Raw genomic sequence first — 53,385 nt, 5'->3', positions numbered from 1 at the left:
GCCATCCCCACCTCATCGCGATAACACATAAATAATCAATGACAAGAGTTGAATTTCATTGCCATGTATTTTACACATAATTATGGACTTGACTCCATCGGGGTGGTATTCAAACTAAACTCGATGATATCGCACTTAGTCATCATGATATTTTTAACAGATTCGATTGGAACACCTAGACTAAATATATATTTTCATGTGTCACAGTGGTTATGTACTAGACTCGATGGTATTTCACTAGGTGTCGATGATATTGTACTCCAACTCGATGGTATTCTTGTTGAACTCGATGATACTGTACCTCAACTAGATGGAAACCGAACAATCAGGATGATATTCTACTCAAACTAGATGATATCTCCACAAAACTCGTTGGTAACACATCTTATCAAGTACGAGAGCGTACTTTTTCAATAGTATCCTGCCGGTAGATTGCCAGTTAAACAAGAAAAAGCCCTGCAAATGCAGGGCTTTCTCTTCCATTATTTGAATTGTGGATTAACGGGTTCTCCGTTTTCGAGTAGTCGGAAGTGGACTTTTGTCACGTCTTCATCAGAATAAACGTTGGATCCTGATTGTCCAATGACATCACCTTGGCTTACGTCAGCGCCTTCTTCTACTGAGACTTCTGAAAGACTTGCGTAGAATGTTGAGCGTTCTTCGTCGTGTTCAATCTCAATTGTTTGGCCGAGAAGTTCATCCTCTTCAACTGAGACGACGGTTCCGCTCAGAGCTGAAATAACGTCGAATGATTCATTGTTTTGAGATGTAATGTCAACGCCTTGGCTTTGGTAATACTGATTATTGTAAAAAATGAGCGCGTCTTCTTGTTCTTCTGCTGAAGCTTCTGTGTCGTAGAATGGTGTCATGATTTCTGCATCGTCACCAAGTAACACTGGCATGACAATATCTTCGGATTCTGCTACGACTGGTTCTGCCGTTTCATCGTCACCTTGTGCTTCCTGATTTTCTAAATCGTTTTGCTCGACACTCCAGTTGAACTCATCGTCTCGTTCAGCTTCGTCATTTCCGACAAATTGAAACGTGAGTACACCTGCTAAAACAACCGCGACGAGCGTGACGTACAAGGTCGGGTAAAACCAGCGTTGACGTGTGAGTTTCTTCCACTTCGACTCACGGAACATGTTTCTTTCCTTCATTTTCATCACCTCAGCAACCATTCTGACCGGAAAAGGTGATGAATATACCTGTTAAATGAAAAATTTTCTATTTTGTGGCGACAAATGTTTGTAACGGTTCAACAGAAACACCCTGATAGTAATGATGAACAATTTCTTTATAGGTGGAGCCTTCTTTTGCCATCCCGTTCGCACCGTATTGACTCATGCCAACACCGTGGCCGTATCCATTTGTTTTAAAGATGATATGCTCAGCTGTTGTTTCAACTTCAAAGTCGTTTGATCGTAAACCTAGTTGTTCTCGCACTTCACGACCTGAAAATGTTTCGTCATTAATCGTTACGGTATCCACTCGACCACTTTCTGTACGAGTGAGATCCGATATATTTACCATGGATTCTTGTAAACCTAAATTTTGAGCAACTTCGGCGTAAGTAAATATAGCTTGATCATTAAACACAGGTGAAGCTTCATCCCATGGACTTGAAACACTCTTTAAATAGGGAATTTCATTTTGCCAGTAATCTTCGGCATTTTCGGTAAAGCCATTGCTCGTCGAAAAGAAAGCAGCAGTAATGGGTTCGCCGTCATAAGTGATAATTTCGCCTTCTGTTGCTTGAACGGCTGATTCTATTTTTTGCATGTGGTCTGAGTAATCGACGCCCCACATGTCGCGTAATTCATTTTCAGAATGGAAGACTTGATCATCGACTGTATCTTTAACATGAAAAGCTTGGTCGGATTCAGTATGTGCCATTTTATTGGCAATATAAGTCCTCGCAGCTAGCGCTTGAGCTTTCAAAGCTTCCATTTCGAACTCAGCAGGAATTTCTGAAGCCACCACTTGTGTTACATATTGATCAAGTGGTAACTCATCGATTTGTTCTGATTCGGTACGTTTAATTTTGACAGTAACGCTTTCTCCGTTGGCTTGTGTTTGTTCATTAGTGTCGTTTGACGGCGGTGCGGCTTCGGTCGGCGTATCATGAAAAGGTAACACAATCATCGTCGGAATCATTACAATGACAGCAACTAGGATCATAGCAATCATCATGCTTTGTTTTTGCAACCATATAACCTCCTTTAATTACGGGCTCTATCATTAGCCTATTCAATTACGGAAGTTACTAGAACATAAAAAAAAGAAGGACTCACGTGAGCCCCTCTTTAATCAACCGAATAAATTATAATAGATTAGTTCGACTGTACCATAGAATCTTCACTCATAACGAATGGATCATTTACTCGCTCAATGTCAGCACCTAATCCTTGTAGTTTTTCAACGAATTCAACATAACCACGGTCAAGATGTTGAAGTTCAGTCACCGTCGTATGACCGTCTGCAATTAATCCAGCAAGTATAAGAGATGCTGCTGCACGAAGGTCCGTAGCTGAAACTTCGGCTCCTTGTAATTGGGTTGGGCCATCCACAATCGCGCTACGTCCTTCAATTTTTGCATTGCCACTCATTCGTCTAAATTCATCAACATGCATGAAACGATTTTCGAAGACTGTTTCTGAAATAACACTCGTACCATGCGCACGCATTGTTAACGTCATGAGTTGTGCTTGCAAATCTGTTGGAAAGCCTGGATAAGGCAATGTCTTAATATCAATTGGTTTTAATAAATCCGTACCGATCACACGTACTGAGTTATCAAACTCTTCAATTTGAACGCCCATTTCTTTCATTTTCGCAATTAAAGAACGTAAATGAGCTGGAATCGCGCCTTCAACGATGATATCGCCATTTGTAATAGCACCAGCAACCATAAAGGTACCTGCTTCAATACGGTCAGGAATGATGTTGTGTGTTACGCCTTTTAACGTTTCAACACCTTCAATCTTAATCGTCTCTGTACCTGCACCAATCACTTTACCGCCCATTTTATTAATGAAATTAGCGAGATCTACAATTTCTGGTTCGCGTGCACAGTTTTCCATGACAGTCGTTCCTTCAGCTAAGGCTGCTGCCATCATAAGATTTTCTGTAGCACCGACGCTTGGAAAATCTAAATAAATACGAGCGCCTTGCAAGCGATCTGATGCGAATGCTTCCACATAACCATTGCCAACTTCAACCTTAGCACCCATTGCTTCAAGGCCTTTTAAGTGTTGGTCAATCGGTCGAGAACCAATCGCGCAACCACCAGGCATTGCGACTTTTGCATGCCCGTAACGTGCTAGTAAAGGTCCTAAAACAAGGACTGAAGCCCGCATCTTTCTAACATATTCAAACGGTGTAACCGTCTTAAGTTCTTGTTCAGCATCAATATATAATGTACGATCATCACGTTTTACATCAACGTCCATGTATCGTAAAACTTCACCAATTGTATCTACATCCGCTAAAGGGGGAACATCTTCAAGTACTGTTTTCCCTTCACTTGCCATTATACTTGCTGTAATTACAGGTAATACTGCGTTTTTAGCACCTTCTACTTTAACTGTGCCATTTAAACGATTACCTCCAGATACGATGATTTTATCCAATATCTTTCCCTCCGTGTCGATAGTCCGTATATTATTTAATATTCAATTACGAGGATTGGTGTGCCGATTGTGACTGTATTTTTTCGGTCGCCCTCTTCGCGAATTGCTAACTGAATATTAATATGCTCTTGTTCATGTGGAATACGTTGTTGTAAGTTAGGCGAGTATCCACTGATCACACTCAATAATTCTTCTTCTATTTGCGTTTTTAAATCTACTTCAAAATCTTCTATAACTTTTTCTAAAAACAAATTCTTATCGATTTTACTATCAAATGTTGATTGAAAGAAAGTGAAATGAGTCCCATTTTCAAGAAATTTTGATAAATTTCTTGATTCCAACAATTGTTGTACATCTTCATGAATTTCTTGATTCCATTTTGATGTATTGACTTGATAGATTAATTGACTTCGGTTAGGTGTTATCTCAACTACGGATAACGATTCGTCAATTATAGAACGTTTATGGTGGTCATTACCCTGGATTTGAGCATTTAAGACATTTTTATACGAATCTAGTTCTTTTTCACTAGAAACCAACTTCATTGTTAAGCCAAAAGTTGTTTCGTCAGCTTCCCAACTTGTTACATAGTTTGATAGATTTGATACATCAAGTTGAGCTTCAGAATAACCTTCCGTTGGCGTTGTCATTAATACAAATGTCAGCAATACTAAAATAAATCGCATGGACAATTCCCCCTTTTATCTTAAGGGTTGTCCATGCTGCTCCTTTTTAAACGTTAATATTATAGTAAATATGGTAAACGTTGTGACCAATTAATGAAGTCTAAAAAGAAGTTGCTAACTGTAGTACCTAATGCGATTGATAATAAAATCCATAATAATTTGCTTTCGATTTCCTTGTTCTTTTTAAATAATGCTTGGATATTGATCGCTTCAAGTGCTTTCCAAGCGAATATGATAAAAATAATGTGTGAAGTGATGCCAATTAACGCATCTATACCTTGCTCCATTAACATTATAACACCTCTTCAAGTTTTTTCGTAGGTAATATTCGACATTTCTATGTATTTCCCGGGAAATTTCAATCGAGTATTCCTATTAAATAGCATACAATGTCATATTTTCTCATATTTTGATGCGTTTGGCTAGTGTTGTGGATCGTTCTATTTAAAATGAACACACGGCTGTTATTGAACATTTTGCTCACCTTATTTACCAGTTCAACTCGATTGTTAAATAATCCTATAAGATTGTTAGACAATCCCACTAGTTTGTTAAACATTCTTATTAGATTGTTTAACATTACATATAAACTGTTTAACAATTCGTCCGGATTGTTAAACAGTTTCACTGATGTACGGGTATAAAAAAGATCTGACCATCTGGGTCAGATCTTTTTTATTGATCGGCGATGTCTATTCGGTTAATCGCACGGTTAAGCGCTAGTTTCGCACGGTTGAAGTCAACTTCATCTGATTTAGTTACGTTTAATCGTTGTTCTGCACGTTGTTTGGCAGATTTAGCACGATCAACATCAATTTCAGAAGGTTTTTCAGCCGCTTGCGCTAAGATCGTCACTTTATCAGGGCGGACTTCTAAGAAGCCTCCGCTCACTGCTACAAGGTCAGTATTGCCTTCTTTTTTTAGTCGAACTGCACTAATGGTTAGAGGAGCAACTAATGGAATGTGACCTGGTAAAATACCAAGCTCGCCACTTTCTGCTCTAACACTTACCATATCATATGAATCTTCTAGTACAGGGCCGTCAGGAGTGACAACACTCACAGTTAGTGTTTTCAATCTTACCCCTCCTTGGGCTCGAATTAAGCGGCAACTAAATGCCGCTTAAAGTCCCATTATTGTTCCATGTTGTTTGCTTTTTCGACAACGTCTTCAATACGTCCAACTAAACGGAACGCATCTTCTGGTAAGTCGTCATATTTACCGTCAAGGATTTCTTGGAATCCTTTAACTGTTTCTTCAACTGGTACATAAGAACCTGGTTGACCTGTAAACTGCTCGGCAACGTGGAAGTTCTGTGATAAGAAGAACTGAATACGACGTGCACGAGATACGACTTGTTTGTCTTCATCAGAAAGCTCATCCATACCTAGGATAGCGATGATATCTTGTAGTTCTTTATAACGTTGTAGTGTCTTTTGCACTTCACGCGCTACGTTATAATGTTCTTCACCAACAATATTCGGGTCAAGCGCACGTGATGTTGAAGAAAGTGGATCCACCGCTGGGTAGATACCTTGCTCTGTCAACTTACGCTCTAAGTTTGTTGTCGCGTCTAAGTGTGCGAAAGTTGTTGCTGGTGCTGGGTCTGTATAGTCGTCGGCTGGAACGTATACAGCTTGGATCGATGTGATCGAACCAGTCTTCGTTGATGTAATTCGCTCCTGCAACTGACCCATCTCTGTTGATAGAGTTGGCTGATAACCAACGGCTGATGGCATACGGCCAAGTAATGCTGATACTTCTGTACCCGCCTGTGTAAAACGGAAAATGTTGTCGATGAATAGTAGAACGTCTTGTCCTTGTTCATCACGGAAGTATTCAGCCATTGTTAGACCTGTAAGTGCTACACGCATACGTGCTCCAGGTGGTTCGTTCATCTGACCAAAAACCATGGCTGTCTGCTTGATAACACCTGAGTCACTCATTTCATAGTAAAGGTCGTTACCTTCACGTGTACGTTCACCAACTCCGGCGAAAACTGAAATACCACTGTGCTCTTGGGCGATGTTGTTGATTAATTCCTGGATTAGGACGGTTTTACCTACTCCGGCACCACCGAATAGACCAACTTTACCACCCTTAATATAAGGAGCAAGTAAGTCTACAACTTTAATACCTGTTTCAAGAATTTGTGTCTCCGTCGCTAACTCATCAAATGATGGTGCTTGACGGTGAATGGAATCATGACGGTTTTCTTTAGAAACAGGCTCTTCTAAGTCAATGTGTTCACCTGTTACGTTAAACACACGACCTAGTGTCGCTTCACCTACAGGTACGCTAATTGCTGAACCTGTGTTCTCAACTGCAGTACCACGAACTAAACCATCTGTTGAGTCCATTGCAATTGTACGAACTGCATCATCACCAAGGTGTAGGGCTACTTCTAATGTTAAATCTTTTTCGCCTTCACCTTTGACGATTAGGGCGTTATAAATTTCAGGTAGTTCACCGTTATCGAACTTAACGTCGACGACCGGGCCTAGTACCTGTGTTATACGTCCGTTACTCATCCTTTTCCCTCCTAACTGCTCATATACAAAAACGATCTATTCTTGTGCTGCTGCACCACTAACAATTTCTGAGATTTCTTGTGTGATGGCTGCTTGTCTTGCACGGTTATAGGATAACGTGAGTTCATCAATGATCTCTTCTGCGTTATCAGTTGCATTACGCATAGCGGTCATCCGAGACGCGTGCTCACTTGCCTTACCATCTAATAAGGCGCCATACACAAGGCTTTCAGCATATTGTGGCAATAAGACTTCTAATATTTGTTCTTGATCTGGTTCATACTCGTACATGCTCGTCTGTGACTCACCAGCTTCGATATCAGTCAATGGCAATACTTTCGTTTCTGTTACCTCTTGACTAATCGCACTAATGAAGTGGTTATAGATTAAGTTCAACTCATCTATTTCTTCATCAGCGAATAGACCCACGGCATAATTCGCAATTTCTTTGATCTCTGCGAATGTCGGTTGATCTGGTAAGCCTGTGACTTCGTGTGCGATTGGATGATCAAGTTTTCTACAAAAATCACGCGCAACTTTACCAATTGGAATAATCGTGTATTCGTCTTTTGACTGATGGCGCTCTTGAATCGCTTCATTCAGTTTACGTAATACGTTTGTGTTATATGGTCCAGCTAAACCACGGTCTGAAGCAATCACAATATAACCCGTTTTCTTAATCGGTCTTGAGGTTAACATGGGATGGCTGACTTCAATATTACCTGAAGCAATGCTTGAGACGACTTCCTGAATTTTTTCCATGTATGGAACGAAATTTTTCGCATTTTCTTCAGCTTTTCTTAACTTAGAAGTTGAAACCATTTCCATTGCTTGGGTAATTTGCTTCGTTTTCTTGGTTGAGCCTATGCGTGTTTTTATTTCTCGTAACGATGCCACAACGTCTCACCACCTTTATTTAGAGACTTGCTCCTTATTATTTAGATACGACAAATGTGTCCTTAAAGTCGCTAATAACTTTGTCGAACGCATCTTTATCTGGCAATTGACCTGTTTCACGGATATGGCTTAGGACTTCTTGACCATGTTGTTTCATGTAAGCATGAAGTTCTTCTTCAAAACGAACAACATCCTCAACTGGAATGCTATCTAAGAATCCGTTAACTAGGGCATAAATAATCGCAACTTGGTATTCAACACGTTGTGGTTTGTTAAGTCCTTGTTTAAGGATTTCAACTGTACGCTGACCACGATCTAGCTTCGCTTGTGTCGCTTTATCAAGATCAGAACCGAACTGTGCGAATGACTCAAGCTCACGGAATGACGCTAAGTCAAGACGTAGTGTACCTGCAACCTTCTTCATCGCTTTGATCTGTGCAGAACCACCAACACGGGATACGGATAGACCAGGGTTGATCGCTGGACGTACACCGGAGTGGAATAAGTCAGACTGTAAGAAGATTTGTCCGTCTGTAATGGAGATGACGTTTGTCGGAATGTATGCACCAATGTCACCTGCTTGTGTTTCAACGAATGGTAGGGCCGTAATCGAACCGCCACCTTTTTCATCACTTAACTTCGCTGCACGCTCAAGTAGACGAGAGTGAAGGAAGAAAACGTCACCTGGGAATGCTTCACGTCCTGGTGGGCGACGTAGTAATAGTGAAAGTTCACGGTAAGCTGCCGCTTGCTTCGTTAAGTCATCATAAACGATTAGGACATGTTTACCGTTGTACATGAACTCTTCTCCCATTGATACACCAGCATATGGCGCTAGGTATAGAAGTGGAGCTGGTTCTGATGCACCCGCATTGACAACGATTGTGTAGTCTAATGCGCCGTTTTGACGGAATGTTTCGACAACACCACTAACGGTTGAGTCTTTCTGTCCAATCGCAACGTAAATACAGATTACGTCTTCGTCTTTTTGGTTTAAGATTGTGTCCACGGCAACAGATGTTTTACCTGTTTGGCGGTCACCAATGATTAGCTCACGCTGACCACGACCAATCGGTACCATGGAGTCGATAACTTTAATACCTGTTTGTAATGGTTCTTCAACTGATTGACGGTCCATTACGCCAGGTGCTTTTGATTCAATTGGACGAGTTTTCGTTGTTTCAATTGGGCCATTACCATCGACAGGTTGACCAAGTGAGTTAACAACACGTCCGATTAGATCTTCACCTACTGGAACTTGCATAATACGTCCTGTACGGCGAACTTCGTCTCCTTCACGAATTTCTGTGAATGGACCTAGGATGACGATACCAACGTTGTTCTCTTCAAGGTTCTGAGCCATACCCATAACACCGTTAGAGAATTCAACTAGTTCACCAGACATAACGTTGTCAAGACCGTGGGCACGAGCGATACCGTCACCAATCTCGATAACTGTGCCGACATCATTGACTTCTATATCTGAATCATAATTTTCAATTTGCTGCTTGATCAGCGCACTGATTTCTTCAGCTTTGATGCTCATCCATTTCACCCCTATCTTTACTTGTTTGCAGATACAACGCTCTGCTCAATGCGTTGAAGTTTACGAGCAACTGTACCGTCGTAGATTTGATTTCCGACACGTACTTTTAAGCCGCCGATAATACTCTCATCGACAATATTACGGATGCGAAGGGTGTTTTTGTTTAACTTTTTCGCAAACGTTTCTCGGATTCGCTCTTGTTCTTCGTCTGATAGCGCATGAACAGAATAAACTACCGCCTCTGCAATGCCTTCTGCTTCATTCTTCATTTCCACAAAAGACGCAATAATATCACTAATTTCGCTAATTCGACCTTTATCAATTAAAATGAACAAGAAGTTTTTAACCGCTTGAGATGCATCTTTAAATACATCATTCACAAATTGTTTCTGGTCGTCTTTAGATATACGTGGATTATCAAAAAAAGCTAATAACGTTTCATCATGTTCGAAAACATAACGAACGGATGCTAATTCTTCTTCTAATTGAGGTAAGTTAGTCTGTTCTTTTCCTAATTCAAACAAAGCAACGGCATAACGATTTGCTACTGCTGATTGGCTCATTTGTCCTCGCCTACTTGTTCTAAGTATTCGTTAATCAGCTTTTGTTGTTCATCCACCGTTAATTCTTTTTCAATAACTTTGCTTGCGATTTGAACAGATAATGTACCAACTTGCTCTTGTAATGCTTGAACAGCACGCTCTTTCTCTTGTTCGATTTCTTGGCGTGCATTATCTTTAATGCGTTGTGCTTCATCTTTTGCTTCAGCAATCATCGTCTGTTGTTCAGACTTTGCTGTTTCTTTCGCGTCTTCGATGATTTTCTGCGCGTTTTGACGTGTGCCTTGTAGCTCGTCTTGCGCTTCGTTCATGAGACGCTCAGCTTCTTGTCTATTTTTCTCTGCAGTATCGATCTCGTTTGCGACATGTTCTTCACGTTCTTGCATGACGTTCATTAATGGGCGCCAAGCAAACTTCGTGATCAATGCTAAAAGGATGATGAACATAACAAACTGGATGATCATACTACCAGGGTTAAATCCCATTTCTGCGTTTAAAATAAACAAACGTGGGTCTAGCACAGCCTTCACTCCTTTCGCCTAATCATTCATTTAAGGCTTAAAAGGAAAAACGTCTCCAACCGCAATTATGCGAAAGTTCGGTTTCCTTTTAGTCATCTTGTTACAACCTAACATAAAGGAATGGCGAAGCTTCAAAGATCACTTCGCCATTATGTCAACGTCATGCAATAAAGACTTATTACATAACCATGAATGCAATAACTACGGCAATGATCGGTACCGCTTCTACTAGGGCAACACCGATAAACATTGTTGTTTGTAAGGCACCACGTAATTCTGGTTGACGTGAAATACCCTCTACTGTACGACTTACGATTAAACCGTTACCTACACCAGCACCAAGTGCCGCTAAACCTACTGCAATTGCAGCTGCTAATGCTCCTGACATTGAAAATTCCTCCTCTTGGATATTAAAAAGTTAGTATTATTTTATAATGTTAATGGTCTTCGCTCACTTTGTGAGACATATATACCATCGTTAACATCACGAAAATAAATGCTTGGATACCACTAATGAATAGTTTGAATCCTTGCCATAATAAGGCTGGTACAACACCAGCGACTGTTTCCATAGCACCTGTCGCCATAAAGCCGACAAGTAGTGTTAATAATACCTCACCTGCATAGATGTTACCGTAAAGACGCATACCTAGCGTCAACGTGTTCGCGAACTCTTCAATAATTTTTAGTGGGAACAAAATCGGAATTGGTGAGAAGAATTCCTTAATGTAACCTTTTGTCCCTTTCAGTCTAACCCCATAATAATGCGTTAGTGCCACAACCATAACGGCTAGTGTCAATGTAACGCCTGGGTCAGCTGTTGGTGATTTCCACCAGAGTTCGCCATCGTAAACAACCATGAACATAATACCAAGAATGTTGGCGATAAATATGTACATGAGAAGCGTTAAGCCTAATGGAAGGAATCGTCTACCCGTCTTCCAATCCATAGTACTCGAGATCATGCCTTTCACGAAATCGACAATCCATTCCATGAAGTTCTGGAATCCCGTCGGCTTACGTTGTAAGTTGCGACTACCGATGACTGCTATAATGAAGACGATAAGAGACGCAACAAATGTCATGATAATGTTTGACAAGTTGAAATCCAGCCAACCGATTCCAAAGACATTTTCGATTGTAGGAGAACCGTGATCCACATCATTCACCCCTTTTCGTAGTGGTAGTCTCTTTGTGATGGAATATAAAATCTATCATAATGACAAAATAAGGTGTCATTAAACCTATAATTCCTGCGAGTAAATTGAAATGTTCGGGGAATCGCATAATGACAACGACCACTAGAATGGCCGCAGCAAAACGTGATAATGTCCCGAAAGACTTCGCTGTTTGGTTGTTCGCCGCCTTTTCACCAATCACATCGACACGCTTTTGCAATAAAAAGAGATTGAATAATCCTATTACTAGTCCTAATATTAATCCTGCAAAAACTGTTTCATAGTCTGTAAAACCCCAGCCGGCAACTGAAATCGCTAACGTGTAAAGCATCCAACTTCGTTGACGGTTTGCCATAGTGGCGTAATCTGTCATGATGTGTCGTCTCCTAAATACTGATTAGCTAGCTTGATCGTGCCGTAGACACCTGCGGCTAAGCCAATGAACAACCCGATAATTAAAAAAAGAGGGCTTGTCTGAGTGACGCTATCAAGCCATCGCCCCGCAAAGATCCCCACGATGGTTGATCCGGACAAATGACTGAGAATAACAGTTGTGATGGCCATCCCTTTCACAGGGTACTTCATAAGCGTAACCTACCAATCACATAAAATCAGACAACGATATGTTGAATTAGACCAGTTCATATCAGACGAGTTAGCTAACATTCGTTAGCATTTTTCGTCTTTAAGCCTAATCATTCCACACTAGATTAGCATACAATAGCACCCTTTATAAGTCAATTGATATTATGACGAAATTAGTTCGTTTTTTTGACATTCTTGTGACTTATGGTCGATGAAATTCTATGCTTTGATCAAAGGTTTGTTCGCCATCATTTGCTTGGACCATGACATAGTACAAACCGCTCGACCACTGGGATATATCGACTTTTTCTTCATGTTTTCCTGATGACACATCTGGCTGTTTTGTAATGGTTTGGACATGATTAAACGATGCGTCATAGACGTCTATTGAAAGGGCTTTCAAAGAATCAGCTACATAATAGGTTAACATGGCTTCATCTTCAGCGAAAGGTTCGACAGCTATTTCGGCATTAATCCGAGGATAATCTGCAGCTTGACCGACAATTAAATAGGGTAAATTGACGCTCTCACTATCCAATTCTAATGAAAGATAACCTTCATGAACACCCTTCTTCTTGAATTTTTTGTGAAAATGCGCTTGAATCGGAAAAGTTTTTTCTGAATGAGCTGGAATTGTTTCTGAAAGTGGTAGTTCCCAATTGATGTGCTCATGACGTTTTGGAATATTCCAAGAGATATCTAGTGGTTCTTCACCCGTATTATGAACGGTGATAGACTGCGTTTTTGATGGCTGATCAGCTTGATGATAACCAAATTGGAGCTTATTAGACTCGATGTAATAAGTTGAATCAAACAACGATTGGACATCTAACCACCCACTCCCTGCTTCACTAGGACGACTATCTTGGTTAAATGGGGTCGCATGTGATAGCAATTGTTGTTTTAATTCTTCTGGCGTTGCGTTCGGCTGATTCTGTTTCAAAAGGGCTAATACGCCTGTCACATACGGAGCAGCCATGCTTGTCCCTTGAAAATTGGCGTACCCACCTGGAATAGTGCTCATAACATTAACACCAGGTGCTAATAGATCTGGTTTAATCGTCCAATCACTTGTCACAGGTCCACGTGCGCTAAATTCAGCAATTCCATCTTCAATAGGTTGTGTTGATGTTTCAATCCATGTTTCATGCTTGCGAAGTCGGTCTGCTTCTTCTTGCGTGATGACAATGACTGGCATTGTGGTTGGGGTCGCCGTCCAATCATTCGGATCCTCATTCGTTACAATCATTAACGCTTCTGCTTCAGTCTTAATCGCTTCAGTGATGAGTTTAGTATAAGATTTATCTTTTTTGTTTGCCATTAAAATTTTTCCCTGTAGATTAGTAGTGCCGTTTGTTTCCATTTTATATTGATAAGGAAAGCGCTCTTCTATCGGCCACGGCCCACTTTGCGGCATTTGTCTAACTGGTATGGATTTACCATCAAAGACTTCGATGGTCGCTTGTGATTGATCAGTATAACCCGCACCAACTGTGATTGCTTTTTGAGCAGTAGCGGGTGTCGAAACAGTCCAATCCTCCGGTCCACTATTACCTGATGCAACGACGATTAGATGACCTAAATCAAATGCTTGATTAACAGCTTTTGAAAGAGGGGTATCAGGTGAATTGATGTTCGTTCCAAGTGATAAGTTAATAATATTCATGTCATCTTTCACTGCTTGTTCAAGAGCTGCTAAGACATGAGCCGAGGTTCCAACGCCACCTGGCCCGAGCGCCCGATAACCATAAATTGAAGCATTAGGCGCAACCCCCTCCATATCTCCATTAGCCGCAATGATCCCCGCTACATGTGTCCCATGATTCGTTGGCATGCCGTCTTTCGTCGTTGATTCCATTGGGTCCTCGTCAAAATCAATAACATCAAAGCCACCTTGATACTGGGCACTTAAATCAGGGTGAGTATAATCAATCCCTGTGTCGATCACTCCGACTTTAATGCCTTCTCCAGTCGCATCAGTCGATTCAACTTGGTAATTAGGAAGATCATCGGGGAGTGATGAGGACTGATTTTGAATAGCAGGCGATTCATAGGATTGCGCGCGATCATAATCATTCACCCATGTCTCTTGATGTAGGTCTTTAATATCGTCCTGTGCTCCTTTAATCGCTACTGCTTGTAACAATGTATCGTATGTATAAAGTACCTCAAGAAAAGGATAATCTCGCTTAATCTTCTCGGCTATTTGATCGGGGTCACCGTCTATTTCGACAATCCATGTCATGTCTTCAGCTAAAACAGTTGATGTTGTCATAATGATTGTTAATGTAAGAGCAAATAAAAAACGCATACGACCACTCCTTCGCTTGTTAGGGTTAGCGAAAGGTGATGGGGTTATGCGCAAACTTAAATTGGGAAATGCGTTTTTTAGTAAAATATATTGGGGCCACAATTCATGTTATTTAACAATCGCCGCACATTGTTTCATAATTTTGTGGGATTGTGAAATAATTCCGGCAGAATATTTAACAATGTTGAGCGTTTGTTTAACAATCGTGCGAGAATGTAAAAAACGACAGCACATGGCTGTCGTTTTGTCTTTATTTCGTTCCAAACAAGCGATCTCCAGCGTCGCCTAGGCCTGGAATAATGTAACCTTTTTCATTGAGTTTTTCGTCTAAGCCAGCGACATAAATATCAATATCAGGATGTGCTTCCTGTACGGCTTCAACCCCTTCAGGCGCTGCGATTAAGCACATTAAACGAATATGCGTCGCACCACGTTTCTTAAGAGAATGAATGGCTTCAATCGCTGAACCACCTGTTGCTAGCATTGGGTCTGTCACAATCAGTTCACGTTCATGAATATCAGATGGTAACTTAATATAATATTCAACTGGTTTAAGTGTCTCGGGATCACGGTATAAGCCGACGTGGCCAATTTTAGCGGCTGGGATTAAATCAACAATGCCATCGACCATGCCTAAGCCAGCTCGGAGGATTGGGATAATGCCCACTTTTTTACCAGCTAAGACGTTCGATTTTGCGGTGGCGACAGGGGTTTCAACTTCAACTTCTTCGAGAGGCAATTCGCGTGTAATTTCAAACATCATCAGTGCGGAAACTTCATCGACAAGCTCACGAAAAGCTTTTGTGCCCGTCTCTTTATCACGGATGAAAGTTATCTTATGCTGAATCAATGGATGGTCAAATACGTAAACTTTACCCAAAACAAACAACTCCTTTAAACAATATCTCTTGAATTTTACCTAAAACTGTCGATAGATGCAACGTTCACACAGAAAAAAGTGGCGAGAATCACTCACCACTTTTAGTTTATGAATACATTGGAAAACGATCAGCTAGTTTTTGAACGCGAGCTTTCGCTTCTTCTAATTTTGTTTCATCTTCATGATTATTTAGCGTAAACGCGATAATCGATGCAATCTCATCCATTTCTTCTTCGCCAAATCCACGTGTTGTGACAGCTGCTGTTCCAATACGAACACCACTTGTGACAAACGGACTTTCTGGGTCAAATGGAATCGTGTTCTTATTCGTTGTGACGCCGATTTCATCAAGCGCTGCTTCAGCAACTTTTCCAGTTAAGTTAAGTGGGCGAACATCTAGTAATAGCAGATGGTTATCTGTGCCGTCAGAAACCAAACGAATACCTTCTTGTTTCAAGGCTTCACCAAGGCGTTTCGCATTGTTAATAATTTGCTTAGAGTAGTCTTTAAAAGATGGATCGAGCGCTTCTTTAAAGGCTACCCCTTTCGCTGCAATAATATGCATAAGTGGTCCACCTTGCATACCAGGGAACACATTACTATCAATCTTCTTCTTGAAATCTTCTTGACATAAAATTAAGCCACCACGAGGGCCGCGTAATGTTTTATGCGTCGTTGATGTCACAAAGTGAGCATGCGGAACTGGGCTTGGATGTAGGCCAGCAGCAACTAAGCCAGCAATATGGGCCATGTCGACGAGTAAGTAGGCACCGACTTCATCAGCGATTTCACGGAACTTTTTGAAGTCAATTTGGCGTGGATAAGCTGAAGCACCTGCGACAATCATCTTCGGTTCAACTTCTTTCGCCTTTTCTAACAGTGCGTCATAGTCGATCGTTTCACTATCTTCATCGACGCCATAATCGACGACATTATACAGTTTACCACTGAAGTTAACAGGACTTCCGTGCGTGAGGTGCCCACCGTGATTTAAATTCATGCCTAGAATCGTATCGCCTGGTTTTAGCGCGGCAAAATAGACGGCCATATTCGCCTGAGCACCGGAATGTGGCTGGACGTTGGCGTGATCAGCACCGAATAATTCTTTAGCACGGTCGCGCGCTAGGTCTTCTGCGATATCCACGTATTCACAGCCACCGTAATAACGGCGATGTGGATAGCCTTCTGCATATTTGTTGGTTAAAACAGAGCCTGCTGCTTCCATTACCGCTTCAGAGACAAAGTTTTCGGACGCAATTAATTCAATTTTGTCGTGTTGACGGTTTTTCTCCTGGTTAATCGCTTTAAGCATGTCTGGGTCTACTTCGTTTAACTGATTGTGTAAATGTGTCATGAGTAAAGCCTCCTTATGTATATAATGTCAGCAACTGAGTGCTGACATAGATTACGCGTGATAAATCGCACGTTCACCGCCGATTAATTTCGGCCGTGTATAAGCGTACGTCACATGGGCGTCGCCAAGCGTTTTAATAGGAAATCTAATCGGGACAGCGACGGGTTTCAAATGCATTCCGATCAAAGTGTCACCGATGTCCATGCCTAGGTCGGCTTGGATCGATTCGATTAAAACAGGCTCGTCCATATGATGGTAAGCATAAGTAGCCATGGAGCCTCCTGCCTTCGCATGAGGGACGGCACTTACTTCGGGAATCCCAAGCGTTTGTTGTAGCGATCGTTCTAATACGATCGCACGGTTTAGGTGCTCACAACATTGAAAAACAATATGAACGCCCGTATCTTGTTGAAACGCTTTCAGTTCTTTGAACAAAATTTCAGCGAAGTCTGAGCTTCCAGCTGAACCGATTGCTTCACCTTTAATTTCACTGGTCGAACAACCGATAATCATGATCTTGCCAGGTCTAACTGTATAGGATTGTCGCCATTCATCCATCACAGATTTTACGTCGGATTTAAACGTCTCTAATGTCATGCGAATCCCTCCTCACCTGAGCACTCTTCTACTTCAAAGTATAACAAAAAATTCTGAATAGGTATATGTTTTTTATTCGACTATGTTAGCCATTCATTTATTAGATTTTTGCTTGAATTTATGAGATAACTTCGTGTTGTTATTTCATAAATGAGCTTATTTATTTAAATACTTCAGCGAGTTGGCTTGGATTTTTGAAGTTATCTCATTATTGGGTGGGTTTATCTCATAATTCAACCTAGTTATTTCAAAAATTAGCGGATTAATTTAATAAGTTCAGAGGACAAAAAATCGAGGCACTCATCAGAGCGCCTCGATTTCTCATCCATTATTGGTTTTCGTATGCCATCATTTTTTCAACACGATTCGCATGACGACCGCCTTCATAGGATTCTGATAAGAACGTGGTCACGATCTCGCGTGCTAGGCCTGGGCCAATGACGCGCTCGCCCATCGCAAGAATATTGGCGTCATTATGTTGACGGGTTGCTTTTGCGCTAAAGACGTCGTGGACAAGGGCACAACGCGCACCTTTTACTTTATTTGCTGAAATGGACATGCCAATGCCTGTCCCGCAAATGACGATGCCGTAATCGAATTCGCCACTTGCTACGCGCTCAGCTGCTGGAATCCCGTAATCAGGATAATCAACGGATCCTTCACAGTCGCAACCTATATCTTCAAATTCAACATTCATTTCTTCTAATAGATTCGCAATGTCTTCACGTAAATTTTGACCGCCGTGGTCTGATGCTAAAATGACTCTCATGTTTCTTCCTCCATTTTTTGTACTAATAAATCAATATAGTATTCTAATTGTTCGCGTGTGTTTTCATATGTTTCAATATCAAACCCAATTGGATCAGCAATATCATGTTCGGGCTCATCGAGGAATTCTTTTAACGTAAACAACTTATCATCAAAGTGCGTGTACTCTAGTTTTAACGCTTCTTTATGTTGGCTTGTCATGGTTAAAACTAGATCAGCCCAACTTAATAATTCACGGGTAACAGGCTGTGATATATGTTCTTGAATCATGCCTCTTCCGTCCATTGCTTCGACTGCTTTGCCATTGGCATGTTGACCATGTGACGCCATCATGCCGGCTGATTGTACATCAATTTCTGGATATTTCTCTTTCATAATCGCCTCAGCCATTGGACTGCGACACGTGTTGCCTGTACAAACAAATAATACACGATGCAACGCGCTTCCCTCCTGACTCCTACTTAACATCAATTCTATTTTACTTGAAAACGCGTGCTTTGTCATGTCATTTACCACACCATCTGTAAACCTAAAACTGTCAGGACGAGCCCACCGAACGCTTCAGAGTAAACACCAAACCATTTCCGACTATGACGTGCTAACATTAAGCCGAACCAACTTAACACCATACTCACAAGACCAAACATAACCGCGATTACAAAAACATGTGCACCAATCATTCCGATCGATACGCCTACTGAAAAGCTATCTAAACTAACCGTAAAGGCAAGTACCATTAAGCCAAAAACGGATAAAGACTTGTTCAGATCATGTTGCCAAAACGTTGAGATTACCATTTGGATGCCAATCACTACAAGCATCCAACCGCCAATGACCTGAGCCATTTGACCAAACTGTTCCGACAAAAATTCACCGAATCCAATACCAGCCAAGGGCATCATCACGTGAAATGCCCCGACAAGCACAACAAAGTACAGCCACCATCTTAAACGTCTGTGCGTCATGCCAACAGTTAAACTGACGGAAAATGCATCCATTCCGATTGCAAAAGCTATTAACACATAAGGAACTACACTCTCATAAAAAAACATCACACGCGGATCCTCCTAAACGTCGAGCATTCTAGTTTAATCTATGCTCGTCTATCTCTGTTTAGAAGAACGCGTGTGATGAATCATTCAATTGTTTCGCTCGCTGCTTTTTCAAGTCGATTCATTAAAGCTTCGCCGATTCCTTCTTTCGGGAATGCTTCAGCCAGAATAATCTCATAATCTGAGTCATCAATCTGACGTAGGCGGTCGTATAAATGACGCGTGATGGCTAGTAAATCTTTTTGTGATCCAAGTCTATATATGTGATCTTGATCCAACTCTATCGCGCGCTCATCACTAACCATAAAGCCAATTCGTTTGCCTTGTTGTTGTAAGTCATGAGTCACTTGTTTCATGCGCTCGGCTCCACCCTTTACAATCCAAATCGGACAGTCAGGCGCATAATGTTTATACTTCATGCCCGGAGAACGTGGTGCATCATCCTCTGCTTGTAAAGAGGGGGCTAGGTTGACGGGGCCAATTACGGCTTCAATTTCCGTCTGTGTCACACCGCCTGGTCGCAAAATCATCGGCGGATCGAGTGTCATATCAATAACTGTTGATTCAACGCCAACGCCGGTCGTTCCACCATCTAATACACCATGGATTTTTCCGTCTAAATCATGCAATACATGGTCAGCCGCAGTTGGACTCGGTTTTCCAGAACGATTGGCGCTCGGGGCCGCAACTGGTATGTTTGCTGCCTGAAGCAACGCCAAAGCAACGGGATGATCCGGCATGCGAAAACCAACTGTCGTCAAACCAGCTGTTACTTTTTCTGCAAGTTTCGACTTAGCAGGTAAAATGAGTGTTAAAGGCCCTGGCCAAAACGCTTTAATTAAAGCTTGAGCATCCTTTGATACGTCCGTCACATAATCATATATTAAATCGCTCGAGCCAACATGCGCAATGAGCGGATTATCAGCTGGGCGACCTTTTGCTTGAAAAATTTGCGAAACAGCTTGATCATTCGTCGCATCTGCTCCTAAGCCGTAAACCGTTTCAGTTGGAAACGCAATAGTTTCACCTTGTTTTAAACGATCAGCCGCTTCTTGTATCGCCTGATTATTAAGTTCATCATGACTTGTCCAATGTTTTGTTTCCATCGTCGTACTCCTTTTCTCTCGTCCATCGCTAGTTTATATTATGGAAGGAATGCGCCGAAAGTGCAATCGTCATGACGTGGTTTGAACGTTTAAAGATTTCACATACCAATGACCGCGCTTCTCTTTATTTTCAACAGGCGCCTCGACAGATGGTTTAAATTGATTCATTTCTAGTAACACTTGCTTACTCGGATCATCGAGGTGCGTGTAAAGGTTATGAAAATTAGCTTTAACAGCATAATCCCCAATCCATTCAAACATCATCAACATCAGCGCTGGATTGGAGCCACCTTTTACCCACAGACGTCTCAGCCAAGCATCTTCTTGACTAACAGGATCTAATACGAAGAAAGCTATCGCTTCATTATCAATTAACGTTAGATAACCATAATCCCACTCCCATTGGTGGGTTGGCTTTTGTTCCTCAGTAAAAAAATGATTTAATACGTCTTCAGATACATCTTGGATCGGTTCAATTGTCATCATTTCGAACGCCTCCTCGCCTTTTTCTATTAAGCTATGAGACGTTCTCACAAATTATGCCCAATTAAATAGATTTTTTAACCATTCCCAGATGAAAAATGCGGTTTCCCGCTTCTCTTCTTCATTGGGCTCGGATTCTTTTTGTTCAACTTCCTCATCTTCATCATGCTCTAAAACCGCACCACCATCAGAAAACTCTACAAAGCATAACGGTGGAAACAAGACACACCACCAATTATCGCCTTCACCTTCTCCAATCGTGATTAAAATGGCTTCATATTCACCTGCAGGATAAACAAAACGGTCGTAAACTTTATCAGGAAACATCACCTCTCCAAATTCTACTGAAAAGGAGTCGTCTGTATTTTGGTCCACAATCGCTTCGATTTCTGGTAAGTTTTGTTTAATAGTTGCTCGCGCTTCGTCTATTGAAGTTAGTGTTTCGACCCACTCCGTAATTTGTTCATTTACCTCATCTCGGATCATGCGTTTCTCTGCTTGATCCTTTTCACTATTTGAATCAGCTAAAATCCGAAGTCTAATCGCTTCATCTGGAATCACCACAAATTCAGATTCCGATTCTTCCTCAGCCACTGCATCTACCCAAAATATCGGCATCAATATAAGTCCAATTAATATTAAAATAATAACTCGCATCCCCACTCAACCCTTTCTCGTAATCTTGTAATCTCATCATTTCCGAGATTTCTTGAAGATATACATCTAGATTTATGGTAGAATGATTGAAAATTGATTAGGATGATTAAGAGGGTCGCTCATATTGGGGCGGGGTTGGAGTCGGAGTCGCACAATTAATAGTGAAGGTCGCTCATTTATTTTTGAAGTCGCCCGATTATTTCGAATGGCGCTCATTTATTTTGTTAGGCGCACTATTCTGGTAGGAAATCGCTCATTTATTTTAATTGCCGCACATTTAATTTAACTTGCGCTCAAATACTTCATTAATTGAGCCGATCAAAAATAGTCATCTCATATTATAAGAGGAGGGGTTTCAATGTTTACATACACAATCGATGATGAGCTTTATTTAAAATTAGTTGACGATAGCGATTTGGGGGAGCTTTTTGCTTTAACCGATAACAATCGTGAACATTTGAGGGAATGGTTGGCTTGGGTTGATCAAACGACTAAACCTGAGGATACTGCTCAGTATATTAAAGCCTCTAAACAGCTTTATGCCGACAGCAAAGGGATGAATGCTGTGATCGTGTTCCGAGGGCATATCGCGGGTGTCGTTGGTTATAATTTATTGGATTGGAAAAATGGCGTTGCGCATATTGGCTACTGGTTAGCAGAGTCTTATCAAGGCTTCGGTATCATGACGAAAGCGACATCCACCTTAATGGCACACGCATTCGACCAACTTAATATGAATAAAGTGGAAATCCGTGCAGCGAGCGGGAACACAAGAAGTCGCGCAATCCCTGAACGACTTGGCTTTACAGAGGAAGGAACATTACGCGCCGTTGAACGCTTAAGCAGTGGCGTCGTCGACCATACGGTTTATGGCATGCTCCAAGACGAATGGCTCGCCACTTAGTTTATTAAATAATGAGTTGGGATTGTCTCATAATTGGGATGGATTGTCTCATAATTAAGTAGGATTGTCTCATAATTGAGATGGATTGTCTCACAATTTAGCAGTTTATTCAAAAATTAAGAGAGCGCATCCCCTTTCAAATAGGGAATGCGCTCTCTTTTTAATCAATTCCATAAAACAATACGATCTTTTCCGTTTATATCTTGTAGCACTCGAACGTTTGCTGCAGGATCATAGGATTGGATCAAGTCAGGGACGCTTTCGCCTTGGTCATAGCCAATTTCAAAGGCGATTAATTTCGGCCTAGTATCAAATTGCATAACTTGCTTCATGATCGTGTCATAAGAAGCGAGTCCATTCTTTTCAGCAAATAATGCTTCAGCTGGGTCATGTAGCGAAACAGTTTCCGATAACGAATCACGTTCAGCATGCGGGATATAAGGCGGATTCGACACAATGACATCAGGCGTAATCCCCTCATCCAACACAGGCCTCAAAAAATCACCCGACTTCCACAAAACATCTCGCTCTAGTTGCTCACCATTTGAACGCGCTACAGCCAACGCATCTTCTGACAAATCCGTTCCGATTACCGTTGCGTCCTTCAATCGACCTTTTAACGAAAGGGCGATAACTCCACTTCCTGTCCCGACATCAACGACCATCTCACCGTCGTCTAATTCATTTAAAACAGCTAACACTAACTCTTCTGTTTCTGGGCGAGGGATTAAGACACGCTCATCTACATAAAACGTATCATCAAAAAAGTCCACTTCTTTCGTGAAATGTTCTATAGGCTTGCCTGTTTCTGCATGCTCATGAATCCAAGCAACAAAGGTGTCAGCCAAACCTTGATCAAGTGAATCACGACCCATTGCTAGCCACTGACTATGACTAACCCCCAACAAATACCGTAACAACAACTCGCCAACACGCGGTTCACGATCATGCTGCTCTAAAAAAGAAGAAGCCCAAACTCGGGCTTCTTGCACCGTATTAAAAGTCATATTACTCACCAAGTTCTTCTAATTTCTCTGTTTGTTCTTGAATGAGAAGGGAATCGATAATTTCATCGATTTTTCCTTCCATCACTTGATCTAATTTATTAATCGTTAAGTTAATGCGATGGTCTGTTACTCGGTTTTGTGGGTAATTGTACGTACGGATGCGTTCTGAACGGTCACCTGTACCGACCGCTGATTTACGGTTTTCATCATATTCTTCTTGCGCCTTCGCTTGCTCCATCTCATAAATACGCGCACGAAGAACTTTCATGGCTTTTTCTTTGTTTTTAATTTGTGATTTTTCGTCCTGACATGACACCACAACACCAGTCGGCTCATGTGTTAAACGGACGGCTGACATCGTCGTATTAACACTTTGACCACCTGGACCACTTGAAGTAAATGTGTCGACGCGGATATCATTATCCTGAATATTAACCTCAACTTCTTCTGCTTCTGGTAAAACAGCAACAGTCGATGTTGATGTATGAATTCGGCCGCCAGATTCCGTATCAGGAACACGCTGAACGCGGTGAGCACCGTTTTCAAATTTGAAACGAGAAAATGCCCCTGTTCCGTTAATCATAAAAATAATTTCTTTAAAGCCGCCAACTTCAGCTTCGTGAGACTCAATCACTTCAATGCGCCAACCTTGTGATTCCGCATAACGTGAATACAAGCGGTACAAGTCGCCGGCAAATAAAGCAGCCTCGTCACCACCAGCAGCACCGCGAATTTCCATGATGACGTTCTTATCATCGTTTGGATCTTTCGGAATCAATAAGAACTTAAGCTCTTCTTCCATTGGTTCTACTTGTGGTTCTAATTCTTCTAATTCTTCTTTTGCCATATCAATGACATCTTTATCTGATTCTTCTGAGATCATTGTTTTGGCATCTGCGATTTGTTGTTGGAGATCTTTATATTTCCGGTATTTTTCAACGATTGGTTGAATATCGGCCTGTTCTTTTGAATATTTACGTAGCTTATTAGAATCGTTAATGACTTCAGGATCCATCAATAAATCCGTCAGTTGATTATAACGATCCTCGATATGTTGTAATTTTTCGAGCATACGACGTCCACCTCTAACATTTCGTTAATTATTCCACATTATATCATACCATAGAATATGAAAAAATTTCGTCCATTACACCGTTTTTCGAATAACAATTGAAAACCAGTCGAGATTGACTTCAATCAAGACTGGTTTTCAAGCGTCAGATTTAATTTTGTGACGAGCGTGTTTTAAGCTGATCGTTGGCTGAACGAGGGTGATTCGGCACTTCGTGATGATGACGACAACGAGGCTCGTACGATTCAGATGCACCGACTAAAATAACCGGATCATCATAAGATGCGGGTTTCCCATCAATTAAGCGTTGAGTCCGACTTGCTGGAGAACCACAGTAAGGGCAAATCGCATTTAATTTCGTTACGTTTTCTGCCATCGCAAGAAGTTGCGGTAGTGCACCAAATGGTTCGCCGCGGAAATCTTGATCTAATCCAGCCACTATGACGCGTACACCTTGATCTGCTAAGTACTGAGCGACTTCAATCACTTGATTATCAAAAAATTGCACTTCATCGATCCCGACCATATCCACACTGTCGTCGATATTATCGTAAATATCTTGGACATCATCAATTGGTCGAGCGATAATCGAATTGCCGTTGTGAGAAACGATTGATTCGTCATCATAGCGATTATCGATTGCTGGTTTAAATACGCGTACATTCAAATTGCCGTATGTCGCTCGGCGCACGCGGCGGATTAACTCTTCTGATTTACCGGAAAACATACTGCCACAAATGACTTCAAGCCAGCCACTGTGTTTCATTACATACATCATGATTTTCGCACCTCATTTATACAAACTTTTACATTTTTCGCAAGATGATGATTAAAAAGGGCGGCCAACCTTGTCGCTGACTGCCGAAATATGATTGCTATTTCACTGAATAAAAAGTTTACCCTAGTACGTTGTTGATATTGTGATCCGCTTTCGGTGGACGCTTTCCGTGGGCACGGCTCGAGTCTCCTCGGCCAAAAGACGTGGCCTGCGGGGTCTCGAGACTCGTGCTGTTCCCACAGGAGTCGCCACCTTCGCTTCTCACAATTCAACAACTAGGTATTTTACTAATAATGCATAAACAATATATTATTCTTCAAAACAAAATAAAAAAGCTGACCGTCTTGGCTAAATGTCCACACGGTGAAATAAAGTTTGTTAGATCATCTCGTATGGTGTTTAGCTGAAAGATACGGTCAGCTCCTTTAATTGAATCTTTGTTATTATGACAAGTTGTATTTCTTCTTGAAGCGGTCTACACGGCCACCAACTTTGTCGGCTTTTTGCTTACCAGTGTAGAACGGATGGGAAGCTGAACTGATTTCAACACGAATTAATGGGTACTCATTACCGTCTTCCCATTCAATCGTTTCATCAGATTCTAGTGTTGAACCACTTAGAAATTTGAAATCAGAGCTTGTATCTAAAAATACAACCTGACGATATTCCGGATGGATATCTTGTCTCATGCTTAACACTCCTTCTTGCCCTGAATCCTGTGGAAACAGAGTTGATTTAAACCGTTCGTTAACCGATTGTTAACTTCCAAGTCATACAGAGAGATTATATCAACTCAGGTTTTAGATTGCAAGGTCTCCAATCAATTCTTATTGTTTACCTTTCATTTCATCATCCATAATCTTAAAGAATTCGTCGTTATTCTTCGAGTTACGTAGACGACGTAAGAAGCGGTCTAAGAAATCATGTTGATCTTGCATCGTTTTTCGAATCGCCCATGTCTTATCAAGATGTTCTTTTGATAAAAGGAGCTCTTCTTTGCGGGTACCTGATTTAAGCACGTCAATCGCCGGGAAGATGCGGCGTTCAGCCATACGACGATCAAGATGTAATTCCATATTGCCTGTTCCTTTAAATTCTTCATAAATGACGTCATCCATGCGTGAGCCTGTATCGACTAATGCAGTTGCTAGTACAGTCAAACTACCGCCTTCTTCAATATTACGAGCCGCACCGAAGAAACGCTTTGGACGGTGGAATGAAGCAGGGTCGATACCACCAGATAACGTCCGACCACTTGGTGGAATCACTAAGTTATACGCACGGGCTAAGCGTGTAATACTGTCCATTAAAATAATCACGTCTTGTTTATGCTCGACTAAACGCATCGCGCGGTCTAATACAAGCTCGGACACTTTAATATGATTTTCGGGCACTTCATCGAAGGTCGAACTGACGACATCGACGTCTTCATCAACTGACCGTTCAATATCCGTCACTTCTTCCGGACGTTCATCGATCAGCAAGATAATTAATTTTGAGTCGGGATGATTTTGTTTAATGCTATTGGCTACTTGTTTTAAAATCATCGTTTTACCTGCTTTAGGTGGCGCAACGATTAGTCCACGCTGGCCAAAACCGACGGGCGCCATCATGTCCATAATTCGGGTTGCTAAAACGTTCGATTTTGTCTCGAGATTCATTTTACGATCTGGGTATAAAGCCGTTAAGCCCGGGAAGTGAATCCGTTCTTTGGCGCTTTCAGGATTGTCCCCATTTACCGCATCGACATGTAGTAAGCCGAAGTAACGTTCGTTTTCTTTCGGCGGGCGAGCTTTACCTGAAACAAGATCACCATTTCTTAAGTCAAAACGGCGAATTTGTGAAGCGGAGATATAAATGTCTTCTGGGCTTGGCGCATAGTTAATCGGACGTAAGAAACCAAAGCCTTCTGACTGGATAATCTCTAAGACGCCGTCAACAAACAGTTTACCGTCTTGTTCAGTTTGCGCTTTTAGGATCGCAAAAATTAATTCCTTTTTGTTTAGTTTCGCATAATAAGAAACGCCGAATTCACGAGCTAGCTCGTACAGTTCTTTTAAATTTTTCGTTTCTAATTGTGCGATTGTCATATGATTTGACACAAAAACACCACACTTTTATGAAATTTTATTTGTTTATATTTGGAAATAAGTTTGTTTGGGTTGTCAATTATATGTGAGAAGAAATAGTTATATGAGGTATAACTGTTATATTGTATCGTGTTTTTACGTTTTAGGCAAGGTGTTCGGTTGGTGTAAAAAGGAAGAGCTTGAGACAATACCTTATAAGGCAAAGTAAAACCCGAACAATTATAATAAAAATTAACCGTTCGGGCCTTCTGCTTGAATGACGCTCCATCAAAACGCTCCGCTTTCCGCGGGCACGGCTCAAGCCTCCTCGGAAGAAAAGCACTTCCTGCGGGGTCTTGAGTCTCGTGCTGTTCCCGTGACGACCCGGACGGTCTAATGTCGGCGTTGGTCACAGGACGTGACCGCTTTTAGTCGACCAGGAGTCTTCGCATTTTGATTCCGCTTTATAACTACTTAACTAACGTTGTTTTCTAACATTCGTCATTTGTAAAACAAATAAGCCTCTGTACCAGCCACTTTGTGTAGTTATTAATCTTTCATCACTAAATCAGGTTTCTTAGCTAAACTATGAGTGCCGTCGATGAAGCGGACTGTGCCTGATTTGGCGCGCATAACAACTGTTTCTGTTGTTGCTTTATCGCCTTTGAATTGCACGCCTTGTAAGAGTTCTCCGTCCGTAATACCAGTCGCAGCGAAAATGGCATCGTCGCCACCGCATAGGTCTTTCATCGTTAAGACGCGGTTGACATCTTCAATACCCATACCTCGGCAGCGTTCTGTTTGTTCATCATCAACTGGTTTTAAACGGCCTTGAATTTCGCCACCTAAACACATTAAACCAATTGCAGATAACACACCTTCTGGGGCACCACCTGTCCCCATCAACATATCCACACCTGTATGGTCAAAGGCAGCATTAATAGAAGCTGCTACGTCACCATCAGGAATCAGTTTAATTCGAGCACCTGCTTCACGAATTTCTTGAATCAATTGGTCATGGCGTGGTCGATTTAAAACGACAACAACCACGTCTTCAACGTCTTTTCCTTTTGCATCAGCGACAGCTTTCAAGTTATCAGCTGTTGAAGCGTTTAAATCAACTTTTCCAACTGCTTCAGGTCCGACTGCGATTTTCTCCATATACATATCTGGTGCATGGAGTAACTCGCCACGGTCAGCAATGCCTACAACACACAATGCATTCCAAGTACCAAGTGCGACAATATTCGTTCCCTCAACAGGGTCAACAGCAATATCGACTTCAGGTCCTTGGCCTTGTCCTACTTCTTCGCCTATGTATAGCATCGGTGCTTCGTCTTTTTCCCCTTCGCCGATCACGACAGTTCCTTGCATCGGAACGGTATCGAAGACCGTTCGCATCGCTTCTGTTGCAGCGCCATCAGCTTCTTCTTTCTCACCACGTCCCATCCAACGAGCAGACGCTAGCGCAGCCGCTTCAGTCACACGAACAACTTCCATCGATAAACTTCTTTCCATGGTTATGACTCCCCTTTTTAAAATGCTCTAGTCAACGTTTCACGCATTTTGGAACAACTTTTTATCTTCTTCAGACATTTGCTCGCGCCATACAACAGCTCCGAGGCTTTTAAGTTTTTCTGTAATTTGGTCGTAACCTCTTTCAATATGATCAAGGCCTACGACTTCAGTTACGCCATCTGCCATTAATCCCGCGATAACTAAGGCCGCACCAGCACGCAAATCACTCGCTTTAACTTTCGCACCTTCAAGTGGGGATTGTCCAGATATGACAGCAGAATTGCTTTCAACTTTAATATTCGCATTCATCCGTCTCAATTCATCAATATGCTTAAACCGCGCTTGATAAATGGTGTCGGTCACAATACTCGTTCCGTGCGCCTGGGTTAACAACGATGTAAAAGGTTGTTGCAAATCAGTTGGGAAACCTGGATAGACGAGTGTTTTAATATCGACACTATTTAATTTCCGGTTACCGCGGACGACGAGATAATCTGTTCCTTCTTCGATTTCAACGCCCATTTCACGTAATTTAGCCGTTAACGATTCGAGGTGAGTCGGGATGACATTATCAATGGTTACTTCTTCACCTTTTGAAGCAGCCAAAATCGTATAAGTCCCCGCTTCAATCCGGTCTGGGATAATCGTGTGCTGGCATCCTTTTAACTCATCGACGCCTTCAATCCGAATCACGTCAGTCCCAGCACCTTTAATATTGGCACCCATACTATTTAATAATGTAGCTACATCGATAATTTCTGGCTCTTTGGCCGCATTTTCGATCGTCGTCTTTCCTTTTGCTCTAACGGCCGCTAGCATAATATTAATCGTGGCACCAACACTAACAACGTCTAAATATATTTTCGCACCGATTAGTTCATCAGCTTGCAAATAAATAGCACCTTGTTCATTCGTTACTTGAGCACCTAAGGCTTCAAATCCTTTAATATGCTGGTCAATCGGACGTGGACCTAAATTGCAACCACCAGGCAAACCAATCACAGCCTTCTTAAAACGGCCAAGCATTGCACCCATGAAGTAATAAGAGGCACGTAACTTCTTCACACGTCCGTTCGGTAAAGGCATTGAGACCATATGCGTCGGATCAATCGTGATATCCTCACCGTTTTGTTCCACGTCACCGCCGATGTCGCGTAATAATTCTTTTAATATTTGAATGTCGGAAATATTCGGAAGGCCTTCAATGGTGACCTCAGATTCAGCTAAAATAGTCGCTGGCAACAAAGCTACCGCACTATTTTTAGCCCCGCTAACCCGCACTTCACCGTTTAATTGATGGCCGCCTTCAATTAGCAATTTATCCATATGCCATGCTCCTTATTAGGTTCATTCATCCTTTAACTGTTAGCGTACCCTAGCTTATGATGAATTATTTATTCGCTTGCTCCCAATCATTTAAGAATTTTTCAATGCCTTGGTCAGTTAATGGATGTTTAACTAGTTGCTGAATGACTTTAAATGGAACCGTTGCAATATGCGCGCCATTAATCGCTGCTTCTGAAACGTGCATCGAATGGCGTACGCTTGCTGCAATAATCTCTGTATCAATACCATGTGTATCAAAAATCGTTGCGATCTCGTTAATTAAATGTAGGCCATTTTGCCCCATATCATCCAGGCGCCCTAAGAAAGGTGACACATAAGTTGCGCCTGCACGTGCAGCGAGTAGTGCTTGGTTCGCAGAGAAAACAAGTGTTACGTTAGTTTTGACTCCAATATCTGTTAACGCTTTACACGCTTTTAGGCCTTCTAATGTCATCGGTAATTTCACCGTGATATTCGGAGCAATCTTGACCAGTTCTTCTGCTTCTTTCAGCATACCTTCTGCGTCTTCAGAAATCACCTCAGCACTAACAGATCCTTCCGTCACTTCTTGCGTAATTTCTTTTAATCGGTCGTGAAAAGACACACCTTCCTTTGCAACAAGTGAAGGGTTTGTTGTGACACCTGATAAAATGCCTAATGCATTTGCTTCTTTAATTTCATCTAAATTCGCTGTATCAATAAAAAATTTCATGTCAATCCGTCTCCTTTTAATATCTGTTGATACACGAAAAGGCTAACCCAGTCGTGCTGAGTCAGCCAATTTCATCACATGTCTATCGTCAGAAAACCGTCTACATCTACTCGTGAGTTGTGACTAACCTTAGATAATAGTGTGGACACGACGGTTTCCTCCCCTAATGTTATTCTACATCTATTCTCTTACTAGAATACCAAGTGTGTCGATTTTTCGCAAGATAACTTCAGGGCTTTTTAGTTATTTTAAAAAATAGTGCACGACTTGTGAGACGTCCTCTAATGTGAACGGCTTTTCCAATACGTCTTGAAAAAACTCAGCTGTTTCTTGTTCCAAATGGCCTCTTCCCATGCCTGTCATTAGAATCGCGGGTGCTGTTTCACCTTCATCTCGAAGTTTCGCCATAAATTGATCACCTTTCATTGAAGGTAATAAATAATCAACAAAGTAAAGGTCTGTCCGAATATCTTTCATCGCCTCTAATGCTTCGTGACAGTTTGTAAACTGTTTAACCTCTAGCCCTTCTTGTTTTAAAAAAGCAGCCATTAATGTTGCAATAGCTTCTTCGTCATCTACGACAACAGCTTGATACTTTCCCATACCATCACCTGTTTCCAGTTCGACTTCTTCAATCTCACTTTACATGATTGTAATAGGAAAATCAATCCATTTCACAATTTTGTACACAATTAGCTCAATTTACGCAATGCTCGACAAATTTCTTGAATAATGGCTGTGGTCGTGTCGGTCTTGATTTGAATTCTGGGTGGAATTGTGACGCGACAAACCAAGGGTGATCACTGATTTCAATAATTTCTGCTAGACGACCATCTGGGCTTAAACCAGAGAATTTAAATCCAGCTGCTTCCATTTGTTCGCGGTACGTATTATTAAACTCGTAACGGTGACGATGACGTTCGTAAACAATTTCATCCTGATACGCCTCATACGCAAATGTATCTTCTTGCAAGCGGCATGCATAAACACCAAGACGCAGTGTACCACCTAAATCTTCTACTTCCTTCTGTTCAGGTAATAGGTCAATGACTGGATGTGGTGTTGAAGGATCAATCTCTGCAGAGTGTGCGCCTTCTAAACCTAAAACGTTACGCGCATATTCAACCGTCGCGAGCTGCATGCCGAGACATATACCCAAGAAAGGAATCTTTTCTTCGCGTGCATAACGAATCGCTTCGATTTTGCCATCAATCGCACGATCACCGAATCCACCTGGGACGAGTATGCCGTCTACATCGCTTAATTCAGCATCAACATTGTCTCTTGTTAAGGTTTCTGAGCTTACCCATTTGACTTTAATATCTGAATCAAACGCAAAACCGCTATGTTTCAAGGCTTCGACTACGGAAATATACGCATCTTGTAATTGGACGTATTTGCCGACAAGCGCGATTGTCGTCGTTTTCGATAAATTTTTCACACGGTCGATCAGCTCATGCCATTCCGTCATATCCGCTGCAGGAGTTGATAATCCGAAGTGCTGACAAGCTAAATCATCTAAGCCTTGCTGTTGCATTTCAAGCGCGACTTCATATAGGACTTCACAGTTACGCGCTTCAATTACTGCTTTCTCATTGATATCGCAAAAGAGAGCGATTTTATCTTTCATACTCTGGCTAATCGCCAATTCAGTTCTAAGCACGACTACATCTGGCTGGATCCCAAGTGAGCGCAATTCTTTGACAGAGTGCTGGGTCGGCTTCGTTTTCATTTCACCTGCTGCTTCTAAATACGGCACTAAAGTACAGTGAATATACATGACATTGTCACGCCCGACATCACTCTTTAACTGACGAATCGCTTCTAGGAACGGCAAACTTTCAATATCGCCGACTGTCCCGCCGATCTCTGTAATAACGACATCTGCATTCGTTTCATTTCCAGCTTGATAAACTTTATCCTTAATTTCATTCGTAATATGCGGAATCACTTGGACTGTTCCGCCTAAATAATCACCCCGACGTTCTTTTCGAATAACTGTCGAATATACTTTACCCGTGGTGATATTGGAGTATTTATTTAAATTAATATCAATAAAACGTTCATAATGCCCAAGATCAAGGTCCGTCTCAGCCCCATCCTCAGTCACAAATACTTCACCATGTTGATATGGACTCATTGTTCCAGGATCCACGTTTAAATACGGATCAAACTTCTGAATCGTGACATTTAATCCTCGGTTTTTGAGCAAACGGCCTAATGATGCAGCGGTAATCCCTTTTCCTAATGAAGAAACAACTCCGCCCGTAACAAAAATATACTTCGTCATGTTCACAGCCTCACTTTCTGTATTTCCATTTATGATGTGTTAATTAATTGGAGTTTAGTTTCAAATTCGTCTATAAAAACAAAAAAAGCTCCCGAAACTAATTTCGGGAGCTTTAATTACGTTTTTTAGAGAGCCCACATAGAATAATACGCCTGAACTAAGGGAAAGTCAAGCATACTTTATAAGTCTTCTTCTTCGTCGCCTTTATCTAAGTTCTTCTCGAGATCATCGACTTCATCTTCAAAGAGTTCTTCTGATTCAGACTCCTCACCCGATGTGTCAATATCATCTTCAAGCAGGGTTTCATCTTCAGCTGCTGGTTCTTCTGCTTTATCTTTTTTCTTTTTCTTCTGCTTCTTCTTCGGTTTCTCCTCAGCAACAAACGCATCTTCTACCGTTTGATCAAACGGGTACCAATGCTTTAAGCCCCATAGATTGGAACCGACTGATAGGAAACGACCGTCAATATTAAGGTCGGTATAAAACTGTGAAATGTATTGTTCTTTTTCTTTCTGACTGAACTCTTTCGCTTCAGCAACAAGCTGGTACATATCTTGGAAATTTTTCGCTTGATGATCGCCAAGCATGATTTCATAAGCAATATCAATCATCGACATTTCTTGAATTTCTTCTTGTGTATACTTTTCTAAGCTCACAACCAGCACTCCTTTATCCAGTTAGCAGTAACTTTAGCTACTTTCCTAGTTTACAGAATATCATATATCATCGTCAATTCAAGAACAAATTATAATGATTGATATGGAGTATTGGCTGTGGAAAGTTTTCGGCGCCAGCCGTTGTATTTCAGCGAACGCCGATATATTTGCTGAGGCGCCGTTATATTTCCGAGGGCGCCGATAAAATTTTAAAGGCGCCGTTACCGCTTAATTATCGGCGCTATTATATACGAAATCGCTGATATACCAAAAATATCGGCGACTCACTTCTTCCTACTCATCGCTGAACTCGCTGATCCCCATTCCCACACTAAATCTCCATTAAATTAAAAAATCGTAGGATTCGACCCTGGTCGAATCCCACGACTTAGTTAAAAGCTTTTACATATTGCGACGATATTGGCCACCGACTTCGTATAGGGCGTTGGTAATTTGACCAAGGCTTGCGACTTTGACGGTATCCATTAGTTCCGCAAATATATTGCCGCCTGATGCAGCGACTTCTTTCAATCGTGCTAAAGCCACTTCAGCTTCCGCCGCATTTCGGGCTTGGAAATCGCGTAAGTTTTTGATTTGTCCTTGCTTTTCTTCTTGTGACGCACGAGCGACTTCCATCGAGTTGATGTCATCTTCAGATGGCGGGTTTGGATTTTGATACGTGTTAACGCCAACGATCGGTAGTTCGCCCGAGTGCTTCTTTCCTTCATAATAGAGTGACTCTTCTTGGATTTTACCGCGTTGATATTGACGTTCCATAGCGCCGAGCACGCCACCACGTTCATTCAGACTTTCGAATTCAGCTAAAACAGCTTCTTCAACAAGGTCCGTTAGTTCTTCTAAAATATACGAACCTTGCAGGGAGTTTTCCGTCTTCGTCAAGCCGAATTCTTTGCTAATAATCATCTGAATTGCCATCGCACGACGCACTGATTCTTCTGTCGGTGTCGTGATCGCTTCGTCATACGCATTCGTGTGTAGCGAGTTTGTATTATCTTGAATCGCAAGTAACGCTTGAAGCGTCGTGCGAATATCATTAAAGTCGACTTCTTGTGCGTGCAGTGAACGGCCAGATGTTTGAATATGGTACTTCAATTTCTGGCTACGGTCGTCTGCGCCATATTTATCACGCATCGCGACAGCCCAAATCCTGCGAGCGACACGACCAATCACGGTATACTCAGGATCCAGACCATTCGAGAAGAAGAACGACAGGTTTGGTGCAAATTTATTAATATCCATGCCGCGACTTAAGTAATATTCGACATACGTAAAGCCGTTCGCCAATGTGAACGCCAGCTGACTAATTGGATTCGCACCCGCTTCAGCAATATGATAGCCCGAGATAGACACGGAATAGTAGTTCTTCACATCTTGCTCGATAAAATATTCTTGAATATCACCCATCATCCGCAGGGCAAACTCGGTTGAGAAGATACATGTGTTTTGACCTTGATCTTCTTTCAAAATATCAGCCTGAACTGTTCCGCGTACAACTGAAATTGTTTCTGCCTTCAAATGCTCATGTTCTTCCGCGCTCGGCTCACGACCATTTTCTTCTTTAAACTTCTCGACTTGCTGATCCACAGCTGCATTAAAGAACATCGCTAAAATGATCGGCGCTGGTCCATTAATGGTCATCGATACCGAGGTCTTCGGATCACTTAAATCAAAACCGTCATACAGTTTCTTCATATCCTCAACTGTACAAATACTGACACCTGATTCGCCGACTTTACCGTAAATATCTGGACGCTCATCCGGATCTTCACCGTAAAGTGTGACCGAGTCAAACGCTGTACTCAAACGTTTCGCTGGTTCATTCTCGGATAAGTAATGAAAACGACGATTTGTCCGCTCTGGCGTTCCTTCACCCGCGAACTGACGAGTCGGATCTTCACCGCGACGCTTGAACGGGAACACACCAGCCGTATAAGGGAAATAGCCTGGTAGATTCTCAAGCATCATAAACTGCAAGCGATCGCCCCAGTCTTGATAATTCGGAAGTGCGACTTTAGGAATCTTAATACCTGACAAACTTTCTGTGTTCATCTCGACTTTGAATTCTTTACCGCGTACTTCATAACTCATTTCGTCCTGAGAATACGTTTCTTGGAATTGATCATAATCAGCTAACTTTTTCGTACTTTCTAAATCTAATTGTTGTTCATAATCGGCAATCAGCTGATCAAGCGCATCAATTTCGTGACCCGCGAGTTCATCTTTTGTCCCCTTCAACTGATAGACTTTACTTGCGAGCTCACTTTGACGACGCGCATGTTCTTTATAACCACGAACCGTTTCAGCAATATCACGTAAGTACTGACGACGCTCAGGTGGAATGATTAAGTTTTGCTTCTCAGCAATTTTCACACTCGTATCAAACGGCACTTCAACATTCCAATCATAACGCTCATTTAATGTTTCAATCATGGCAGCAAATAAGGTGTTCGTGCCCGCATCGTTAAACTGGCTCGCGATCGTTCCAAAAACCGGGAATGTCGCATGGTCTTCATGAAATAACATATGACTACGCTCGTACTGTTTGCGGACTTGTTTAAGTGCATCATCAGAGCCTTTTTGTTCGAATTTATTAATGACAATAAAGTCAGCAAAATCGATCATGTCGATCTTCTCAAGCTGTGAAGGTGCACCGAATTCAGCTGTCATCACATACATCGACAAGTCCGTAATTTCGGTGATTTCGGCGTCACCTTGCCCGATACCGCTCGTCTCAACAATAATAAAATCAAAATGCGCCGCTTTCGTGACATTAATCGCATCGGTAATTGCTTTCGACAACTCACTTTTCGAATCACGCGTGGCAAGTGAACGCATGTAAACACGCGAATCAAAAATCGCATTCATGCGAATTCGATCACCAAGCAATGCGCCGCCCGTTTTCTTCTTCGTTGGGTCGACTGAAATAACCGCAATTTTCTTATCAGGAACTTCGTTTAAAAAGCGACGAATTAATTCATCGGTTAGGGAACTTTTACCAGCACCACCTGTTCCGGTAATCCCCATAACAGGTACACTTGACCCGTCAATCGCTAGCAGTCGATCTAACTCTTCACTTGAAACCGATCCATTTTCCACATGGGTAATTAACCTAGCAACTGCTTGATTGTCGCCATCTTTCGCAGCTTTCGCATCTGCTTCTAATTCAATCGGCGTTGGGTGATCGCACTCTTCTAACATCGTATTAATCATGCCCTGAAGCCCTGTTTCACGACCATCTTCAGGCGAAAAGATACGTGCGACACCATATTCATGAAGTTCTTTAATTTCACGTGGCAAAATAACACCGCCACCACCGCCGTAAACACGGATATGACCCGCGCCTTTTTCATTTAATAAGTCGACCATGTATTTGAAATATTCGACATGACCTCCCTGATAAGACGAAATCGCTATTCCTTGTGCGTCTTCTTGAATCGCCGCGTTCACCACTGCTTCGACTGAGCGATTATGCCCTAAATGAATAACCTCTGCACCGCTCGCTTGCAATATTCGTCGCATAATATTAATCGATGCATCATGCCCGTCGAATAAACTTGATGCTGTTACAAACCTTACAGGATTTTTGACTTGATATGCTTCCACTTGCTGCATTATGACACGCCTCCTTGCTTTTGATTATAAGCTTCATACGACAATTGGTTTGTTAACCATTTAAATTGAAGATTCGTATAGTCCTCTAATGTAAAAGTCTTCTGTAGAGTCCAACGTCGAAAGCCCCACATTTGTCCTTGAATAAAAATGTTATTCGCCATTAGCACTATGTCTCGTTCACTTAAAACTGATGGATAATTATTAGTTAAAATTCGTTCAAACAACTGCATCATTTCGATTTCTTTATTCAAAACATAATCTTGTGCATCTTTTGGTAAGGCCTTTAATTCTTGATACAAAATCAACACTTCATCTTGTAGATCATCCATCACATGGAAATACGACTTGACCGCTTGATAAAGCGCATCTTCTGACGTTTCATTGGTATCAATGACCGATTCCATACGCGACTTCACTTCATCGTAAATCGCATCACAGACGAGAAATAGCACGTCTTCTTTCGTCCGAATATATTCATAGAGCGTGCCGATACTAAAACCGGCCGCTTTAGCGATCTCCCGTGTCGTCGCCCGGTGAAATCCTTTATCTTTAAATAGCGTCACTGCACCTTTTTGCAGTTGAGCTCGCCGTTTTTGAATCAATGTTTCGTCTTTAATGGATGAACTTATTTCTTTAACCATCACCTGCCCCCTTCCACGCTCTTAGCCATTGATCAGCTAGTTGATAAGGGTCTGTTACGTTGTCTAATTCATACAATAGCTTCTCATCATTTTCAACCATGTGAACCACATCTTTATACACAGCATCATGAATTAAATCGTAAACTTCATGCTTCAATTGTTCTTGGCGTTTCTTGATACCTGCTTCAGAAGTTTCTAAATAATCTCTGTGCTGCTCGAAAGCACGCACCATTTTATCAAAACCTTTAGGCTCATTCGTCGAAACAGCTTCGATCACTCGTGGTTCAAACTGTTCGTAACCGACCATATGAATCATGTCATACAGCTGATTTTTCAATTGACGAACACCAGGCAAGTCAGCTTTGTTAATAATAAATAAATCGGCAATTTCCATAATGCCTGCTTTAAACACTTGCATCACATCGCCTGAATTCGGCGTTAGCACAACAGCAGTTGTATCAACCACTTTCATAATATCGAGTTCTGATTGGCCAACGCCGACTGTTTCAACAAAAATATAATCAAACCCATACGCATCACACGCCCGGATCGCGTCCTTTGTTGCACGTGCCAAGCCGCCAAGACTACCACGCGTTGCCATACTTCGAATAAACACTTGTTCATCAGTGAAATGTTTATGCATGCGGACTCGATCGCCAAGAAGCGCACCACCACTAAAGGGACTCGTCGGATCAACGGCGATAATCGCAACTGTTTTGTCTTGCTCACGTAAATGGGTCACAAGATGATCAAGCAGCGAGCTTTTCCCAGCGCCAGGTGAGCCCGTGATTCCAACGTAATGAGACCCTTGCTTACGCTGATTAATCGCACTTAAGAGCGCCAATTTCTCTGGGTGATCATTTTCCACCATGGTAATCGCTCGGGCTAATGCGCGCTGATCTTGTTTTGCGATTCGTTCTGCCAGTTGCTCCATATGAGTCCTTCCTTTCGATCTATTAGTCTTTCGTTACCATGCGGCCAACGACAAGACGTTGAATTTCTTGTGTGCCTTCATAAATTTGCGTAATTTTCGCATCGCGCATATAACGCTCAACCGGATAATCTTTCGTGTAACCATAACCACCATAAACTTGAACAGCTTCAACTGTGACGTTCATCGCTGTATCACCAGCAAATAATTTCGCCATCGCAGATTCTTTCTGATACGGCAAACCTTCTGATTCGTTATAAGCCGCTTGATAGGTCAATAGACGAGATGCTTCGATATTGGTTGCCATATCAGCAAGCTTAAACGAAATCCCTTGATTTTTCGCAATCGGTTTACCAAACTGTTCGCGCTCTTTCGCATAATCCGTCGCTTTATCAAGCGCGCCTTGAGCAATCCCGACCGCTTGAGCTGCGATGCCGTTACGACCACCATCTAGTGTTGTCATCGCAATCTTGAAGCCGTCACCTTCAGCGCCTAGCATATTCTCTTTTGGAATACGGCAATTTTCGAAGATTAGTTCAGTTGTTGGTGACGAACGGATTCCCAGTTTCTCTTCTTTTTTACCAAAACTAAAGCCTTCTGTTCCTTTTTCAACGATAAATGCGGAAATGCCTTTATGTTTCGCATCCATGTCTGTTTTCGCAAACACGACATAAATATCAGCAACACCACCATTGGTGATCCATACTTTTGAACCGTTAAGCACGTATTCATCGCCATCAAGTTTCGCCGTTGTCTTCATGGATGACACGTCACTACCTGCGCCAGGCTCAGATAAGGCGTAAGCCCCTAAAGCTTCACCAGTTGCTAGACGTTGCAGGAAGTTTTGTTTTTGTTCTTCGTTACCGTATGTGTAGATTGGCCAGCTCGCTAGGGAAATATGGGCTGATAGAGTTACACCCGTTGATGCACAAACGCGTGATAGTTCTTCAACAGCAATCGCATAACTGACGAAATCTGAGCCAATACCGCCGTATTCTTCTGGCCACGGAATCCCAGTTAGACCAAGTTCGGCCATTTGATCAAAAATGCCGCGGTCAAAGCGTTCTTCTTCGTCTCGTTCTGCCGCCGTTGGTTCAACTTCATTGACTGCAAAATCGCGGACCATTTTTCGTAACATTTGTTGTTCTTCAGATAGTTGAAAATTCATCTATTGTTTCCTCCTTTTATTTCAGCAACTGACGACTGATGACCATGTTCTGGACTTCGGTCGTTCCTTCGTAGATTTGAGTAATTTTTGAGTCACGGAAATAACGCTCAACAGGATAGTCTTTCGTGTAACCATAGCCACCGAAGACTTGAACAGCTTCGATCGCTGTGTCCATTGCTGTTTGTGATGCGAATTTCTTCGCCATCGACGCTTGCATACTCGCATCTTCTCCAGCTTCATACGTTGAAGCAGCGTTATAGACTAATAGTTTCGCAGATTCAACCGCTGTCGCCATGTCTGCCAGTTTAAATGACACACCTTGATGTTTCGCGATCGGCTTACCGAATTGTTCACGTTCTTTCGCATAGTCCGTCGCTGCTTCAAATGACGCTTCTGCAATACCGAGAGCTTGAGCCGCAATCCCGATTCGACCGATATTTAAGTTCGCCATCGCGATCTTAAAGCCTTCTCCCTCTTCGCCGAGCATTTGTGATTGATGGACGCGACACTGATCAAATGCTAATGAAACAGTACTCGATCCATGTAAGCCCATTTTTTCCTCGGCTTTTCCGATTTCAAAGCCTGGAGTTCCATCTTCAACGATAAATGCGGATACCCCTTTATGCCCGAGTTCTGGGTTCGTATTAGCAAACACGATATAGGTCGTCGCAAATCCACCATTTGTCATAAACACTTTTGAGCCGCTTAGGATGTAATCATCGCCATCTTTAACGGCTTTTGTTTTCAAATTACTAGCATCACTACCAGCCTGAGGTTCGGTTAAAGCAAAAGCACCAAGATATTCGCCCGAAGCTAATTTCGGGATATAGTGATTAATTTGTTTTTCTGTACCAAATTTCAAAATCGGAAAAGTCCCAACTGACGTGTGCACGGATAAAATCACGCCTAGCGTCGCACTCACTTTCGACAATTCGTGAATCGCGATTATATAAGACGTGTAATCCATACCTGCTCCACCACGTTCTTCACTGATCGGAATCCCAAGTAGTCCTAGTTCGCTCATTTTTGCGAGTAATTCTTGAGGAAAACGGTCTTCTCTTTCCATCTGTTCGACAGCTGGCGCGACTTCTTGCTGAGCGAAATCTCGCACCATCTTGCGCATCATCATTTGTTCTTCTGTAAACTGCAAATTCATGAGGGGTTCCTCCTGCTCACCTTAATCATAGACGTAAAAACCACGACCTGACTTCTTGCCTAACCACCCCGCACTCACGTATTTACGCAACAGTGGGCACGGACGATACTTACTGTCGCCGAAGCCTTCGTGTAAAATTTCCATAATGTAGAGACATGTATCTAATCCAATGAAATCAGCGAGTTGAAGCGGTCCCATGGGATGATTCATACCAAGCTTCATGACACTATCAACATCTTCAGGTTTCGCAACACCTTCAAAGACTGTATAAATCGCTTCGTTAATCATTGGCATCAAGACACGGTTAGAAATAAAACCAGGATAGTCATTCACTTCAACTGGTGTTTTACCGAGCTTTTCAGTTGCTTCTTGAATCGTTTGATAAGATGCGTCACTTGTCTGAATCGCACGAATCACTTCAACGAGCTTCATCACTGGCACCGGATTCATAAAGTGCATGCCGATTACTTGTTCAGGACGATTAGTTACCGCTGCGATATCCGTAATGGGTAAAGATGATGTATTCGTCGCTAAAATCGCGTGTTGTGGTGCGACTTCATCAAGTTTTTGAAAAACCTTTGTTTTGACTTCCATCGTCTCGACGACCGCTTCAATAATTAAATCCCGATCACTCGCAGCATTGATATCTGACGTTGTCTGAATTTGGTTCAACGTGTTCGTCTTATCATCAGCTGTGATGCGTTCTTTTTCGATTTGTCGATCAAGTCGCTTTTCGATGCCTTGATAGCCTTTTGTTAATGATTCTTCTGAGATATCATTTAGTTTCACGTCGAAGCCAGCTTGGGCAAAAACTTGAGCAATCCCTGCCCCCATTTGGCCAGCTCCAACGACCATAATGTTTTGAACTGCCATGCCGATTCCTCCTTCAATTATTGCTTCGGTACTTCGATTAATAAGGCGTCACCTTGGCCGCCTCCTGAGCAGATGGACGCAATACCTAATCCGCCTCCGCGACGTTTTAATTCGTAGGCTAAAGTTAGAATAATACGCGCGCCACTTGCGCCGATCGGGTGACCTAAGGCAACGGCACCACCGTTAACGTTAACTTTTGCTGGATCAAGTCCCGCGATCTCACTACTCGCAAGTGATACAGCCGCAAATGCTTCGTTCACTTCAAATAGGTCGATATCGTCTTTAGAATAACCTGTCTTTTCAAGTAAGTTGTTAATCACAATACCTGGGGTCTCTGGAAAACGCTCAGCTTCAACTGCCACTTCTTCATGACCTAAAATCGTTGCAAGAGGCGTTTGCCCAGTTTGATTGGCTTTGTCTTCTGACATTAAGACCATTGAAGCGGCACCATCGTTAACACCAGGTGCATTCCCTGCTGTGATCGTGCCATCTTTATCGAAAGCAGGTTTTAGTTTAGCTAAGCTCTCGGCTGTGGTATCTTCACGTGGTGCTTCATCTTCCGTCACTTGAATCGGATCTTTTTTCCGTTGTGGAACTTCGACAGTCGCGATTTCATCAGCTAATTTACCGTCTTTTGTTGCTTGAACTGCGCGTTCATGACTGCGCGCTGCCCATTCATCTTGTTGTTCACGTGATAGATTAAATTTATCAGCTGTTCGATTACCGTAGCTTCCCATATGAACATTTTCAAATGAGCATGTTAGGCCATCATGAATCATCATGTCTTTCACTTTCTGATCCCCCATACGGAAGCCCCATCGTGCATTCGGTATGAAATATGGCGCTTGGCTCATGCTTTCCATACCACCTGCGACAATGACCTCCTCTTCACCGAGGCGAATGAGCATGTCACCTAAAGCGACACTGCGCATGCCTGATGCACAAACTTTGTTAATCGTCTCTGTTTTCGTACCCCACGGCAGACCAGCTTCACGTAACGCTTGCCGTGATGGTAGCTGTCCTTGACCACCTTGAAGCACTGATCCCATGATGACTTCTTGCACATCAGCTGCATCGACATTCGCTCGTTTCAGCGACTCTTTAATCGCTATACCTCCGAGTTGAGCTGCTGTTAAAGGTGCTAAGGCGCCACCGAACTTACCGAACGGCGTACGAGCACCTGCAACAATGACTGTTTTTGTCATAATAAACCTCCTCTATCGTTATGTAACCGCTATCATGTATTATAACATATATTGATTGAGCGTTCGTTCAATTTTGCAGATTTTTTATAATTTTTGTTCAATAAGGTTTTGGTTCTTCACTTTTGAAATAAATCCTCTTATTTATTTCAAAAATGAGCTGACTTAACTCAAAACTTCGGGGAGTTTTGAGTTAAGTCAGTGCAATTATTTAAAACTTAAATACATCATAAGAAAAAGCCGAGAGACTGAGTCTCTCGGCTTTTATTCATCTTAATTATTCAGCTGTAACAGGTTCTTCTTGTGTTACGCCTACATCTTGCCATTCAATCGCATATCTTGTAATATCGTAGTTTGTTACACGCTCGTTAGCTGGATAGATTTCAGAACGATATAGTGTAGGGAATACTGGAATTTCCTCTACCATTAGTTCTTGCCAGTCGCTGTAAACTTCTTTACGATATTCTTGATCAAATGCTTCTTCAGAAATACCATCCTCTAGAAGCTCAGTATTTTCTTCGCTCTCATAACGAGGGAAGTTAAAGATTTGTGTAGGTCCATATAGACCTGTTGGGTCAACGTCAGAACCAACACTCCATGCACCTGCATAGATATCGATTGCAGGGTCATCTTCACCTGTTTGACCTACGCGATCATAGAACTGGTTGAATTCAAGAAGTCGACCATCAACTAATTGTACGTCTAGACCAACTTGTTCCCATTGTTGCATGTAGTAGTTTGCAATCGGTTCAGCTGATTCGCCACCTGACATAGAAGCAAAGTTAATTGTTAATTCTTCACCATCTGGTGTTTCACGCATACCATCACCATTCGTGTCCTCATAACCTGCTTCATCTAAAATGCGATTAGCTTCATCAGCATCATAAGTCGGTGTTTCAATGGATTCGTCATGGAAGTTTTCATGCCATGGCGTAATTAATGTTGTTGCATTCCAACGCAAGCCATTATAGAAGTTTTCACCGACACCGTTGTTATCTACTGCGTACCACATTGCACGACGTAGTTCAACGTCTCCCATCTTCATTTCGTCTGGCTTATAATTAACTCTATTTTCTTCAGCATTCCAGTCACCTAGTTTAAAGCCAATGTAACTGTAAGAACCAGCAACATCACCTAACCACTCAACATTTTCCATGTTTGAATTTTCTGGATACTGGTCTGCAGGGAATGCATCAACAACATCTACCCCACCAGTTTCAAGTTCTTGAGCAACGACGTTCGGGTTAACAACTTTAACAGTTACACCGTCTAAGTTCGGTTCACCGTCCCAATAATCTTCATTCGCTGTTAGCTCAACTGATTCACCTGGTACGATTGAATCAACTTTGAATGGTCCCATGCCGATTGGGTTTTCGCGAACTGGATCACTTTCAGCCATATCAGCTACAGGAATATCTTCAAATACGTGTTTCGGCATTGCATATGTCCAAATACCACCTGAAGTTAATGATGGTGTTAGACGCTCATAATTAATAGTGAATGATTTTTCGTCATGAATCTCGATTCCAGAGATTTCATCCGCTTCACCATTATGATATTCTTCCATACCTTCAATTAATGTGAAACCAACTGTACCGTAACGAACACCTGTATAATCAGGATGTCCGATTACTTCATAAGAATATACCCAGTCTTCAGCTGTTACTGGTTCACCATCGTGCCAGTTAACGCCATCTTTAATTTCAAACGTAATTGAACCTTCTTCTTCATTTGCTTCAAATGTCGCTGGACCTTCATTGTTATACGTATGGTCTGTGTCCATACCTAGCATTGCTTCATCAATGAATTGCAGGATCTGTGAGTCAGGGTCACCTGAATAGAAGTTATATTGTAGCGTACCTTCAAACACTGTATCGGAAACAAGTCCGAAGTTTAAATGGCCACCGTCAATCGGATCTTCTTCATTTGAAGTTTGGTTTGGAAAATTCTCGATGTCATAGATTTTATCTTCCGGATCAGTCTCTTCTTCACTGCTTCCTTCCGAATCTTCCTCGCCACCTTCACTTCCTTCTGATTCTTCTGAACCTTCTTCTGAGCCACCACCGGCTTCTTCATTTCCTTCATCATCGCCGCCACATGCAGCTAGAACAAGGAACAGAGCGAGCATTAGGACAAAAAACAGTTTGCCCGTAATAGATTTGCTCATGTAAATACCTCCCCTTTTTTCTTAAAGTAGTTTGTCAGGTTAACTGACATGAAATATATACTAATCGTCATCTCAATTAAGAGACGAACGACTGTATCAAAATTAGGATGCACGGCGTTGTCTTGCATCTGCCGCACGCTTTAATGCTTCACCGACGTTACGAACGGCTAACATTAAGACTAAGATTAAAATGGCAGCTGGTACCCAAATCCACCAGCGTTGCTCTAAAGTGGTTGGGTTAGTCGCATAACTCAGTAATGTTCCTAAACTCGGAGTATCTTGCGGGAATCCGAAACCTAAGAATGATAGGCCCGATTCAATTCCGATGTTTGCCGCTAAGTTAAGCGTCATCGTCACCACAATCAGTGACATAATATTCGGTAATACTTGTGTAAAAATGATTTTCATATGTGATGAACCTAATGTCCTGGATGCTTGGACATAATCAAGTTCTTTCTCCTGTAAAGCCCTCGACCTAATCAATCTCGCTATTCCCATCCATAAGAATGCTGTCATCACAAGTGAGAAGGTCATAACACTATACTTTGGAACAATCGTAACGAATACGATAATAATCATAATGTTTGGAAGTACCATGAAAAAGTCAACAATACGCATCATGACGTTATCCACATGACCACCAAAGTAGCCTGAAACGACTCCAAAAACAATTCCAATAAACCCTGACATGATCGTTACCAAGATACCAACTGATAACGAGTTACGGGTACCGATAATTAACTGACCAAATATATCACGACCACCTTGGTCTGTACCTAAAAGAAATAGTTCTGATGGTGGTTCATAAATCGCAAACGGATCAACTCGAACAATTTCGTCTTTATCTAGTAATATTGATACACCGAATACTGCAATCGTCGTTAATACAAGAAATAATAATGATACTAACGCTAATTTATCCCTCAAAATTTCCTTCCAGAAAATCGATAAACCAGAAGGACTTTTTTCTACTTTTTGTTCAATGACTTTCTCTGTTTGTTGATTACTCACTCGTTTCACCCCCTGCAACTCTGTTATTTAATACGGATACGTGGATCAACAATACTTAAAATAATGTCGGATAATAATGCACCGAGTATGGCCGCGAGTCCGAATAGCAGTACGACTGCCGTTACAACTGGGAAGTCACGGATTAAAATTGACTCGATAAACAAGTTACCCATCCCTGGATAGCTGAAAATTTGTTCAACAAAGACTGATCCAGTAATAAGCATCGTAATCTCATAACCGAAAAACGCTGCAATCGGTAAAACAGAGTTACGGAAGATATGACGGTTGTATACACGAGACTCTGGTGCACCTTTTGCTCTAGCTGTAATAATAAAGTCTTTTTGCTTCGTGTCTATAATCTCACTACGTAAATATTGCACTGTACCAACCACACCGATTAACGCAATCGATAAAGCTGGTAATAATAAGTGATGCAACTTACTAACAATGTATTCAAACGATCCTGGTTCTAGTCCTGAGGCGACAGAGCCACCTGTTGGGAACCATCCTAGTGTAAATCCGAAGAAAAACAGGACAACTAATGCGAAAATAAAGATTGGTGTCGCAAACCCTAAGTATGTATAGCCTGTTATGATTTGATCGACTAAACGATCATTCCAACGACCACTAATAATACCTAAAGGAATTCCAATCGCATAAATGAATATAACAGATAATAAGGATAACCAAATCGTATTAATCATTCGCTCCCAAATCAAATCAGTTACTGGTCGGTAATGCGCTGTTGATGTCCCGAAGTCACCTTCAGCTACACCAGAAACCCATCTGCCATATTGCTGATACCATGGGTCATTTAGACCTAAACGCTCACGTTGTTCTTCAATCGCATCTTGTGAAAGACTTGGGTCAATTTGGCTAGTAAAGGCATCCCCTGGCATGAGCGAAGCCATAAAGAACACGAGTAAACTCAATAATAATAGCTGCGGCAATGTTATGATTAATCTTCGTACGATAAATTTCCACATAATCGATCAACCTCTTTCTGGTAAAGCTACTTTGTGTGTGTCTGTAATTTGCTTGAGGTTAAACGCCAAGCCTTCTTCATTAAAGTAGTCATAAAATGATTGCTGATATTCTTCTTTAATTTGCGCACGAAATTCTCGATGTTTCTCCCGGTTTCGTGGATCCACGTCTGGAATAGCCGCGACTAGACGTTTCGTGTAAATGTGTTGCGGATTGTTGAAAATTTCTTCTGTTAATCCTTCTTCAACCAAACGGCCCTGATACATAATGCCGATGCGGTCACACATATGTTTAATAACGCCTAAGTCGTGAGCAATGAAGAATAAAGTTAAATCCATTTCTTTTTGAATATCTTGTAAGAAGTTCAGCACTTGAGCTTGAACAGAAACGTCTAAGGCTGATACAGGCTCATCTGCAATAATGAGTTTTGGATTTAATGCAATCGCACGGGCAACACCTATACGTTGCCGTTGACCACCTGAGAATTCGTGTGGATATTTCATAATACTGTCTGAACTGATTCCAACGCGTTCAAGTAACTCTTGTACCCGTTTTTTCTCTTCATCCTTCGATAGTTTTTCGTAATTTCGAATCGGTTCAGCAACGATATCAATTACCCGTTTTCTTGGGTTCAAACTTGAATACGGGTCTTGGAAAATCATTTGAATATCATTACGGACATCAACCTTTTTACCTTTCTTAGCATTCAAATGACTATCTTCAAAGTAAATATCGCCATCCGTAATATTATTCAATCCCATAACCGCTTTCCCTGTCGTCGTCTTACCTGAACCTGACTCACCAACAAGGCCGTATGTTTCGCCTTCTCGCACTTCAAATGAAACGCCATCGACGGCTTTAACTTCATCAATTTTTCTGTTTAATATTCCCCCATGAATAGGAAAGTGTATTTTTAGATCATCAACCTTCAGTAACGCCATTTGCTTGGTCCTCCTTGTTCTCATCTGGGAAGTAAAAATGCTGATAACACGTACAACGCACAAAGTGGCCTTCGCTCACTTCATGTAAGACTGGATGATCTTCATGGGCATCATCATCAATCCAAGGTATTCGTCCTTTAAACCTGCAACCAGTACGTGGTAAATGCTTAAGTGATGGCACAATTCCTTGAATCACATGTAAACGATCTTGTGCATAATCTGTTGCTGGAATGGAACTGAGTAGCGATCGCGTATAAGGATGCTGCGGATTAACGAAAACCGATTCAACATCTGATTCTTCAACGATTTGACCCGCGTACATAACAGCCACACGGTCAGCCATTTCAGCAACAACCCCTAAGTCGTGGGTGATTAAAATAACCCCTGAATTCAGGTCATCTTTTAGCTCTTGAATCAAGTCAAGAATCTGAGCTTGAATGGTCACATCCAATGCCGTTGTCGGCTCGTCTGCTATTAATAACTTAGGTTGATTAGCGATCGCAATCGCGATAATCACACGCTGTCTCATACCGCCAGATAATTCGTGTGGAAATTGGTCAACAACACGTTCAGGTCTCGGGATTCCTACTCGACCAAGTAGTTCGATTGCATAATTTCGTCGTTCTGTCTTAGACATGTTCTTATTATGTAATAATAAAACTTCTCCGATTTGCACGCCGATTTCCATCAGTGGGTTAAGAGCTGTCAAAGGATCTTGGAAGATCATTGACATGTCTTTACCACGAATCTTATTCATTTCTGATGTTGATAATTTAGCAAGGTCTTGACCTTGGAATAACATTTCACCTTCGATTTTCCCTCGATTGTGTAAACCCATAATCGAGAAGGCTGTGGCACTTTTACCTGACCCTGATTCTCCTACAATCGCTAGCACTTCATTTTCTCGAACCGTTAATGAAACGTCATCAACAGCCGCGTAATATTCTTCGTCGATCTGAAACGACGTTGATAAATTATTAATCTTTAATAGTTCCTGACTCAACACCATCACCCTTGATCATTATTTTCTTGCTGATTGTTATTGATAGTAAATTCTGAAAATTAAACTTAAAAAAACTTTAATATTGTCATCATTCTGTTAATTGAATTTATAACTGTTATTGTAATGAATGAATTTTAGAAAAGCAAGATGTTTTTTAATTTTCTAAAAATATAGTTTATTGTCATTTGACTCTATTTTCTGAATTCTTATTCGTTTATTTTATCATGGTTTATTAATTAATCAAGCCATTTTTTGTAGAAGAATTATTAAATTAGTATAATAATTTCACGACAATTAACGACATTTGAATAACCATTCACAGCTTTGTATAAAAAACCCTATATGGATATAAAAAACCATATAGGGTTTATTGAATTATGCTGGTTGTTCTACTTTTGCTTCTTCACCAAAGATCGAGCGTTCTAATACTTCTGCTACGTCTTGTGTGGTGACTTCTTCTTCGACTTCTTTGGCCTTTGTTCCGTCTGTTAACATCATTAAACAGAACGGGCAACCACTGGAAATAGTATTTGGATTCACTTCTAACGCTTGTTCTGTACGGGCCTCATTAATTCGGTTACCTGATGTTTCTTCCATCCACATCATACCCCCACCAGCGCCACAGCACATACCATTCTCTTTGTTTCGTTTCATTTCGACATATTCTACTCCCGGAATGGACTGTAGAATATCACGCGGTGGGTTATAAACTTCATTATAACGCCCTAAGTAACAAGAGTCGTGGAAGGTGATCTTCTCATTGACCGCTTCTTTCGGTTCAAGGCGGCCTTCATTAATAAGTTCTGCTAAAAGTTCAGTATGGTGATAAACTTCAGCTTCAAAACCGAAATCTGGATACTCATTTTTGAAAATATTATAAGCATGCGGATCGATAGTTACGATCTTCTTAATGTCATTCTTCTCGAATTCTTTAATATTCTTCTCAGCTAATTCTTGGAATAAGAACTCATTACCCATACGACGTGGTGTATCACCAGAGTTACGTTCTTTGTTACCTAAAATCGCAAATTTAATGCCTGCTTTGTTCATCAAGCGGGCAAAGGCCATCGCAATTTTTTGGCTACGATTATCGTAAGAGCCCATTGAACTAACCCAGAATAAGTATTCGAATTCTTCTCCTTCTTTTTCTAGTTCTTTAACTGTTGGAACGTTTAACGTTTCGTCTTCTTCACGCCAATTTTCGCGGTCTTTCTTCGATAAGCCCCACGGATTACCTTGGCGTTCAATGTTTGTCATAGCTCGCTGCGCCTCAGGATCCATTTTACCTTCTGTCATCACCAAGTAACGACGAAGGTCAATAATCGTGTCAACGTGTTGGTTCATTACCGGACAAGCGTCTTCACAGTTACGGCATGTCGTACACGCCCAAAGCTCTTCTTCTGTGACAACATCACCAATTAATTCTTTGCTTGTCACCTGACTAGATAGTGGGCTGTTTGGGTCGACGACTTGGTTTCCTGTCGCATCAGAAAACGCATAAGACGGAACCCACGGTGTTTGACCTGTTACAGCAGCACCTTTTTCAGTTAAATGATCGCGGATTTTCACTAAAACATCCATTGGCGATAACATTTTACCTGAAACTGATGATGGACAAACGTCTGTACAACGACCACACTCAACACAGGCGTATAAATCTAGTAGTTGTAAATCACTTAAATCTTCAACTTTACCGACACCGAATGATGGTTCCTCATCCGATTCTTCCATTTCATCCATGTCGAAATTAATCGGCTCAAGCTTACCATGGTTCTTATCGCGATTGAAGTAAACATTCGCTGGACCTGCTAGTAAGTGAGCGTGTTTTGATTGTGGTACATAAACTAAAAAGGCAAGTAACGCCACTAAGTGAATCCACCACATAATATAGAATAAAACAGTGGCCACAGTCGGACTCACCCAAGAGAAGGCCAGTGCTATAACGGATGCAACTGGCTCAGTCCATGCCGCTTCATGACCATGCCAAATCATGCCAAAACCATTACCTGCTAATACCGTGACCATCAGTGTACCGATGAAAATCAAGACCAATCCAGCTTTAAAACCGCGCTTTAAGCGAACGAGCTTCTCGATGTAACGGCGGTAGAACGCCCATACAACAGCCACCAAAATCGTTAATGTGACAAGCTCTTGGAAAAAGACGAACCCTGGATAAAATATCCCAAACGGTAAATGCGATCCTGGATTTAGCCCTTTCCATATGTAATCAATCGCCCCAAATTGCACGAGTAAAAAGCCGTAAAACATCATCACGTGAATGGCGCCTGATTTAGCATCTTTTAACAGTTTCTTCTGCCCAAATACATAAACACCAATATCTTTTAGCCGTTGTTTCACGTCATGGTCAAATTCTGTTTTTCGACCCAATTTAATGTAAGCAATTCGTGTTCGTACCACTTTGACGAACAAGAATAATGCATATACTGTAATCGCTAGAAATGCAACCCAATTCACCCATAACAACATTTCCATCTGTCTCCCCCCTAGTAGTATTACCTGTGACCGCTTTCATAATAAACATTTTAACACGAGAGCGTCAGAATTGAACAAGTTTTCTTATAATTTATTATACACTGAATGAGCATTCAGTCAATGACTTTTTGCATAATTCACTACCCTTTTCGAAAACTAGTCAAGAAGGAGGAAACTGTTTATGTGGGTGTTAATCGCGATTGCTATCATTATATTAGTCACACTTTGGCTTCAAACCAGTCACTCATCTAAATCTGAACCTACCTATCCCGTTCGACATAGTGATATGACATTTTTCGTCAATGGTCATCGCTTATTCCAACATTATATAGAAGATATTCGCAATGCTAAGAGTTGGATTTGTGTGCAATTTTTCATTATAAAAAATGATTTATTCGGCCACCACATCTTAACAGTTTTGCAGGAGAAGGCCTCTTCTGGTGTCCCTGTATATTTACTCATTGATCAAATGGGGTCACGAACAATAGCCAAAGATAAAATCGAAACGTTAAAACAAGCTGGCGTTCAAGTCGTTTATAGCAATCGGGTTTCGATTAAACACCCTATTCAATCAATAAATGAGCGAAATCACCGAAAAATTACCGTTATTGATGGACATATAGGCTATTTAGGGGGATTTAATGTAGGTAATCAATATATTAACCAAGGCGATCAATTCTCACGTTGGCGTGATTACCATATGCGATTGACGGGAGAAATTATTGAGGACTTATCGGATCAATTCATATTTGATTGGCGTCATAATACTTCAGAATCGATTACCTTACCTAAGACCGAGCTAGATCGAGGAAATACTCAAATGCAACTAATTGCATCAAGTGGTGGAACATTAGAATCTACATTTCTAGACCTAATTAATTCCGCCCAAGAGACCATCCAGATTGGTAGCCCTTATTTTATTCCAAGCAAACAGCTTAAGGCTTTATTAATTGAGAAGTTGAAAGCAGGCGTCCATATCGACATCTTGTACCCACACGATTCTGATCATCCCTTTGTCAAAGAAGCATCCGCTCCTTATCTTCGTGAAATGGCCAAATATGGAGCTAGCGTTTATTTATTTTATCGAGGATTTTATCATGCGAAGTCTTTGATTATTGACGGTAAAGTAGCAGATGTTGGTACAGCCAATTTTGACTTACGCAGTCTTTATTTAAATGAAGAAGTTAATATGTTGATTAAGGATGAAACCGCTGTTAAAACAGTACAAGGATATTTTAATCGTGATCTTCGAGCCGCTATGCCCTTGTACGATGCTTGGTTTAAAACACCTAATGCTTTGGTGTTTCATATCAAAAAGTGCCTGGCTCGGGTATTGCGTTTCTATTTATAAATGTTTATTTCGTATTGAATTGTGGGATATTATTTATAATGGATAAAGGAAATAGAAGGAGATAGAGTCCATATAATTGTGTAAAAAGGGTCATTTTCCTCTCCACATGGTACAATGTTTTCAACCACAAAAACGATTACCAGGAGGAGAGTATT

General features: G+C 41.6%; 51 protein-coding genes. 2 read left to right on the top strand and 49 right to left on the bottom strand.

What is annotated here, in order from left to right; translation table 11 throughout:
* Positions 1–482 precede the first annotated feature (482 nt).
* From J2S77_RS12930 to spoIIR, 25 genes are all read right to left on the bottom strand, one after another.
* Positions 483–1,160 carry a M23 family metallopeptidase gene (locus J2S77_RS12930; protein ID WP_306977996.1) on the bottom strand — a complete coding sequence of 226 codons (678 nt, stop codon included), beginning with the start codon at positions 1,158–1,160 and terminating at the stop codon, positions 483–485.
* A 67-nt stretch (positions 1,161–1,227) separates the two neighbouring features.
* Positions 1,228–2,208: a stage II sporulation protein D gene (spoIID, locus tag J2S77_RS12925; protein WP_306977994.1), complete on the bottom strand. Its 981-nt coding sequence runs from the start codon at positions 2,206–2,208 to the stop codon at positions 1,228–1,230.
* Between the two features lie 125 nt (positions 2,209–2,333).
* Complete coding sequence (gene murA / locus J2S77_RS12920) at positions 2,334–3,632, bottom strand: UDP-N-acetylglucosamine 1-carboxyvinyltransferase (protein ID WP_306977992.1); 1,299 nt, start codon at positions 3,630–3,632, stop codon at positions 2,334–2,336.
* Positions 3,633–3,667: 35 nt separating this feature from the next.
* Positions 3,668–4,318 (bottom strand): YwmB family TATA-box binding protein, encoded by a 651-nt coding sequence (locus J2S77_RS12915; RefSeq protein ID WP_306977990.1) that lies wholly within the window; start codon positions 4,316–4,318, stop codon positions 3,668–3,670.
* A gap of 59 nt (positions 4,319–4,377) precedes the next feature.
* Positions 4,378–4,611, bottom strand: coding sequence for a DUF1146 family protein (locus J2S77_RS12910; RefSeq protein WP_370871848.1), 234 nt, complete (start codon positions 4,609–4,611; stop codon positions 4,378–4,380).
* Positions 4,612–4,993: 382 nt separating this feature from the next.
* Complete coding sequence (locus tag J2S77_RS12905) at positions 4,994–5,395, bottom strand: F0F1 ATP synthase subunit epsilon (RefSeq protein WP_306977988.1); 402 nt, start codon at positions 5,393–5,395, stop codon at positions 4,994–4,996.
* 56 nt (positions 5,396–5,451) lie between these two features.
* Complete coding sequence (gene atpD, locus J2S77_RS12900) at positions 5,452–6,849, bottom strand: F0F1 ATP synthase subunit beta (protein WP_306977986.1); 1,398 nt, start codon at positions 6,847–6,849, stop codon at positions 5,452–5,454.
* Positions 6,850–6,885: 36 nt separating this feature from the next.
* Positions 6,886–7,746, bottom strand: coding sequence for an ATP synthase F1 subunit gamma (gene atpG, locus J2S77_RS12895; RefSeq protein ID WP_306977984.1), 861 nt, complete (start codon positions 7,744–7,746; stop codon positions 6,886–6,888).
* Between the two features lie 37 nt (positions 7,747–7,783).
* Positions 7,784–9,292, bottom strand: coding sequence for a F0F1 ATP synthase subunit alpha (gene atpA, locus J2S77_RS12890; protein ID WP_306977982.1), 1,509 nt, complete (start codon positions 9,290–9,292; stop codon positions 7,784–7,786).
* Between the two features lie 17 nt (positions 9,293–9,309).
* Positions 9,310–9,855, bottom strand: a complete 546-nt coding sequence (locus J2S77_RS12885) for a F0F1 ATP synthase subunit delta (protein ID WP_306977980.1) — start codon at positions 9,853–9,855, stop codon at positions 9,310–9,312.
* Complete coding sequence (gene atpF, locus J2S77_RS12880; protein ID WP_306977978.1) at positions 9,852–10,373, bottom strand: F0F1 ATP synthase subunit B; 522 nt, start codon at positions 10,371–10,373, stop codon at positions 9,852–9,854. The genes J2S77_RS12885 and atpF overlap by 4 nt, the downstream gene beginning before the upstream one ends.
* Positions 10,374–10,551: 178 nt before the next feature.
* Positions 10,552–10,761 (bottom strand): F0F1 ATP synthase subunit C, encoded by a 210-nt coding sequence (gene atpE / locus J2S77_RS12875; protein ID WP_167261962.1) that lies wholly within the window; start codon positions 10,759–10,761, stop codon positions 10,552–10,554.
* A gap of 49 nt (positions 10,762–10,810) precedes the next feature.
* Positions 10,811–11,533, bottom strand: a complete 723-nt coding sequence (gene atpB / locus J2S77_RS12870) for a F0F1 ATP synthase subunit A (RefSeq protein ID WP_306977975.1) — start codon at positions 11,531–11,533, stop codon at positions 10,811–10,813.
* Between the two features lies 1 nt (position 11,534).
* Complete coding sequence (locus tag J2S77_RS12865) at positions 11,535–11,924, bottom strand: ATP synthase subunit I (RefSeq protein ID WP_306977973.1); 390 nt, start codon at positions 11,922–11,924, stop codon at positions 11,535–11,537.
* Positions 11,921–12,115, bottom strand: coding sequence for an AtpZ/AtpI family protein (locus J2S77_RS12860; protein WP_306978003.1), 195 nt, complete (start codon positions 12,113–12,115; stop codon positions 11,921–11,923). The genes J2S77_RS12865 and J2S77_RS12860 overlap by 4 nt, the downstream gene beginning before the upstream one ends.
* 223 nt (positions 12,116–12,338) lie before the next feature.
* Positions 12,339–14,447, bottom strand: coding sequence for a S8 family serine peptidase (locus tag J2S77_RS12855; protein ID WP_306977971.1), 2,109 nt, complete (start codon positions 14,445–14,447; stop codon positions 12,339–12,341).
* A 250-nt stretch (positions 14,448–14,697) separates the two neighbouring features.
* A complete protein-coding gene (upp, locus tag J2S77_RS12850) occupies positions 14,698–15,327 on the bottom strand; it encodes a uracil phosphoribosyltransferase (RefSeq protein ID WP_306977969.1) in 630 nt (209 codons plus the stop codon).
* A gap of 106 nt (positions 15,328–15,433) precedes the next feature.
* Entirely contained in the window at positions 15,434–16,681 is a 1,248-nt protein-coding gene (glyA, locus tag J2S77_RS12845) for a serine hydroxymethyltransferase (RefSeq protein ID WP_306977967.1), read from the bottom strand.
* Positions 16,682–16,732: 51 nt separating this feature from the next.
* Entirely contained in the window at positions 16,733–17,278 is a 546-nt protein-coding gene (locus J2S77_RS12840; RefSeq protein WP_306977965.1) for a TIGR01440 family protein, read from the bottom strand.
* 328 nt (positions 17,279–17,606) lie between these two features.
* Positions 17,607–18,047, bottom strand: a complete 441-nt coding sequence (gene rpiB / locus J2S77_RS12835) for a ribose 5-phosphate isomerase B (RefSeq protein WP_306977963.1) — start codon at positions 18,045–18,047, stop codon at positions 17,607–17,609.
* Positions 18,044–18,484, bottom strand: coding sequence for a low molecular weight protein arginine phosphatase (locus J2S77_RS12830; RefSeq protein WP_306977961.1), 441 nt, complete (start codon positions 18,482–18,484; stop codon positions 18,044–18,046). The genes rpiB and J2S77_RS12830 overlap by 4 nt, the downstream gene beginning before the upstream one ends.
* Positions 18,485–18,555: 71 nt before the next feature.
* Positions 18,556–19,098 carry a manganese efflux pump MntP gene (locus J2S77_RS12825; protein ID WP_306978001.1) on the bottom strand — a complete coding sequence of 181 codons (543 nt, stop codon included), beginning with the start codon at positions 19,096–19,098 and terminating at the stop codon, positions 18,556–18,558.
* 83 nt (positions 19,099–19,181) lie between these two features.
* The gene (locus tag J2S77_RS12820; protein WP_306977959.1) at positions 19,182–20,204 is read right to left on the bottom strand and encodes an L-threonylcarbamoyladenylate synthase; all 1,023 of its coding nucleotides are present in this window, start codon (positions 20,202–20,204) and stop codon (positions 19,182–19,184) included.
* Between the two features lie 69 nt (positions 20,205–20,273).
* A complete protein-coding gene (locus tag J2S77_RS12815; RefSeq protein ID WP_306977957.1) occupies positions 20,274–20,690 on the bottom strand; it encodes a hypothetical protein in 417 nt (138 codons plus the stop codon).
* Between the two features lie 51 nt (positions 20,691–20,741).
* Positions 20,742–21,344 (bottom strand): stage II sporulation protein R, encoded by a 603-nt coding sequence (gene spoIIR, locus J2S77_RS12810; RefSeq protein WP_306977955.1) that lies wholly within the window; start codon positions 21,342–21,344, stop codon positions 20,742–20,744.
* Positions 21,345–21,702: 358 nt separating this feature from the next.
* On the opposite strand from spoIIR, the gene J2S77_RS12805 reads away from it, so the two are divergent.
* Positions 21,703–22,248, top strand: coding sequence for a GNAT family N-acetyltransferase (locus tag J2S77_RS12805; protein WP_306977953.1), 546 nt, complete (start codon positions 21,703–21,705; stop codon positions 22,246–22,248).
* Between the two features lie 164 nt (positions 22,249–22,412).
* Here the strand turns inward: J2S77_RS12805 and prmC are convergent, their stop codons facing one another.
* The 24 genes from prmC to J2S77_RS12685 form a co-directional block, all read right to left on the bottom strand.
* Positions 22,413–23,255 carry a peptide chain release factor N(5)-glutamine methyltransferase gene (gene prmC, locus J2S77_RS12800; protein ID WP_306977952.1) on the bottom strand — a complete coding sequence of 281 codons (843 nt, stop codon included), beginning with the start codon at positions 23,253–23,255 and terminating at the stop codon, positions 22,413–22,415.
* Between the two features lies 1 nt (position 23,256).
* Positions 23,257–24,327: a peptide chain release factor 1 gene (prfA, locus tag J2S77_RS12795; RefSeq protein ID WP_306977950.1), complete on the bottom strand. Its 1,071-nt coding sequence runs from the start codon at positions 24,325–24,327 to the stop codon at positions 23,257–23,259.
* Positions 24,328–24,478: 151 nt separating this feature from the next.
* Positions 24,479–25,102, bottom strand: a complete 624-nt coding sequence (locus tag J2S77_RS12790; protein WP_306978000.1) for a thymidine kinase — start codon at positions 25,100–25,102, stop codon at positions 24,479–24,481.
* A 446-nt stretch (positions 25,103–25,548) separates the two neighbouring features.
* Positions 25,549–25,794, bottom strand: a complete 246-nt coding sequence (locus tag J2S77_RS12785; RefSeq protein ID WP_306977949.1) for a type B 50S ribosomal protein L31 — start codon at positions 25,792–25,794, stop codon at positions 25,549–25,551.
* Positions 25,795–25,932: 138 nt separating this feature from the next.
* A complete protein-coding gene (gene rho, locus J2S77_RS12780) occupies positions 25,933–27,195 on the bottom strand; it encodes a transcription termination factor Rho (protein ID WP_306977998.1) in 1,263 nt (420 codons plus the stop codon).
* Between the two features lie 528 nt (positions 27,196–27,723).
* The gene (glpX, locus tag J2S77_RS12775; RefSeq protein ID WP_306977946.1) at positions 27,724–28,692 is read right to left on the bottom strand and encodes a class II fructose-bisphosphatase; all 969 of its coding nucleotides are present in this window, start codon (positions 28,690–28,692) and stop codon (positions 27,724–27,726) included.
* Between the two features lie 39 nt (positions 28,693–28,731).
* Entirely contained in the window at positions 28,732–30,018 is a 1,287-nt protein-coding gene (gene murA / locus J2S77_RS12770; protein ID WP_306977944.1) for a UDP-N-acetylglucosamine 1-carboxyvinyltransferase, read from the bottom strand.
* A 64-nt stretch (positions 30,019–30,082) separates the two neighbouring features.
* A complete protein-coding gene (fsa, locus tag J2S77_RS12765; RefSeq protein ID WP_306977943.1) occupies positions 30,083–30,730 on the bottom strand; it encodes a fructose-6-phosphate aldolase in 648 nt (215 codons plus the stop codon).
* A gap of 243 nt (positions 30,731–30,973) precedes the next feature.
* On the bottom strand, positions 30,974–31,333 hold the full coding sequence (locus tag J2S77_RS12760) for a response regulator (RefSeq protein WP_306977941.1): 360 nt from the start codon (positions 31,331–31,333) through the stop codon (positions 30,974–30,976).
* A gap of 94 nt (positions 31,334–31,427) precedes the next feature.
* A complete protein-coding gene (gene pyrG, locus J2S77_RS12755; RefSeq protein ID WP_306977939.1) occupies positions 31,428–33,020 on the bottom strand; it encodes a CTP synthase in 1,593 nt (530 codons plus the stop codon).
* A gap of 179 nt (positions 33,021–33,199) precedes the next feature.
* A complete protein-coding gene (rpoE, locus tag J2S77_RS12750) occupies positions 33,200–33,676 on the bottom strand; it encodes a DNA-directed RNA polymerase subunit delta (RefSeq protein WP_306977937.1) in 477 nt (158 codons plus the stop codon).
* 402 nt (positions 33,677–34,078) lie between these two features.
* Entirely contained in the window at positions 34,079–37,309 is a 3,231-nt protein-coding gene (gene icmF / locus J2S77_RS12745) for a fused isobutyryl-CoA mutase/GTPase IcmF (protein WP_306977935.1), read from the bottom strand.
* Positions 37,309–37,950, bottom strand: coding sequence for a TetR/AcrR family transcriptional regulator (locus tag J2S77_RS12740; RefSeq protein ID WP_306977933.1), 642 nt, complete (start codon positions 37,948–37,950; stop codon positions 37,309–37,311). Before J2S77_RS12740 ends, icmF begins: the two co-directional genes overlap by 1 nt.
* A complete protein-coding gene (meaB, locus tag J2S77_RS12735) occupies positions 37,943–38,884 on the bottom strand; it encodes a methylmalonyl Co-A mutase-associated GTPase MeaB (RefSeq protein WP_306977932.1) in 942 nt (313 codons plus the stop codon). The genes J2S77_RS12740 and meaB overlap by 8 nt, the downstream gene beginning before the upstream one ends.
* Before the next feature lie 22 nt (positions 38,885–38,906).
* A complete protein-coding gene (locus tag J2S77_RS12730; protein ID WP_306977930.1) occupies positions 38,907–40,049 on the bottom strand; it encodes an acyl-CoA dehydrogenase in 1,143 nt (380 codons plus the stop codon).
* A 16-nt stretch (positions 40,050–40,065) separates the two neighbouring features.
* On the bottom strand, positions 40,066–41,205 hold the full coding sequence (locus tag J2S77_RS12725) for an acyl-CoA dehydrogenase (RefSeq protein ID WP_306977928.1): 1,140 nt from the start codon (positions 41,203–41,205) through the stop codon (positions 40,066–40,068).
* Positions 41,206–41,226: 21 nt separating this feature from the next.
* Positions 41,227–42,078 carry a 3-hydroxybutyryl-CoA dehydrogenase gene (locus J2S77_RS12720; RefSeq protein ID WP_306977927.1) on the bottom strand — a complete coding sequence of 284 codons (852 nt, stop codon included), beginning with the start codon at positions 42,076–42,078 and terminating at the stop codon, positions 41,227–41,229.
* Between the two features lie 17 nt (positions 42,079–42,095).
* A complete protein-coding gene (locus J2S77_RS12715; RefSeq protein ID WP_306977924.1) occupies positions 42,096–43,283 on the bottom strand; it encodes an acetyl-CoA C-acetyltransferase in 1,188 nt (395 codons plus the stop codon).
* A 274-nt stretch (positions 43,284–43,557) separates the two neighbouring features.
* Positions 43,558–45,447 carry an oligopeptide ABC transporter substrate-binding protein gene (gene opp4A, locus J2S77_RS12710; protein WP_306977922.1) on the bottom strand — a complete coding sequence of 630 codons (1,890 nt, stop codon included), beginning with the start codon at positions 45,445–45,447 and terminating at the stop codon, positions 43,558–43,560.
* Positions 45,448–45,549: 102 nt separating this feature from the next.
* The gene (locus J2S77_RS12705; protein WP_306977920.1) at positions 45,550–46,458 is read right to left on the bottom strand and encodes an ABC transporter permease; all 909 of its coding nucleotides are present in this window, start codon (positions 46,456–46,458) and stop codon (positions 45,550–45,552) included.
* 23 nt (positions 46,459–46,481) lie between these two features.
* Positions 46,482–47,444: an oligopeptide ABC transporter permease gene (gene opp4B / locus J2S77_RS12700; RefSeq protein WP_306977918.1), complete on the bottom strand. Its 963-nt coding sequence runs from the start codon at positions 47,442–47,444 to the stop codon at positions 46,482–46,484.
* Positions 47,445–47,450: 6 nt separating this feature from the next.
* Positions 47,451–48,383 carry an ABC transporter ATP-binding protein gene (locus J2S77_RS12695; protein ID WP_306977916.1) on the bottom strand — a complete coding sequence of 311 codons (933 nt, stop codon included), beginning with the start codon at positions 48,381–48,383 and terminating at the stop codon, positions 47,451–47,453.
* Positions 48,364–49,386, bottom strand: a complete 1,023-nt coding sequence (locus tag J2S77_RS12690; protein ID WP_306977915.1) for an ABC transporter ATP-binding protein — start codon at positions 49,384–49,386, stop codon at positions 48,364–48,366. The genes J2S77_RS12695 and J2S77_RS12690 overlap by 20 nt, the downstream gene beginning before the upstream one ends.
* Before the next feature lie 375 nt (positions 49,387–49,761).
* On the bottom strand, positions 49,762–51,879 hold the full coding sequence (locus J2S77_RS12685; protein WP_306977913.1) for a (Fe-S)-binding protein: 2,118 nt from the start codon (positions 51,877–51,879) through the stop codon (positions 49,762–49,764).
* A gap of 181 nt (positions 51,880–52,060) precedes the next feature.
* On the opposite strand from J2S77_RS12685, the gene J2S77_RS12680 reads away from it, so the two are divergent.
* Complete coding sequence (locus tag J2S77_RS12680) at positions 52,061–53,230, top strand: phospholipase D-like domain-containing protein (protein ID WP_306977910.1); 1,170 nt, start codon at positions 52,061–52,063, stop codon at positions 53,228–53,230.
* The last annotated feature ends 155 nt before the right edge of the window (positions 53,231–53,385 follow it).

The sequence above is a fragment of the Alkalibacillus salilacus genome, assembly GCF_030812915.1.
Taxonomy (GTDB): Bacteria; Bacillota; Bacilli; order Bacillales; family Alkalibacillaceae; genus Alkalibacillus; species Alkalibacillus salilacus.
Note: the sequence above shows the minus strand (reverse complement) of the source record. Positions and strands in the feature narration are given on the sequence as shown.

Bases quoted from the DNA above. Each gene is read 5' to 3' on its own strand.
- J2S77_RS12930 (WP_306977996.1), bottom strand. From the start codon at position 1,160: ATGAAGGAAAGAAACATGTTCCGTGAGTCGAAGTGGAAGAAACTCACA.
- J2S77_RS12915 (WP_306977990.1), bottom strand. From the start codon at position 4,318: ATGCGATTTATTTTAGTATTGCTGACATTTGTATTAATGACAACGCCA.
- J2S77_RS12910 (WP_370871848.1), bottom strand. From the start codon at position 4,611: ATGTTAATGGAGCAAGGTATAGATGCGTTAATTGGCATCACTTCACAC.
- atpD (WP_306977986.1), bottom strand. From the start codon at position 6,849: ATGAGTAACGGACGTATAACACAGGTACTAGGCCCGGTCGTCGACGTT.
- atpA (WP_306977982.1), bottom strand. From the start codon at position 9,292: ATGAGCATCAAAGCTGAAGAAATCAGTGCGCTGATCAAGCAGCAAATT.
- J2S77_RS12885 (WP_306977980.1), bottom strand. From the start codon at position 9,855: ATGAGCCAATCAGCAGTAGCAAATCGTTATGCCGTTGCTTTGTTTGAA.
- atpE (WP_167261962.1), bottom strand. From the start codon at position 10,761: ATGTCAGGAGCATTAGCAGCTGCAATTGCAGTAGGTTTAGCGGCACTT.
- J2S77_RS12865 (WP_306977973.1), bottom strand. From the start codon at position 11,924: ATGACAGATTACGCCACTATGGCAAACCGTCAACGAAGTTGGATGCTT.
- J2S77_RS12860 (WP_306978003.1), bottom strand. From the start codon at position 12,115: ATGGCCATCACAACTGTTATTCTCAGTCATTTGTCCGGATCAACCATC.
- J2S77_RS12855 (WP_306977971.1), bottom strand. From the start codon at position 14,447: ATGCGTTTTTTATTTGCTCTTACATTAACAATCATTATGACAACATCA.
- glyA (WP_306977967.1), bottom strand. From the start codon at position 16,681: ATGACACATTTACACAATCAGTTAAACGAAGTAGACCCAGACATGCTT.
- J2S77_RS12840 (WP_306977965.1), bottom strand. From the start codon at position 17,278: ATGACATTAGAGACGTTTAAATCCGACGTAAAATCTGTGATGGATGAA.
- rpiB (WP_306977963.1), bottom strand. From the start codon at position 18,047: ATGAGAGTCATTTTAGCATCAGACCACGGCGGTCAAAATTTACGTGAA.
- J2S77_RS12825 (WP_306978001.1), bottom strand. From the start codon at position 19,098: ATGTTTTTTTATGAGAGTGTAGTTCCTTATGTGTTAATAGCTTTTGCA.
- J2S77_RS12820 (WP_306977959.1), bottom strand. From the start codon at position 20,204: ATGGAAACAAAACATTGGACAAGTCATGATGAACTTAATAATCAGGCG.
- J2S77_RS12815 (WP_306977957.1), bottom strand. From the start codon at position 20,690: ATGATGACAATTGAACCGATCCAAGATGTATCTGAAGACGTATTAAAT.
- spoIIR (WP_306977955.1), bottom strand. From the start codon at position 21,344: ATGCGAGTTATTATTTTAATATTAATTGGACTTATATTGATGCCGATA.
- J2S77_RS12805 (WP_306977953.1), top strand. From the start codon at position 21,703: ATGTTTACATACACAATCGATGATGAGCTTTATTTAAAATTAGTTGAC.
- prmC (WP_306977952.1), bottom strand. From the start codon at position 23,255: ATGACTTTTAATACGGTGCAAGAAGCCCGAGTTTGGGCTTCTTCTTTT.
- prfA (WP_306977950.1), bottom strand. From the start codon at position 24,327: ATGCTCGAAAAATTACAACATATCGAGGATCGTTATAATCAACTGACG.
- J2S77_RS12790 (WP_306978000.1), bottom strand. From the start codon at position 25,102: ATGTATGTAATGAAACACAGTGGCTGGCTTGAAGTCATTTGTGGCAGT.
- J2S77_RS12785 (WP_306977949.1), bottom strand. From the start codon at position 25,794: ATGAGACAAGATATCCATCCGGAATATCGTCAGGTTGTATTTTTAGAT.
- rho (WP_306977998.1), bottom strand. From the start codon at position 27,195: ATGACAATCGCACAATTAGAAACGAAAAATTTAAAAGAACTGTACGAG.
- glpX (WP_306977946.1), bottom strand. From the start codon at position 28,692: ATGGAAAGAAGTTTATCGATGGAAGTTGTTCGTGTGACTGAAGCGGCT.
- murA (WP_306977944.1), bottom strand. From the start codon at position 30,018: ATGGATAAATTGCTAATTGAAGGCGGCCATCAATTAAACGGTGAAGTG.
- fsa (WP_306977943.1), bottom strand. From the start codon at position 30,730: ATGAAATTTTTTATTGATACAGCGAATTTAGATGAAATTAAAGAAGCA.
- J2S77_RS12760 (WP_306977941.1), bottom strand. From the start codon at position 31,333: ATGGGAAAGTATCAAGCTGTTGTCGTAGATGACGAAGAAGCTATTGCA.
- pyrG (WP_306977939.1), bottom strand. From the start codon at position 33,020: ATGACGAAGTATATTTTTGTTACGGGCGGAGTTGTTTCTTCATTAGGA.
- icmF (WP_306977935.1), bottom strand. From the start codon at position 37,309: ATGCAGCAAGTGGAAGCATATCAAGTCAAAAATCCTGTAAGGTTTGTA.
- J2S77_RS12740 (WP_306977933.1), bottom strand. From the start codon at position 37,950: ATGGTTAAAGAAATAAGTTCATCCATTAAAGACGAAACATTGATTCAA.
- meaB (WP_306977932.1), bottom strand. From the start codon at position 38,884: ATGGAGCAACTGGCAGAACGAATCGCAAAACAAGATCAGCGCGCATTA.
- J2S77_RS12730 (WP_306977930.1), bottom strand. From the start codon at position 40,049: ATGAATTTTCAACTATCTGAAGAACAACAAATGTTACGAAAAATGGTC.
- J2S77_RS12725 (WP_306977928.1), bottom strand. From the start codon at position 41,205: ATGAATTTGCAGTTTACAGAAGAACAAATGATGATGCGCAAGATGGTG.
- J2S77_RS12720 (WP_306977927.1), bottom strand. From the start codon at position 42,078: ATGGCAGTTCAAAACATTATGGTCGTTGGAGCTGGCCAAATGGGGGCA.
- J2S77_RS12715 (WP_306977924.1), bottom strand. From the start codon at position 43,283: ATGACAAAAACAGTCATTGTTGCAGGTGCTCGTACGCCGTTCGGTAAG.
- opp4A (WP_306977922.1), bottom strand. From the start codon at position 45,447: ATGAGCAAATCTATTACGGGCAAACTGTTTTTTGTCCTAATGCTCGCT.
- opp4B (WP_306977918.1), bottom strand. From the start codon at position 47,444: ATGTGGAAATTTATCGTACGAAGATTAATCATAACATTGCCGCAGCTA.
- J2S77_RS12695 (WP_306977916.1), bottom strand. From the start codon at position 48,383: ATGGCGTTACTGAAGGTTGATGATCTAAAAATACACTTTCCTATTCAT.
- J2S77_RS12685 (WP_306977913.1), bottom strand. From the start codon at position 51,879: ATGGAAATGTTGTTATGGGTGAATTGGGTTGCATTTCTAGCGATTACA.
- J2S77_RS12680 (WP_306977910.1), top strand. From the start codon at position 52,061: ATGTGGGTGTTAATCGCGATTGCTATCATTATATTAGTCACACTTTGG.